General features: G+C 68.3%; 57 protein-coding genes and 1 pseudogene (1 of these 58 running past the window's edge). 29 read left to right on the top strand and 29 right to left on the bottom strand.

From position 1 onward, the window contains the following. On the top strand, window positions 1–628 hold the 3' end of the coding sequence (locus H289_RS0125040; RefSeq protein WP_029105715.1) for a copper resistance CopC/CopD family protein. 794 nt of this gene lie to the left of the window's left edge; only the last 628 of its 1422 coding nucleotides appear in the window; the start codon falls outside the window, past its left edge; its stop codon occupies window positions 626–628. 15 nt (window positions 629–643) lie between these two features. Here H289_RS0125040 and H289_RS0125035 read toward each other — a convergent pair whose 3' ends face one another. Together H289_RS0125035 and H289_RS0125030 are read right to left on the bottom strand one after the other, a co-directional pair. Then, window positions 644–1138, bottom strand: a complete 495-nt coding sequence (locus H289_RS0125035; RefSeq protein WP_020103593.1) for a polyadenylate-specific 3'-exoribonuclease AS — start codon at window positions 1136–1138, stop codon at window positions 644–646. After that, window positions 1139–1978 (bottom strand): hypothetical protein, encoded by an 840-nt coding sequence (locus H289_RS0125030; RefSeq protein WP_020103592.1) that lies wholly within the window; start codon window positions 1976–1978, stop codon window positions 1139–1141. It abuts the gene before it with no gap. Window positions 1979–2096: 118 nt separating this feature from the next. Between H289_RS0125030 and H289_RS0125025 the strand changes: the two genes are divergently transcribed. After that, entirely contained in the window at window positions 2097–3362 is a 1266-nt protein-coding gene (locus H289_RS0125025) for a glycosyltransferase 87 family protein (protein ID WP_020103591.1), read from the top strand. 165 nt (window positions 3363–3527) lie between these two features. On the opposite strand, the gene H289_RS0125020 is transcribed toward H289_RS0125025, so the two are convergent. From H289_RS0125020 to H289_RS0125000, 5 genes are all read right to left on the bottom strand, one after another. Beyond that, entirely contained in the window at window positions 3528–4229 is a 702-nt protein-coding gene (locus H289_RS0125020; RefSeq protein ID WP_020103590.1) for a lysophospholipid acyltransferase family protein, read from the bottom strand. An 87-nt stretch (window positions 4230–4316) separates the two neighbouring features. Then, the gene (locus H289_RS0125015; protein ID WP_020103589.1) at window positions 4317–4727 is read right to left on the bottom strand and encodes a hypothetical protein; all 411 of its coding nucleotides are present in this window, start codon (window positions 4725–4727) and stop codon (window positions 4317–4319) included. Continuing rightward, window positions 4724–5977: an ArsA family ATPase gene (locus tag H289_RS0125010; protein WP_029105712.1), complete on the bottom strand. Its 1254-nt coding sequence runs from the start codon at window positions 5975–5977 to the stop codon at window positions 4724–4726. The genes H289_RS0125015 and H289_RS0125010 overlap by 4 nt, the downstream gene beginning before the upstream one ends. Then, window positions 5970–6407 (bottom strand): SRPBCC family protein, encoded by a 438-nt coding sequence (locus H289_RS0125005; protein ID WP_020103587.1) that lies wholly within the window; start codon window positions 6405–6407, stop codon window positions 5970–5972. Before H289_RS0125005 ends, H289_RS0125010 begins: the two co-directional genes overlap by 8 nt. Before the next feature lie 105 nt (window positions 6408–6512). Beyond that, a complete protein-coding gene (locus H289_RS0125000) occupies window positions 6513–6902 on the bottom strand; it encodes a hypothetical protein (protein WP_029105711.1) in 390 nt (129 codons plus the stop codon). A gap of 119 nt (window positions 6903–7021) precedes the next feature. On the opposite strand from H289_RS0125000, the gene H289_RS0124995 reads away from it, so the two are divergent. Next, window positions 7022–8809, top strand: coding sequence for an AMP-dependent synthetase/ligase (locus tag H289_RS0124995; RefSeq protein ID WP_020103585.1), 1788 nt, complete (start codon window positions 7022–7024; stop codon window positions 8807–8809). A 78-nt stretch (window positions 8810–8887) separates the two neighbouring features. Here H289_RS0124995 and H289_RS0124990 read toward each other — a convergent pair whose 3' ends face one another. The 4 genes from H289_RS0124990 to H289_RS31325 all read right to left on the bottom strand — a co-directional run bounded on the left by H289_RS0124990 (window position 8888) and on the right by H289_RS31325 (window position 12402). Continuing rightward, window positions 8888–10024, bottom strand: coding sequence for a glycosyltransferase family 4 protein (locus tag H289_RS0124990; protein WP_029105710.1), 1137 nt, complete (start codon window positions 10022–10024; stop codon window positions 8888–8890). 18 nt (window positions 10025–10042) lie between these two features. Continuing rightward, a complete protein-coding gene (locus H289_RS33810; protein ID WP_020103583.1) occupies window positions 10043–10552 on the bottom strand; it encodes a hypothetical protein in 510 nt (169 codons plus the stop codon). 290 nt (window positions 10553–10842) lie between these two features. Next, the gene (ripC, locus tag H289_RS0124980) at window positions 10843–12009 is read right to left on the bottom strand and encodes a peptidoglycan hydrolase RipC (protein ID WP_029105708.1); all 1167 of its coding nucleotides are present in this window, start codon (window positions 12007–12009) and stop codon (window positions 10843–10845) included. A gap of 153 nt (window positions 12010–12162) precedes the next feature. Further along, a complete protein-coding gene (locus H289_RS31325; protein WP_231388123.1) occupies window positions 12163–12402 on the bottom strand; it encodes a hypothetical protein in 240 nt (79 codons plus the stop codon). An 83-nt stretch (window positions 12403–12485) separates the two neighbouring features. Between H289_RS31325 and H289_RS32645 the strand changes: the two are divergent. Continuing rightward, a pseudogene (locus H289_RS32645) lies at window positions 12486–14348 on the top strand (DEDD exonuclease domain-containing protein); the annotation flags it as partial. Here the strand turns inward: H289_RS32645 and trpD are convergent. Further along, window positions 14286–15389 (bottom strand): anthranilate phosphoribosyltransferase, encoded by a 1104-nt coding sequence (trpD, locus tag H289_RS0124965; protein WP_051128598.1) that lies wholly within the window; start codon window positions 15387–15389, stop codon window positions 14286–14288. The pseudogene H289_RS32645 and the gene trpD overlap by 63 nt on opposite strands. A gap of 57 nt (window positions 15390–15446) precedes the next feature. Between trpD and ctaE the strand changes: the two genes are divergently transcribed. The 6 genes from ctaE to H289_RS34055 all read left to right on the top strand — a co-directional run bounded on the left by ctaE (window position 15447) and on the right by H289_RS34055 (window position 20338). Beyond that, window positions 15447–16058, top strand: a complete 612-nt coding sequence (gene ctaE, locus H289_RS0124960) for an aa3-type cytochrome oxidase subunit III (RefSeq protein ID WP_029105707.1) — start codon at window positions 15447–15449, stop codon at window positions 16056–16058. 35 nt (window positions 16059–16093) lie between these two features. Continuing rightward, window positions 16094–16921, top strand: coding sequence for a cytochrome bc1 complex diheme cytochrome c subunit (qcrC, locus tag H289_RS0124955; RefSeq protein WP_196810088.1), 828 nt, complete (start codon window positions 16094–16096; stop codon window positions 16919–16921). Continuing rightward, entirely contained in the window at window positions 16918–18081 is a 1164-nt protein-coding gene (gene qcrA / locus H289_RS0124950) for a cytochrome bc1 complex Rieske iron-sulfur subunit (protein WP_020103576.1), read from the top strand. Before qcrC ends, qcrA begins: the two co-directional genes overlap by 4 nt. Next, window positions 18078–19715, top strand: a complete 1638-nt coding sequence (gene qcrB / locus H289_RS0124945; protein WP_020103575.1) for a cytochrome bc1 complex cytochrome b subunit — start codon at window positions 18078–18080, stop codon at window positions 19713–19715. Before qcrA ends, qcrB begins: the two co-directional genes overlap by 4 nt. A gap of 234 nt (window positions 19716–19949) precedes the next feature. Further along, window positions 19950–20279, top strand: a complete 330-nt coding sequence (locus H289_RS32050; RefSeq protein WP_231388122.1) for a TetR-like C-terminal domain-containing protein — start codon at window positions 19950–19952, stop codon at window positions 20277–20279. Further along, entirely contained in the window at window positions 20228–20338 is a 111-nt protein-coding gene (locus H289_RS34055; RefSeq protein WP_353583772.1) for a hypothetical protein, read from the top strand. The genes H289_RS32050 and H289_RS34055 overlap by 52 nt, the downstream gene beginning before the upstream one ends. Before the next feature lie 3 nt (window positions 20339–20341). On the opposite strand, the gene H289_RS0124935 is transcribed toward H289_RS34055, so the two are convergent. The 4 genes from H289_RS0124935 to ctaC all read right to left on the bottom strand — a co-directional run bounded on the left by H289_RS0124935 (window position 20342) and on the right by ctaC (window position 23496). Then, a complete protein-coding gene (locus tag H289_RS0124935; protein ID WP_020103573.1) occupies window positions 20342–21013 on the bottom strand; it encodes a DUF2561 family protein in 672 nt (223 codons plus the stop codon). After that, window positions 21014–21838, bottom strand: coding sequence for a hypothetical protein (locus H289_RS0124930; protein WP_020665456.1), 825 nt, complete (start codon window positions 21836–21838; stop codon window positions 21014–21016). A gap of 187 nt (window positions 21839–22025) precedes the next feature. After that, complete coding sequence (locus H289_RS0124925; RefSeq protein WP_020103569.1) at window positions 22026–22445, bottom strand: cytochrome c oxidase subunit 4; 420 nt, start codon at window positions 22443–22445, stop codon at window positions 22026–22028. A gap of 10 nt (window positions 22446–22455) precedes the next feature. Continuing rightward, window positions 22456–23496 carry an aa3-type cytochrome oxidase subunit II gene (ctaC, locus tag H289_RS0124920; RefSeq protein ID WP_020103568.1) on the bottom strand — a complete coding sequence of 347 codons (1041 nt, stop codon included), beginning with the start codon at window positions 23494–23496 and terminating at the stop codon, window positions 22456–22458. 138 nt (window positions 23497–23634) lie between these two features. On the opposite strand from ctaC, the gene asnB reads away from it, so the two are divergent. Further along, the gene (asnB, locus tag H289_RS0124915; RefSeq protein WP_020103567.1) at window positions 23635–25590 is read left to right on the top strand and encodes an asparagine synthase (glutamine-hydrolyzing); all 1956 of its coding nucleotides are present in this window, start codon (window positions 23635–23637) and stop codon (window positions 25588–25590) included. 77 nt (window positions 25591–25667) lie between these two features. On the opposite strand, the gene H289_RS0124910 is transcribed toward asnB, so the two are convergent. Continuing rightward, the gene (locus H289_RS0124910; protein WP_020103566.1) at window positions 25668–26639 is read right to left on the bottom strand and encodes a carbohydrate kinase family protein; all 972 of its coding nucleotides are present in this window, start codon (window positions 26637–26639) and stop codon (window positions 25668–25670) included. A gap of 194 nt (window positions 26640–26833) precedes the next feature. Here H289_RS0124910 and H289_RS0124905 point away from each other — a divergent pair, with 194 nt between their 5' ends. Continuing rightward, window positions 26834–27346 (top strand): Rv0361 family membrane protein, encoded by a 513-nt coding sequence (locus tag H289_RS0124905; RefSeq protein WP_020103565.1) that lies wholly within the window; start codon window positions 26834–26836, stop codon window positions 27344–27346. A gap of 30 nt (window positions 27347–27376) precedes the next feature. Here H289_RS0124905 and H289_RS0124900 read toward each other — a convergent pair whose 3' ends face one another. Both H289_RS0124900 and H289_RS0124895 read right to left on the bottom strand, forming a co-directional pair. Beyond that, on the bottom strand, window positions 27377–27745 hold the full coding sequence (locus H289_RS0124900) for a HesB/IscA family protein (RefSeq protein ID WP_020103564.1): 369 nt from the start codon (window positions 27743–27745) through the stop codon (window positions 27377–27379). 45 nt (window positions 27746–27790) lie between these two features. Next, window positions 27791–28855 carry a glycerate kinase family protein gene (locus H289_RS0124895; protein ID WP_020103563.1) on the bottom strand — a complete coding sequence of 355 codons (1065 nt, stop codon included), beginning with the start codon at window positions 28853–28855 and terminating at the stop codon, window positions 27791–27793. A gap of 71 nt (window positions 28856–28926) precedes the next feature. Here H289_RS0124895 and H289_RS0124890 point away from each other — a divergent pair, with 71 nt between their 5' ends. From H289_RS0124890 to H289_RS0124875, 4 genes are read left to right on the top strand one after another with little or no spacing between them, the layout of a single operon-like run. Further along, window positions 28927–29607 (top strand): DUF3043 domain-containing protein, encoded by a 681-nt coding sequence (locus H289_RS0124890; RefSeq protein WP_020103562.1) that lies wholly within the window; start codon window positions 28927–28929, stop codon window positions 29605–29607. Window positions 29608–29612: 5 nt separating this feature from the next. Continuing rightward, window positions 29613–30137 carry a bifunctional adenosylcobinamide kinase/adenosylcobinamide-phosphate guanylyltransferase gene (locus H289_RS0124885; RefSeq protein WP_020103561.1) on the top strand — a complete coding sequence of 175 codons (525 nt, stop codon included), beginning with the start codon at window positions 29613–29615 and terminating at the stop codon, window positions 30135–30137. Beyond that, a complete protein-coding gene (cobT, locus tag H289_RS0124880; protein WP_020103560.1) occupies window positions 30137–31207 on the top strand; it encodes a nicotinate-nucleotide--dimethylbenzimidazole phosphoribosyltransferase in 1071 nt (356 codons plus the stop codon). The genes H289_RS0124885 and cobT overlap by 1 nt, the downstream gene beginning before the upstream one ends. Next, window positions 31204–31926 carry an adenosylcobinamide-GDP ribazoletransferase gene (locus H289_RS0124875; RefSeq protein ID WP_020103559.1) on the top strand — a complete coding sequence of 241 codons (723 nt, stop codon included), beginning with the start codon at window positions 31204–31206 and terminating at the stop codon, window positions 31924–31926. Before cobT ends, H289_RS0124875 begins: the two co-directional genes overlap by 4 nt. Window positions 31927–31996: 70 nt before the next feature. Here H289_RS0124875 and H289_RS0124870 read toward each other — a convergent pair whose 3' ends face one another. Beyond that, a complete protein-coding gene (locus tag H289_RS0124870; RefSeq protein ID WP_020103558.1) occupies window positions 31997–33115 on the bottom strand; it encodes a branched-chain amino acid aminotransferase in 1119 nt (372 codons plus the stop codon). A 42-nt stretch (window positions 33116–33157) separates the two neighbouring features. Then, window positions 33158–34252 (bottom strand): glycine cleavage system aminomethyltransferase GcvT, encoded by a 1095-nt coding sequence (gcvT, locus tag H289_RS0124865; RefSeq protein ID WP_020103557.1) that lies wholly within the window; start codon window positions 34250–34252, stop codon window positions 33158–33160. A 116-nt stretch (window positions 34253–34368) separates the two neighbouring features. Here gcvT and H289_RS0124860 point away from each other — a divergent pair, with 116 nt between their 5' ends. The 3 genes from H289_RS0124860 to H289_RS0124850 all read left to right on the top strand — a co-directional run bounded on the left by H289_RS0124860 (window position 34369) and on the right by H289_RS0124850 (window position 37438). Next, on the top strand, window positions 34369–35478 hold the full coding sequence (locus tag H289_RS0124860) for an adenylate/guanylate cyclase domain-containing protein (RefSeq protein ID WP_020103556.1): 1110 nt from the start codon (window positions 34369–34371) through the stop codon (window positions 35476–35478). A gap of 14 nt (window positions 35479–35492) precedes the next feature. Continuing rightward, on the top strand, window positions 35493–36998 hold the full coding sequence (locus tag H289_RS0124855; RefSeq protein ID WP_029105704.1) for a leucyl aminopeptidase: 1506 nt from the start codon (window positions 35493–35495) through the stop codon (window positions 36996–36998). A 92-nt stretch (window positions 36999–37090) separates the two neighbouring features. After that, on the top strand, window positions 37091–37438 hold the full coding sequence (locus H289_RS0124850; RefSeq protein WP_155944258.1) for a hypothetical protein: 348 nt from the start codon (window positions 37091–37093) through the stop codon (window positions 37436–37438). Between the two features lie 16 nt (window positions 37439–37454). On the opposite strand, the gene H289_RS31315 is transcribed toward H289_RS0124850, so the two are convergent. After that, on the bottom strand, window positions 37455–38390 hold the full coding sequence (locus H289_RS31315) for an alpha/beta fold hydrolase (protein WP_081633548.1): 936 nt from the start codon (window positions 38388–38390) through the stop codon (window positions 37455–37457). A gap of 191 nt (window positions 38391–38581) precedes the next feature. On the opposite strand from H289_RS31315, the gene sucB reads away from it, so the two are divergent. The 5 genes from sucB to H289_RS0124820 are packed head-to-tail and all read left to right on the top strand — an operon-like array spanning window position 38582 to window position 43703. Next, a complete protein-coding gene (gene sucB, locus H289_RS0124840) occupies window positions 38582–40372 on the top strand; it encodes a 2-oxoglutarate dehydrogenase, E2 component, dihydrolipoamide succinyltransferase (RefSeq protein WP_020103552.1) in 1791 nt (596 codons plus the stop codon). Window positions 40373–40376: 4 nt separating this feature from the next. Continuing rightward, window positions 40377–41285, top strand: coding sequence for a TIGR01777 family oxidoreductase (locus H289_RS0124835; protein WP_020103551.1), 909 nt, complete (start codon window positions 40377–40379; stop codon window positions 41283–41285). A gap of 25 nt (window positions 41286–41310) precedes the next feature. Then, the gene (lipB, locus tag H289_RS0124830; protein ID WP_020103550.1) at window positions 41311–42003 is read left to right on the top strand and encodes a lipoyl(octanoyl) transferase LipB; all 693 of its coding nucleotides are present in this window, start codon (window positions 41311–41313) and stop codon (window positions 42001–42003) included. Next, complete coding sequence (lipA, locus tag H289_RS0124825) at window positions 42000–42932, top strand: lipoyl synthase (protein WP_020103549.1); 933 nt, start codon at window positions 42000–42002, stop codon at window positions 42930–42932. The genes lipB and lipA overlap by 4 nt, the downstream gene beginning before the upstream one ends. A gap of 15 nt (window positions 42933–42947) precedes the next feature. Further along, complete coding sequence (locus tag H289_RS0124820; RefSeq protein WP_020103548.1) at window positions 42948–43703, top strand: DUF4191 domain-containing protein; 756 nt, start codon at window positions 42948–42950, stop codon at window positions 43701–43703. Between the two features lie 52 nt (window positions 43704–43755). Here the strand turns inward: H289_RS0124820 and H289_RS0124815 are convergent, their stop codons facing one another. After that, complete coding sequence (locus H289_RS0124815) at window positions 43756–44247, bottom strand: RDD family protein (protein WP_029105703.1); 492 nt, start codon at window positions 44245–44247, stop codon at window positions 43756–43758. A 168-nt stretch (window positions 44248–44415) separates the two neighbouring features. Here H289_RS0124815 and glnA (H289_RS0124810) point away from each other — a divergent pair, with 168 nt between their 5' ends. After that, window positions 44416–45852, top strand: coding sequence for a type I glutamate--ammonia ligase (gene glnA / locus H289_RS0124810; RefSeq protein WP_020103546.1), 1437 nt, complete (start codon window positions 44416–44418; stop codon window positions 45850–45852). Between the two features lie 227 nt (window positions 45853–46079). Continuing rightward, window positions 46080–46406, top strand: a complete 327-nt coding sequence (locus tag H289_RS0124805; RefSeq protein ID WP_020103545.1) for a darcynin family protein — start codon at window positions 46080–46082, stop codon at window positions 46404–46406. Window positions 46407–46474: 68 nt separating this feature from the next. Here the strand turns inward: H289_RS0124805 and H289_RS0124800 are convergent, their stop codons facing one another. Then, window positions 46475–46918, bottom strand: coding sequence for an SRPBCC family protein (locus tag H289_RS0124800; RefSeq protein ID WP_020103544.1), 444 nt, complete (start codon window positions 46916–46918; stop codon window positions 46475–46477). Between the two features lie 138 nt (window positions 46919–47056). Here H289_RS0124800 and H289_RS0124795 point away from each other — a divergent pair, with 138 nt between their 5' ends. Then, window positions 47057–47473 (top strand): DoxX family protein, encoded by a 417-nt coding sequence (locus H289_RS0124795; RefSeq protein ID WP_020103543.1) that lies wholly within the window; start codon window positions 47057–47059, stop codon window positions 47471–47473. On the opposite strand, the gene H289_RS0124790 is transcribed toward H289_RS0124795, so the two are convergent. From H289_RS0124790 to glnA (H289_RS0124775), 4 genes are read right to left on the bottom strand one after another with little or no spacing between them, the layout of a single operon-like run. Then, window positions 47474–48328, bottom strand: coding sequence for a TIGR03619 family F420-dependent LLM class oxidoreductase (locus H289_RS0124790; protein WP_020103542.1), 855 nt, complete (start codon window positions 48326–48328; stop codon window positions 47474–47476). Further along, a complete protein-coding gene (locus tag H289_RS0124785) occupies window positions 48325–48963 on the bottom strand; it encodes a PaaI family thioesterase (protein WP_036421429.1) in 639 nt (212 codons plus the stop codon). The genes H289_RS0124790 and H289_RS0124785 overlap by 4 nt, the downstream gene beginning before the upstream one ends. A gap of 5 nt (window positions 48964–48968) precedes the next feature. Further along, window positions 48969–51929 carry a bifunctional [glutamine synthetase] adenylyltransferase/[glutamine synthetase]-adenylyl-L-tyrosine phosphorylase gene (locus H289_RS0124780; protein ID WP_036421446.1) on the bottom strand — a complete coding sequence of 987 codons (2961 nt, stop codon included), beginning with the start codon at window positions 51927–51929 and terminating at the stop codon, window positions 48969–48971. A 28-nt stretch (window positions 51930–51957) separates the two neighbouring features. After that, window positions 51958–53301, bottom strand: coding sequence for a type I glutamate--ammonia ligase (gene glnA / locus H289_RS0124775; protein ID WP_020103539.1), 1344 nt, complete (start codon window positions 53299–53301; stop codon window positions 51958–51960). Window positions 53302–53638: 337 nt separating this feature from the next. On the opposite strand from glnA (H289_RS0124775), the gene H289_RS0124770 reads away from it, so the two are divergent. Continuing rightward, window positions 53639–54838, top strand: coding sequence for a 3-ketosteroid-9-alpha-monooxygenase, oxygenase component (locus H289_RS0124770; protein WP_020103538.1), 1200 nt, complete (start codon window positions 53639–53641; stop codon window positions 54836–54838). Then, window positions 54835–56037, top strand: a complete 1203-nt coding sequence (gene hsaA / locus H289_RS0124765; protein WP_029105702.1) for a 3-hydroxy-9,10-secoandrosta-1,3,5(10)-triene-9,17-dione monooxygenase oxygenase subunit — start codon at window positions 54835–54837, stop codon at window positions 56035–56037. The genes H289_RS0124770 and hsaA overlap by 4 nt, the downstream gene beginning before the upstream one ends. 77 nt (window positions 56038–56114) lie before the next feature. Here the strand turns inward: hsaA and H289_RS0124760 are convergent. Further along, window positions 56115–56753 (bottom strand): cytochrome c oxidase subunit I (locus H289_RS0124760; RefSeq protein WP_020103536.1); only part of this gene is annotated, 639 nt, incomplete at its 5' end.

Here is a 56753-nt window from a genome sequence, read left to right as displayed (position 1 = left end):
GGTCCTGCCTGCCCGTCGCAGCGACGAGCTGCAACGGTGGTCCCGGGTGGCCTTCGGCTGTGTCGCGGCGGTCCTGCTCACCGGCGAGTACCAGGCCTGGCGGCAGGTGTCGCCGATCGAGTCACTGTGGTCGACCGGCTACGGAATGGCCTTGTGCGCCAAGGTTTTCCTGGTGACGCTCATGGCCGCCCTGGCCTACCTCGGGCGGCGCCGGCTCACCCCGGAGCGGCTGCGTCGGACCGTACCGTGGGAAACCGCGCTCGCGGTGCTGGTCTTGCTCATGACCACGGTGCTCACCGGCGAGCCGCCCGCCCGCACCACCTACGGCCCCGCGTTCACCGCCTCCGCGGCGCTCGATGAGGGCCGGCAGGCGCAGGTGCATCTCGACACCACGCGGCACGGCGCCATCCCGATCGATGTCGCGGTGCCCGGTGCCACCGGGCTGCGGGGCACCCTCTCGAGTGCCGAGATCGCTTCCCTGCCGGTGCGTTTCACGGCGGGTCCCGACGGTCGCTGGCACAGCACCTACGCCACCGCGCCGCGGCCGGGACTGTGGACGCTGCAGCTGACGGTCCAGTTCGGCCCGAACGACGCCACCGTCACCAGCGTGCCGTTCCGCGCCTGGTGAGCCGGCCCCGCTGAGTTACCGGGGCGCCGTCATCATCTCGGCGATCAGCCGGTAGCGGTGCAGGTTGTGGCGCGCGTCGACCAGCGCGTCGTGGGAATCGCGCGGCCGCGGTGGCATCCGCGGGCTGCCGCAGTCCTCCCAGAACTGCCGCAGTTCGCGGGTGAAGCGCGGCATCGCCGGCGGCAGGTCGGCCATCGGCCCCCACAGCTGGCACAGCACCACGTGGTCGTACGCCCCGACCCAGGCCCACAGCTCGATCGGCTCATCACCGTCGATGTTGAAGAAGTCCTCCAGCTCGGACCGGATCTGCCGCCGCGAGCGCCACACCTTCGATGACGGCGACGGCAGCTTCGGCAGCACGTTCTTGCGCACCCAGGAACCCGCCCGGTCCGGGTCGAACTCCGAGGAGACGGCGTAATACTCGCGCCCGTCCTCGGCGGCCACACCGATCGAGATCAGGTCGATGGTGCGACCGTCGTCGATGAACTCGGTGTCGTAAAAAAACTTCATTCAGGCAACCTCGGTCGGCGTTCGGTCCGGCGGCGCGGGTGCCGCGTGGATCTCGCGGTCGAGCTGTTGGTCCACGGCCGCGTCGTCGGGAAACTTTGGCATACCGGCGATCGCATCCTGTAACCACAGCTTCGCCCGCACCACCGGCCGGCGTAGCCACCGCTCGCGTTCCAGCGCTTTGTGCATCTTGCGCGGCCGGCTCGTATACCGCCACCGGGCCCACGGCGCGTGCGGTCGCGAGAGCCGGATTGCACCGATGACCAGCAGCGGTGTGATGAACATCCCAATCAGACCGGTCCACACCTTGCCCTTGAGCAGCACGATGACGGCCATCGCCAGCGTGATGAGGGCCAGCGCCACGACCATGACCCGGGCCGCCACGTCCTGATCGTCACGCCACACGGTGATGTCGAAGAACGACAGCGGGTTGAACCCCAGGATCAGCAGCCCGGCGACCGCGATCGCGACGAACACCGCGTCGACCGAGGTACGGCCATCCTCGGCCCAATACACGTCCGACAGATGCAGGATCAACGCGAACTCGTCCAGGACCAGGGCCGCGCCGATGCCGAAGAAGATTGCCGCCACGGTGAATTCGGTGACGCCGCCGTCGACCGCCAGCGTCACCATCGTCACGCCCGACACCATCACCAGCACCACGCCGATCACCGCGTGATGGATGTGCAGGCCGCCGTGACCGATGTTGCGCGGCTGCCACCACTTGCGCGGCGCCGGATTGTCGGCGTGGGCCCGGATGTAGCGCACCACGGTCCGGGTCACGAAAAACGTCAGGATGAACGCAATCAGGCACCACAACAACGGCAGCCGCCCACTGGACACGAACTCCGTAGGCAAGGGCGACCGCACGGTGAAAAAACTTACGCCCGGGTATGCGTGTCACTGCCCCGCAGGGCGCCGACGCGCCGGGCCCCCCGATAGGCTGTCCGGCGAGATGCGTATGGGAACTTGGTCGTGGCCCGCCTCCGGTCAACGGCTGGCCTGGCGGCTGTTGCAGTTGCTGGCCACGTTGACGTTGGTATGGGGCGCCTGGCGACTGCTGGGTCATACGCCGTACCGGATCGACATCGACGTGTACCGGATGGGCGGCCGCGCCTGGCTGAACAACACGCCGCTGTACAGCGAGAGCACGATCTTCCGTACCGAGGCCGGCATCGACCTGCCGTTCACGTACCCGCCGCTGGCCGCGATCATGTTCGCGCCATTCGCCTGGCTCCCCCTGCCTGCGGCGAGCGTGGCCATCACCGTGACGACGTTCGTGTTGTTGCTGGTGTCCATCGTGATCGTGCTGACCCGGCTGGACGTCTGGCCGCAGTCGCGCCTGCGCGGCTCGGCCCTGGCCCGCCGCTGCTGGCTGGCCGTCGCGATCGTCGGACCGGCCGTGCTGTTCCTCGAACCGGTGCGGTCCAACTTCAACTTCGGCCAGATCAACGTCGTCCTCATGACGCTGGTGATCGCCGACTGCGTCCCCCGCCGCACGCCGTGGCCGCGCGGGCTCCTGCTCGGCGTGGCGATCGCCCTCAAGCTGACCCCGGCCGTGTTCCTGCTGTACTTCCTGCTGCGCCGCGATTTCCGCGCGCTGCTCACCACGGTGGCGTCGTCGATCGTGGTCACGCTGATCGCCTTCGCGCTGGCGTGGGGCGACTCGTGGGAGTACTGGACCAAGACCGTGCGCAACACCGACCGCATCGGCACCGCGACGCTGAACACCAACCAGAACATCTCCGGCACGCTGGCGCGGTTCGGGCTGTCGGCGACGCCGCGGTTCGTGCTCTGGGTTCTGCTGTGCTTCGCGGTGCTGGCTCTGACGGTGTGGGCGGCCCATCGGGTGCTCCGCGCGGGCCAGCCGGTGCTGGCCCTGATGTGCGTGGCGATGTTCGGCCTGGTGGTGTCGCCGGTGTCGTGGTCGCACCACTGGGTGTGGGCCCTGCCGACCATGGTGACCATCACCGTCGTCGCCTACCGGGAACGCAGCGCCGCCCTGGCCGCGGTGAGCGCGCTCGGTGCGTTCCTGCTGGTCTTCACTCCGATCCGGCTGCTGCCCGAGCACCACGAGGTCGACGCGACGCTGTGGCGTCAGGTGATCGGCAGCTCGTACGTGTGGTGGGGGCTGGCCGTCATCGCTGCGGCGGGCACCGTCACCGGCCGCGGCACGCCGTCAGCCGACGCGGCCGAGCACGTCGCGCCGGTCTCGGCGACGAACTGACCGTGGCAGGGACCCGGCCGGCGCGGCCGTAACCCCACGGCGGTCCGAGAGCCGATTTTCCGCCACCGCGTTACGTTGGCGGAGCCGCGCGCCGGCTGTGGGAAATCACGAAAGCCGAGGACTGCCGCCTGGTGACGATGGCAATCCTCGGCTTCAGCGTTCTGTTCAGCCGGCTTTGATCGCGGGCGGCGGCGTCTTGCCCTCTTTGACGTCGGCCGCGTACAGGTCGACGTACTCCTGGCCGGACAGCCGCATCAGCTCGTACATGACCTCGTCGATTACGGCGCGCTCGATGAAGCGGTTACCGGCCAGCCCCTCGAAGCGGCGGAAGTCCATCGGCTTGCCGAACTTCACCTCGACGCGCGCGAAGTGCCACATCTTGCTTCCCGGCGGGTTCACGACGTCGGTATTGATCATGGCGACGGGAATGACGGGGATGCCGGTCTCCAGCGCGATGCGGGCCAGGCCGGTCTTGCCCTTGTAGAGCTTGCCGTCGGGCGAGCGCGTGCCCTCGGGGTACATGCCGAGCAGCTTGCCCTGGTCGAGGATCTTGGCGGCGGCGGCCAGCGCGTCGGCGGCGGAATCGGCGTTGGTGCGGTCGATCGGCACCTGGCCGGTCGACGAGTAGAAGAACTTGATCAGCTTGCCCTTGATGCCGGTACCGGTGAAGTACTCGGCCTTAGCCAGGAAGAAGATCCGGCGGCGCAGCACCAGCGGCAGATAGAAGCTGTCGACGACGGCCAGGTGGTTACTGGCCAGCAGAACAGGCCCCTCGTCGGGAACGTATTCCAGCCCCGTCACTTTCGGACGGCCCAGCAGGCGCAGCAACGGGCCCATCAAGATGTACTTGTAGAACCAGAAGAACATCGAACCTCCCGCTGAGGGCCCCCGGACGGTGCCCCCGACAACTTTACCCACCGACTGTCGGCCCGACCACAGCCCGCAGCGGACTGGTCATTCCTCCACAGATACCGGAATGGACTGGTATCGACCCGGCCCTGGTGGGCCGTCCGGATCGTCGGGCTGGCGGTGCTTGCCACCGGGACCGGACGGGTCCGTCGGCGGCTCGGGGTGCGGGCCGACGGGTCCCTGGTCGGCGAGCGCGGCACGCACCGCGTCGAGAAAAGTCGTGCTGTGTTCGGCGATGGCCGTCAGCATCGGATGCTGTTCGTCGTGGGCCAGGGCGACCAGTGCGCACACGGGGCACCACACCTGGTTGCAGTCGCTCGGGTTCTCGCCGTCGGCGAGCATGGCCACGGACAGCCGGACGACGGGATCGATCTTGTCGAGGAGCGCCTGGGCCAGCAGCCGCAGGTCCACTGGTAGGTCGCCCAGAGCGTCCGCCCCGAAATTGGTGTGCGTCACTTGGGCCACACCTCCGGGTCAGGGCGAAAACGGACGGTCAGTTCACAGCCGCGCAACGACGCGCCGATCACGATGCACCGGCGCAGGACTGATGCCAACGGGACCCGGCGCCTAGTGCCACCCGAGCCGATGATCAGGTCGTCGTCGACGCGGCCCAGCGTCAGAGACCCCGGGTCGATTTGCGGCAATTCTATCCGCAGCCGGTAGACGGCATCCAATCCTGAGCCCGATTCGCGGTCGACGATGGGGCGCGGGGGCGCGGGCGGCGGGGCGCCGTGCCGCAGCCGTGACGCATCCAGCAGCTCCCCCAGCGCCTTCGGCCCGATGGGCTCGCCGGCCAGGTGCGGCACCAGCACCAGACGTACGTCGCCGACGGCGGCATCCAGGTCGCTGAGCATGCTGCGCTGCTCGGCGATGCGCTCGGCGTACCAGTCGAAGGCCGGGTGCGCGGGCAGGTTCACGTACTCGTACGAATCATCTTGGACCAGAACCTGATTCACGATCAGCTCCGACACGTGCACGCCCATCAACGTGAGCGACGCCAGCGTCCGCACCGCCTCGGCCACCACCACCCGTTCCGGGGTGAGCACCAGGTGCGCGGTGACGTCCGGCTGGTCGAGCAACTCCCCCAGCGCCTCGGTGGCGGCGGCGAGGCGCTCGACGAGGGTGACCATGGCGGCCGTCTTCGCATCGGCCAGGCCGACCGACAGGCGCCGGTGCCGCGGCCAGGCCTTCTCCAGATACAGGGCGAACGCGGCGGGCAGCGTCAGCATCCGCATCGCATCGGCGGTCGAGGCGCAGTCGACGATCACGTGGTCCCAGTTGCCCGACGCCGCCAGCTCGGCGACCTCGTGCAGACCCAGCACCTCCTGGATCCCGGGCAGCGCCGAAAGTTCCTCGGGTGCAACGTCTCCCACATCGGAGTCCGGGAACCGGGCGACCAGCACCGCGGCCACCTCACGCCACCGCGCCTCCAGCAGCGCCAGGGTGTCGAGCGCCAGGGCATCGAGCACGACGCCGGCGCCGTCGTCGACGGGGACCTGCGTGGGCGTCCGCAGCCCGGTCGGCGGGACGTCCGCCCCGAGCACGTCACCGGTGGAGTGGGCCTGGTCGGTCGACACGATGAGGACCCGCTGCCCGGCACGGGCATCACGCACCGCGGTGGCCGTGGCCACCGTCGATTTGCCTACTCCACCCTTACCGACGAACAGACTGATCCTGGCACGCCCAGCAGGGTCCGCGTCACTCAGACTCGACTCGCTTCTTGAGGTCCTTGAGCGCCGTGTCGGTCAGCCGGCGCTCTGCCTTGCGTTTGAGCAATCCGATCATCGGAATCATCAGATCAACCGACAGTTCGTACGTCACCTCGGTGCCAGAACCCTTGGGCGACAAGCGGTATGTGCCTTCGAGCGCCTTCAGCAGGGTGCTGGACACCAGGGACCAGCTCACCGACTTGCGGTCGGCGGGCCACTGGTACGTGAACACCATGGTGTCCTTGAGCACCGTGGCGTCGAGGACCATCCGCGCGGTCTTCGGGTAACCGTCGGCGTAGACGTCCAGGACCTCGGTCTCCGGGTACTCGGCGACCCAGTCGGGATATGAGCCGATGTCGGCGATGACGTCCATCACGGTCGCCGGGTCGGCGTCGATGTAGATGGTCTGCGCAGTCTTGTCAGCCACGTGTCCACTTCCCGAGTTGACGATGCCGGCGCGGGCGTCAGACGCCCGTCTGCCGAGTTCTCAATGTACCGCCAGCGCCCGGCCCTGGCCGGGCGATACCGGGCCTCAGGCCAACCGGGACACGCCCACCGGGCGCGTCCGCTCGAGATCGGTCTTGATCTCGAAAGCCATGTTCTTGCCGGCCACCCGGCGACGGTGGTTGAGGTCCGCCAGGTTCAGCTCGGCCAGCGCGGCACCGGACACGCCCGTCGGCTCGGCGTGCAGGAAATAATGCAGCACGACGCCGTCCATGACGGTCTCCAGCCAGACCTCCATGGTCCCGGTCAGTGCACCGGTGACGGTCCACCGCTGCCCCGCCGGACCGCGGTCTTCGACGACCGTCAGCTTGAGGTCCGGCCACCAGCGCCGCCAGCTGCTCTGGTTCGCCACGGCGGCACCGACGGCGGCGGGGTCGGCACACACGAAGGTCTCGTCGGCGATCTGGATGCTGTTCATCAGGACCAGCTTCACATACGCCTCCACAGTGTGATGAAGCACCCGACTACGCTGAGCACGGCATTGCTGTCACGGCACTGCTGCCAGTACTGCTTTGCTCTGACCCGAAAGGCCACACCGTGCGTGAGTTCAGCGTTCCCGCATCGTTCACCATCGGCGAATACGACAACGTCGTCGCCCCGGTGTACTCCCTCGAGCGCGATGACCCCAAACACGTAGCCATCCAGCGCCTGGTCGGAGACACCTGGACCGACGTCACCAGCGCCGACGTTGCCGCCCAGGTCCGGGCCACCGCCCTCGGCCTGATCGCCAAGGGCGTCAAGCCCGGCGACCGCGTGGTGCTGCTGTCGGCGACCCGCTACGAGTGGCCGATCATCGACTTCGCGATCCTGTCGATCGGCGCGGTGACGGTGCCCATCTACGAGACCTCCGCCGCCGACCAGATCCGCCACGTGCTGGCCGACTCCGGCGCCGTCCTGGCGTTCGCCGAGGCCGACTCCCACGCCGCCAAGATCGAGTCCATCCGGTCCGAGGTGCCCGCGCTCGGTGAGGTGCTGGTCATCGACGGCGGCGCCCTCGATCAGCTGGCCGCGGCCGGCGCCGACGTCGACCGCGCCGAGCTGGACGCCCGCCTGGCCGGCATCAAGTCGAGCGACCCGGCCACCCTGATCTACACCTCCGGCACCACCGGCCGCCCCAAGGGCTGCCAGCTGACCCACGCCAACCTGCTGTCGGAGCTGCGCGGCGTCAAGGCCTGCTTCCCCGACCTGCTGGCCAAGGGCCAGAAGCTGCTGGTGTTCCTGCCGCTCGCGCACGTGCTGGCCCGCGCGGTCGCGGTAGCCGGCTTCAGCAACCAGGTGACCCTCGGCTTCACCAGCGACATCAAGAACCTGGTGCCGATCCTCGGGGTGTTCAAGCCGACGCTCGTGGTGTCGGTGCCGCGCGTGTTCGAGAAGGTCTACAACACCGCCGAGCAGAACGCCCGCAACGACGGCAAGGGCAAGATCTTCCAGATCGCCGCGGACACCGCAATCGAGTGGAGCAAGGCGCAGGACACCGGTGGTGCCGGCCTGCTGCTCAACCTGAAGCACACCGTGTTCGACAAGCTGGTCTACGGCAAGCTCAAGGCCGCCCTCGGCGGCAACTGCGTCGGCGCCATCTCCGGCGGTGCCCCGCTGGGCGCCCGCCTCGGCCACTTCTACCGCGGCGTCGGCGTCACCATCTACGAGGGCTACGGCCTGACCGAGTCCAGCGCCGCCATCACCGTCAACCGCATCGGCGAGTTGAAGGTCGGCACGGTGGGCAAGCTGGTGCCCGGCAACAGCATGCGCATCGCCGAGGACGGTGAACTGCTGCTCTCCGGCGGCGTGGTGTTCAGCGGCTACTGGAACAATCCCACTGCCACCGGCGAGGCCTTCACCGACGAGTGGTTCCACACCGGTGACCTCGGCGCCATCGACGACGACGGCTACCTGTCGATCGTCGGGCGCAAGAAGGAGATCATCGTGACCGCGGGCGGCAAGAACGTCGCCCCGGCCCCGCTGGAAGACGTCATTCGCGCGCACCCGCTGATCAGCCAGGCCATGTGCGTGGGTGATCAGGAGCCGTTCATCGCCGCGCTCATCACCATCGATCCCGAGGCGTTCGAGGGCTGGAAGCAGCGCAACGGCAAGGACGCCGGCGCATCGGTGGGTGACCTGGCCGCGGACCCGGCGCTGGTCGCCGAGATCCAGAAGGCCGTCGACGACGCCAACCAGACGGTGTCCAAGGCCGAGGCCATCCGGAAGTTCCGGATCCTGCCGGTCGACTTCACCGAGGACACCGGCGAGCTGACGCCGACGCTGAAGGTCAAGCGCAAGGTCGTCGCCGAGAAGTTCGCGGCCGAGATCGCGGCGCTCTACAGCTAGACGATTCCTCGCGAGCAGACGTAAAACTGTCGTTTTACCAAGCGAAAACGACAGTTTTGCGTCTGTTCGGCGGAGGAACTAGAGCAGCTCCGAAAGCCGCTCGCCCTTGAGCTTCCACTGCCAGTTGTCGACGACGAACTGACGGCCGGCGGCGCCCATCGCAGCAGCCAGGTCGGGATTGGCCAGGACGTCGATGATGGCGGCGGCGATGTCTTCGACGTCGCGACCGTCGACCACATGGCCGGTCTTGCCTTCCACGACGGTTTCCGGTGCGCCGCCAGAGTCACCGGCGACCACCGGCACGCCGCACGCCGAGGCCTCGAGGAAGACGATCCCCAGGCCTTCGACATCGAGCCCGTTGCCCCGGGTCCGGCATGGCATGGCGAAGACGTCGGCCATGGCATGGTGGGCCGGCAACTCATCGCCGGGCACCCCTCCGGTGAACACCACGTGGTCGGTGACGTCGTAGCGCCGTGCCAGCTTCTGCAGATCGTCGCGGTACGGCCCGTTGCCGACGATCACCAGCGCGGCACCGTCGATCCGTTGCCGGATGACGGGCAGCGCCCGGATCAGCATGTCCTGTCCCTTGCGTGGCACCAGTCGTGACAGGCAGACGATCACGGGCCGCTGCCCCAGCCCGTACCGGGCGCGCAACTCGGCCCGGGCCACCTCGTCGGGGACGAAGCGGTCGACGTCGACCCCGGGCGACAGGTATTCCAGCGCGGCGTCCGGCCCGAACGCCGCGGCGAACCGGTTACGGGTGTAGTGACTGACGAAGGTCACCACGTCGGTGTTGTTTCCGATGTGCCGCAACGCGTTTCGCGCGACGGGCAGCATCGACCAACCCACCTCGTGCCCGTGCGTGCTGGCGACCACGCGGGTCGCCCCGGCATCGCGGGCCAGCGGGGCCAGCAGCGCCAGCGGCGCGGCGGCGCCGAACCACACGGTGTCGATGTCGTGCTCGGCGATGAGGCGGCGCATCCGCAGCGCGACGGTCGGTTCGGGCACCATCAACGTCGTCGGGTGGCGGACCACCTCGTACCCGGCGGCCCCGGCGGCCTTGTCGTATTCCGGGGCGCCCTTCCACTTCGGGGCGTACACCGTCAGCTCGTGCGAACCGCGGACGAGCAGCTCACCGACCAGACTCTCCAGATACGACTGGATGCCGCCGCGGCGCGGCGGAAAATCGTTGGTCAACAGCAGCACCCGAGACATCGCGGTCAGGCTATCGCGTCAGCCGCCGGCCGCGAGCCACCGCTGCCACGCGGCGGTCAACGCGTCGCGATCCGTGCCGAGGGTGGCGGTCAGCGCGGTGTCGAGGTCGGGATGTCCGGCGCCGCACGCCGCCAGGTACAGCCGGCGCAGGACTGGATCGCCGAACTGCGCGCCCACGAACCGGGCGAACCACCAGGCGCGGTCATACGCCAGCGACAGCGCCGGCCCGGTGACCTGGAAGTCGGCGTTGGTGGGCAGCACCGCCATGGCGGCCGGCGCCGGCCGCGGGGTGCGCGGGCGGCTGACGTAGTCGGCGACGCCCTCGGTGAGGCACCACGGCGCGTCGGCCGCCGTCACGGGCCGGGAGGCGTAGTGGAAAAGCTCGTGGCGCAACACGATTCGCAGTGCGCCGGGACCCATCGCGGCGGCGCCGGGCGCGAATACGATGCGGTCGACGGTGGTGGCCGCGGCGAACTCTTCCTTCCCGCCGGCCAGCGCCCGGAACTCCTCGTCGGTGCCGGTGGTCACGATGGTGATCTGGCGGCGCCAGTCGTCGCCCCAGAATGCGGTGACCGCGGCGACCGCGCCGTCGAGTTCCGCGGTGATGCGTCCCGGCAGCGTCGAGCCGGGGTCGAGGACCAGGAGTTCAGCGGTCCGGCCGTCGGCCAGCCGGATGTCGGTCGGCGCCGTCGGTGCGGCGAGCGGCGGTGCCGTGGCCCGCGACGGGGCGGCCTCGTTGTCGGGACCGCGGTTCAGTACGACGGCCGCGGCGGCCGCTTCCGCGGCGAGAAGGCCGAGGACGGCCCGTCGGGAGAGGCTCAGTAGCGACGCACGTTGTAGATCGGCGCGTTGTCGACCGGCGCCACCCGCACGGGCACACCGAACGTCGATGCGTGGACCATCATGCCGTCGCCGATGTAGATGCCCACGTGCGAGGCGTCGGAGTAGTAGCTCACGACGTCGCCGGGCTGCATCTGGTCGCGCGACACCGCTTGGCCACCGGCGGCCTGCGCGTAGCTCGAGTGCGGCAGCGAGATGCCGGCCTGCTGGAACGCCCACATCACCAGGCCCGAGCAGTCGAACTGGCCGGGACCGGCGGCACCCCAGACATACGGGTCGCCGATGCGGGTCAGAGCGGCCTGCACCGCGATGGCGCCGGCAGCGGTGCCGCCACCGTTGTCCGACGGTGCGGGCAGCCCCTCGACAGGCGGGTTCGGGCCGGCCGCGTTGATGGACGGGTCCTGGCCGGGGGCCGGCGGAACCGCGTCGGGGTTCTGCGGGAGACCGTCGGGGGCGGGGGCGGGCGGCGCGGCAGCCGGGGCCGGCGGCAGGGCCGCCAGCGCCTGCCGCTGGCTCGGCGTCAGCGCGGTGTAACGGGACTTGACGATGGCGATCTGCACCTGCAGCTTGCTTTGCTTGGACTGCAGATCGGCACGAACGGCGGCGGCCTGCTCGGCCGCGGTCTTGGCTTCGGATGCCGACTTGGCCGAGTCGGCCTCGGCCTTCGTGGCGGAGTCGGAGGCGCTGTGGAAGTTGGCCATCTGCGCGGCCATCTCACCGGCCATCACACGCTGGACCGAGAGCTGGTCGATCAGGCCCTGCGGGGAATCGGCGGTAAGGATGGCGTCGATGCCGTCGGTACGGCCGCCCATGTACTGCGCTGCAGCAATCTTGTCGACCGAGTCCTGGTAGGTAGCCAGGTCGTTCTTGGCGACTTCCGCGGCGGCAGCGGCGGCCTCGTGCTTGGAGTCGGCGGCCTTCGCGGCAGCCAGCTTCTTGTCCAGATCGAGCTGCGCGGCGTGCATGGCCTCGGTGGTCTGTTCCGCCTGGCGCGAGAGCTCGTTCAGCTTTGCTACGGCGTCGTCGGCCGGATCGGCCATGACGTTGCCCGCAAACGCACTACCAAGTATGGTGAGCCCCGCGATCGCACCGGCTACTGGTCGTTTAAGACTGCATATGGTGCGGTGTGTGCGGTGGAGACTCAAGATTTCGCGTCCTTCAACTGCGGGTTCGAGCCGCTTCGAACTCAGTGAGGTCTCGAATAGGTTACGAAACGGCATCGGCGTTGTCCAACGGGAATGGCCAATCTATCAGCCCGTCCCCCGATCCCGTTAACCAGCATCACAATGTGAGGGTCGTCACGCTACGCCCGCAGCGCTTGACTCGCCACCGATGTCGTCTTTCGGCCTGCCGATGGGAACCAACCGCAACCGCGGCGCCATGCCGGCATCGGCGAGCACCTCCAGCGCGCGGCGCTCGTCGTCCATCAATGTCTCGGGCACGCCCAGCAAAACACTGACCACGCAGTCACCGCAGCCGGGACCGCGTACCGCGCAGTCGTCGCAGTCGATCTTGACCGGCCCGTTGTCGAACTTCATCTCTGACTCCTTCATCGGTTGAGGCGCACGCTAGCGACGTCCACCGACAAAAAAGTGCGGGTGATCAGCAACCGGATAACGGAATGACATCGATGGGATTTCTTGTCGGTGCCGGCCCCTACTGTCACGTCATGGGCTCCGGCAGCGCCACCGACCAGTTGGCTTTCGACCTCGACGAGGCGTTGCTGCGCGACACCACATTCGTGGTCGTCGACCTGGAGACCACCGGCGGCCGGGCCCGGGCGGACGACACCGGAGGCGGCTGGGACGCCATCACGGAGATCGGCGCGGTCAAGGTGCGCGGCGGCGAGATCATCGGCGAACTGGCCACCCTGATCGACCCGGGCCGCGCCATCCCGCCGCAGATCGTGCAGCTGACCGGGATCACCACGGCCATGGTCTGCGACGCCCCGCGCATCGAATCCGTGCTGCCCGCATTCCTGGAGTTCTGCCGCGGCGCCGTCCTGGTCGCCCACAACGCGGGCTTCGACATCGGCTTCCTCCGGGCCGCGGCCGAGCGGGCACAGCTGCCCTGGCCCAACCCACCGGTGCTGTGCACCGTCAAGCTGGCCCGCCGGGTACTGACGCGCGACGAGGCGCCGAGCGTGCGGCTCTCGGAGCTGGCCCGGCTGTTCCGCGCCACCACCACACCCACACACCGCGCCCTCGACGACGCCCGCGCGACCGTCGACGTGCTGCACGGGCTGCTCGAGCGCATCGGCAACCAGGGCGTGCACACGCTGGCCGAGCTGCGCGGGTATCTCCCGGACGTCACCAGGGCGCAGCGCCGCAACCGCAAGCTCGCCGAAGCACTGCCCAGCTCCCCCGGCGTCTACCTGTTCCGCGGTCCGTCCGAAGAGGTGCTGTACGTGGGCACCGCGGTCGATCTGCGCCGCCGGGTCCGGCAGTACTTCACCGGCGCCGACCCCCGGGCCCGCATGAAAGAGATGGCATCCCTTGCCATCCGCGTCGACCACGTCGAGTGCGCCCACGAGCTCGAGGCCGGGGTGCGCGAACTGCGGCTCCTCGCCGCGCACGCGCCGCCCTACAACCGGCGCTCGAAGGCCCCGCACAAGTGGTGGTGGGTGGTGCTCACCGACGAGGCCTTCCCCCGGTTCAGCGTGGTGCGCGCACCACGACACGACCGGGCGGTCGGCCCGTTCCGGGCGCATGCCGACGCCGTCGACGCGGCGCTGCTGCTGGCCCGCTTCACGGGCGTGCGGACCTGTACGACGCGGCTGGCGCGGGCCGCCCACCACGGGCCGCAGTGCCCGGAGCGGGAACTGTCGCCATGTCCGGCGCCGCGCGGCATCACCGCAGGCGCCTACGCCGAATTCGCCGACCGGGCCGCGGAAAACATTGCCGGCGTTGATGATTCCGCACTCTGCACGGCACTGAAACACATCGACGACCTGGCTGCCGAGGGTCGTTTCGAGACCGCGGCGCGGCTCCGCGACCATGCCGCGACCGTCATCGACGGACTGTGGCGTGGTCAGCGTCTGCGCGCCCTGACCGCACTGCCGGAGCTGGTGGCGGCCCGGCCCGACGGCGCCGGCGGCTGGCACCTCGTCGTGGTCCGGTACGGCCAGTTGGCAGCCGCCGGCAATGCGCCGCGGCGCGTCCCCCCGATGCCCGTCGTCGACGCGATATCCGCTGCGGCACAGGTGATCCTGACGTCGGAACGGCCACTGGGCGGTGCGCCCGTCGAGGAGGTCGCGCTGATCGTGCGCTGGCTGGCCGCGCCCGGTGTGCGCATCGTGCGCACCGATTCCGGCACGGCGTCGGAGGCCGGCTACTGCCTGCCGATCACCGCGGCCGGACGGTGGGCCGAGTGGGCCGCCACCGCCCGGTCGGCCCGGGCGGCAGCGCAGCAGGCGGAGCGGTCAGACCTTCTGGGTGAACCGAGCCCACCGCGCGAGCAGCTGCTCGGCCGCGCCCGAATCGATCGCCTCGGTGGCGCGGGCCAGACCCCGCTCCCACGCCGGCACCCACTGGGCGTCGCTGGATAGGCCGGCATGAGCCACCATGGCCCCCGCGGCGTTGAGCACCACGGCATCCCGGACCGGACCCTTCTGGCCCGCGAACACCGCCCGCACCGACTCCGCATTGGCCTTGGCGTCACCGCCCCGCAACTCGCTCAGGTCGGCGCGCGCGAAACCGAACGCCTTCGGGTCCAGCGTCAGCCGCTCGACGGTGCCGGCCTGCACGCGCCAGATGGTGCTCGTCGTCGTGGTGGTCAGTTCGTCGAGCCCGTCGTCGCCGTGCACAACCAGGACGCTGGAACCGCGCGCGGCGAACACCCCGGCCATCACCTCGGCCAGCTCCGCCCAGGCGCAGCCGATGAGGCCGGCGCGCGGCATCGCCGGATTCGTAAGGGGCCCCAGGAGATTGAAGACCGTCGGTACCCCGATCTCCCGGCGTACGGAGGACGCGTGCCGGTAGGACTGATGGAACTGCGGAGCGAAGGCGAACCCGATGCCCACCTCGGCGACCGAGCGGGCCACGTCACCCGGAGACAGGTCGATGCGGACGCCCAGGGCCTCCAGGGTGTCGGCGCCGCCGGACAACGACGACGCCGCCCGGTTGCCGTGTTTGATCACCGGCACCCCGCACGCGGCGACGACGATCGACGCCATCGTGGAGAGGTTGACGGTGTTGGAGCCGTCCCCACCGGTCCCCACGATGTCGACAACGTCATTGCCGATCGCGGCGAGCGCGTCGGCGGGCACTTTTCGGGCGTGTCGCAACATCACATCGGCGAGTTCGGACACCTCCGCAGAGGTGGGTCGCTTCATCTTCATCGCAATGGCGAATGCAGCGATCTGCGCCGGGGTGGCAGTACCCGTCATGACCTGGTCCATTGCCCACCCCGCCTGACCCGCGGCAAGGTTCTGGCCGGTGGTCAACCGGCCCAGGATCTGGGGCCACAGGGGCCCGTCGGTGGTCGGTTCCTGATGAGGATCGGTGGTAGGCACGGACCCGATTATGGCCAATGTCGGCACCCGGGTGGAGTTCAACAACTACAAAGCGTCATACTTACCGCTGTGACGAGCGCTGTAGGTACCTCCGGAACCGCGATCACGTCGCGGGTGCATTCGCTGAACCGGCCGAATATGGTCAGTGTCGGCACCATTGTGTGGCTTTCCAGTGAGTTGATGTTCTTTGCTGGACTGTTCGCAATGTATTTCACCGCGCGCGCCCAGGCAGGCGGCGTATGGCCGCCTCCCCCCACGCACCTGAACCTGGCCGAGGCCGTTCCGGTGACGTTGGTGCTGATCGCGTCGTCGTTCACCTGCCAGATGGGTGTGTTCGCCGCCGAGCGCGGTGACGTCTTCGGCCTGCGCCGGTGGTACGTCATCACGCTGCTGATGGGCACGTTCTTCGTCGGTGGCCAGGCGTTCGAGTACTTCATGCTCGTCAGCGAAGGCACCACGATCCCGAGCAGCGCCTACGGTTCGGTGTTCTACCTGGCGACCGGCTTCCACGGCCTGCACGTCATCGGCGGTCTGGTGGCGTTCATCTACCTGCTGGCCCGCACGAAGATGAGCAAGTTCACCCCGGCTCAGGCCACCGCTGCCATCGTTGTGTCCTACTACTGGCACTTCGTCGACATCGTGTGGATCGCCCTGTTCGCCACCATCTACTTCGTTCGATGATCGGCTCGCCGATGCGCTTCCTGACCAACTCGTCGATGAGAAGGGGTTCGATGACCAGCAAGTCCCGCCGTCGGTTACACCGGCGCCTTTCAGCAGCCATGTTGCTGCTGCTCGGACTTCTAGTCGCTGGTGGCCTGGCGGCCACCCTGACGCCGCGGCCCCAGGTCGCGAAGGCCGACGAGTCGCAGTTGGCTCTGCTGCGCACCGGCAAGCAGCTGTTCGAGACGTCGTGCGTCTCCTGCCACGGCGCCAACCTGCAGGGTGTGACCGACCGCGGCCCGAGCCTCATCGGCGTCGGCGACGCGGCCGTCTACTTCCAGGTGTCCACCGGCCGCATGCCCGCCATGCGCGGTGAGGCCCAGGCACCCCGCAAGGACCCGGCGTTCGACGAGCACCAGATCGACGCCCTCGGTGCCTACATCCAGGCCAACGGCGGCGGCCCCCAGGTTCCGCGTGACGCCAACGGCCAGATCAACCAGCACTCGTTCCTCGGTGAGAACGTCGCCCGCGGTGGCGACCTCTTCCGCCTGAACTGCGCGTCCTGCCACAACTTCACCGGCAAGGGCGGCGCACTGTCGTCGGGCAAGTACGCGCCCGACCTCGGCAAGGCTGCCGAAGTGCCGGCGCAGGTGTACACCGCCATGCTCACCGGCCCGCAGAACATGCCCAAGTTCTCGGATCGTCAGCTGACCCCGGAAGAGAAGCGCGACATCGTCGCCTACGTCCACGAGTCGGCGAATGCCCGCAGCCAGGGCGGCTACGGCCTCGGCGGCTTCGGCCCCGCGCCCGAGGGCATGGCGATGTGGATTATCGGGATGGTCGCCGTGATCGGCGCGGCTATGTGGATCGGAGCTCGCGCATGAGCGAGAACGTGAACATTCCCAGTGACGATGAGCTGCGCGAGATGTCGCGCGAGGAGCTCGTCGAACTGGGCGGAAAGATCGACGGCGTCACGACCGTCTTCAAGGAACCCCGCTGGCCCGTCGAGGGCACCAAGGCCGAGAAGCGCGCCGAGCGTCAGGTCGCGGCCTGGCTGCTGCTCGGTGGCCTGTCCGGCCTGGCCCTGCTGCTGGTGTTCCTGTTCTGGCCGTGGGAGTACAAGCCGTTCGAGTCCGAGGGCGAGTTCATCTACTCGCTGGCGACCCCGCTGTACGGCCTGACCTTCGGTCTGTCGATCCTGGCGATCGGCATCGGCGCGGTGCTCTTCCAGAAGAAGTTCATCCCCGAGGAAATCTCGATCCAGGACCGCCACGACGGCGCCTCCCCCGAGGTGCACCGCGCCACCGTCGCGGCCAACCTGACCGACGCACTGGAGGGCTCAACCCTCAAGCGCCGCAAGCTGATCGGCCTGTCGCTCGGCGTCGGCCTGGGTGCGTTCGGCCTGGGGACCGCGGTCGCCTTCATCGGCGGTCTGATCAAGAACCCGTGGAAGCCGGTCGTGCCGACCGCCGAGGGCAAGAAGGCCGTCCTGTGGACGTCCGGCTGGACCCCGCGTTTCCACGGCGAGACCATCTACCTGGCTCGGGCCACCGGCCTGCCCGGTGAGTCCCCCTTCGTGAAGATGCGTCCCGAGGACATCGACGCGGGCGGCATGGAGACCGTGTTCCCGTGGCGCGAGTCCGATGGCGACGGCACCACCCTCGAGTCGCACGAGAAGCTGTCGAAGATCGCACTCGGTGTGCGTAACCCGGTGATGCTCATCCGCATCAAGCCCGAGGACCTGTCCCGCGTGGTCAAGCGCAAGGGCCAGGAGAGCTTCAACTTCGGTGACTTCTTCGCCTACACCAAGGTGTGCTCGCACCTGGGCTGCCCCTCGTCGCTGTACGAGCAGCAGACCTACCGCATCCTGTGCCCCTGCCATCAGTCGCAGTTCGACGCGCTGCACTTCGCGCGGCCGATCTTCGGTCCGGCGGCCCGCGCCCTGGCGCAGCTGCCGATCACGATTGACAAAGAGGGCTACCTGGTCGCCAACGGCGACTTCATCGAACCCGTCGGACCGGCATTCTGGGAGCGCAAATCATGAGTCCCAAGCTCGCTGACATCGCTGCCGCACAAGGCGACGCGATCGACTCGCGGTACCACCCGTCGGCCGCCGTACGCCGGCAGCTGAACAAGGTCTTCCCGACGCACTGGTCCTTCATGCTCGGTGAGATCGCGCTGTACAGCTTCCTCGTGCTGCTGCTCACCGGTGTGTACCTGACGCTGTTCTTCGATCCGTCGATGACCGAGGTCATCTACAACGGCGTCTACCAGCCGCTGCGCGGCGTGCAGATGTCGCGTGCCTACGAATCGGCCCTGGAGATCTCGTTCGAGGTCCGCGGCGGTCTGTTCGTGCGCCAGATTCACCACTGGGCCGCGCTGATGTTCGCCGCGTCGATCATGGTCCACCTGGCGCGCATCTTCTTCACCGGCGCGTTCCGCCGCCCGCGTGAGGCCAACTGGATGATCGGCTCGGTGCTGCTGATCCTGGCCATGTTCGAGGGTTACTTCGGCTACTCGCTGCCCGACGACCTGCTCTCCGGTATCGGTCTGCGCGCCGCCCTGTCCTCCATCACCCTGGGTATCCCGGTCATCGGCACCTGGATGCACTGGGCCCTGTTCGGTGGCGACTTCCCGGGCAACATCATCATCCCGCGCATGTACGCCCTGCACATCCTGCTGATCCCGGGCATCATCCTGGCCCTGATCGGCGCCCACCTGGCGCTGGTGTGGTTCCAGAAGCACACCCAGTTCCCCGGCCCCGGCCGCACCGAGAAGAACGTCGTCGGCGTGCGCGTCATGCCGGTGTTCGCGATCAAGGGTGGCGCGTTCTTCGCGCTGGTGACCGGCATCCTGGGCATCATGGGTGGTCTGCTGCAGATCAACCCGATCTGGGAACTGGGCCCCTACAAGCCCTCGCAGGTGTCCGCCGGTAGCCAGCCCGACTTCTACATGATGTGGACCGAAGGCCTGGCCCGTATCTGGCCGGCCTGGGAGTTCTACCCCTTCGGCCACACCATCCCCGCCGTCATGGGTGTCGCCGTGATCATGGGTCTGGTGTTCGGTCTGCTGATCGCCTGGCCGTTCCTGGAGAAGAAGTTCACCGGCGACGACGCCCACCACAACCTGCTGCAGCGTCCGCGTGACGTGCCGGTCCGCACCGCCATCGGTGCCATGGCCATCGCGTTCTACATGGTGCTCACCCTGGCCGCGATGAACGACATCATCGCGCTCAAGTTCGACATCTCCCTGAACGCCACCACCTGGATCGGCCGCATCGGCATGGTCGTTCTGCCCGCGGTGGTCTACTACCTGACCTACCGCTGGTGTGTGGGTCTGCAGCGCAGCGACCGCGCCGTCCTCGAGCACGGCATCGAGACCGGCATCATCAAGCGGCTGCCGCACGGCGCGTACGTCGAGCTGCACCAGCCGCTGGGCCCGGTCGACGACCACGGCCACCCCATCCCGCTGGAATACCAGGGTGCCGCACTGCCCAAGCGCATGAACAAGCTCGGCTCCGCCGGCTCCCCCGGCACCGGCAGCTTCCTGTTCGCCGACTCCGCCGTCGAACAGGAAGCCCTGGCCGACGCCGAACACGCCGCCGAGCACAAGGCACTCACCGCCCTCAAGGAATACCAGGACGAGATTTCGCCCAACGGCTCCAACGGGCATCACTAGTTCGATCTACGGTTTCGGCCCGGTCTGGTTTCCACCAGACCGGGCCGAAGTCGTTTTCGGGTCCCACTCCCCTACCCCACCCGTTTTTCTTGCGTTGCGTCTGCGCTGAGGGTGAGAAAAGTCGAGTGCCGTGCGTCCTCAGCACAGGCTCGACGGGGCGGGAACGCCGAGCTAACCGTTTGCGGCGAACGCCGCCTCGATCCAGTTGCCGAACTCGCACGCCAGGTGCCACCGGTGCTGAGCGATCATGTACGGCGCGGTGAGCCAAGGGAATTCGACGCACAGCCGCGCGTGCGGACCATGCAGACCAGGTTCTGGGAGGAACGCTTCCGGCGCAGTGGCGCGGTCGTCGACCGCGCGATCACCCGCGGCGAACTTCCGCCGGGCACCGATCCGCGCGCAGTGCTGGAGATGGCCGCCGGCCCGGTGTATTTCCGCTCCCTGTTCACCGTGGACGCGGTGACACCCGCGGCGAACTTCCGCCGGGCACCGATCCGCGCGCAGTGCTGGAGATGGCCGCCGGCCCGGTGTATTTCCGCTCCCTGTTCACCGTGGACGCGGTGACACCCGCGTATCTCAGTGAGACAGCGCGACGCACCATCCGCGCCTTCGCGCAGCGCTGAGCGTCAGGCTGCGCGGGCGTCCTCTGCCGACGCCTCCAGCACGGCGTGCAGACCGCGCAGGCAGTACCAGGGAATGGCGACCATGGCGACGGTGATGACGACTGCGAGGCCGTACAGGATCCAGGCCAACTCGTCGTGGCGGTCGGCCAGCATGTACGCGCCGAGGAAGACGAACAACGTCGCGCCGCCCATGGCCGCGGCGATCCCGAGCGTGCAGCGCAGCCACAGCTGATCCACCGCCGCCACCGGAAACCCGAGCATGCTGGTCGCCGGCGACGCCGAATAGCGGCGCACGACCGGATCGTCGAAGGAGCGCAACGCACTCTGCGGGAGTTCACCGGCGGGACGACGGTCGTCGCCCTCGGACGGACCGCCCCCGAGCAGCGGCAACGGTGCCGCCCCACCGCGACGGGCACGCAACAACAGCGGGATGGCGCCCACGATCACCGCCGCGGACACCGCGATGACGGAGTACAGCAGCCACGGCGTGTGCGACGACGCCGCACCCGACGGGTGCCGGGTACCAAGGTCCACCATCGCGACGACAGCGGCCACCCCGGCGCCCAGGGCCGCCAACCACAGGGCCACAGAGCCACCGAGCAGAAGACGGTCCAACTGGTCGGGGCTGCCGCCGGTCACTCGCGACCGGGTTGAAGTCTCAGCGTTGTACGGCATTTAACAGCTCGTCTGCCAATCATCGTTTGTCTGCGAGGCCAGCGTCTGGCCGTCGCTGGTCACAATCGAACAGTTCAGGTGACTCAGCCGCAGGAGGCTGGAGGCCTGCACCGAGCCCACGTCGGACATCGAGATCGGTGTCAGAGTGATCATCCACGGGATGTAGACGTTCTGCTGGGTGCGCTGGCGTCCCGCGGCATCGGTGTACGTCACCGAAATCCGGTCCAGCGGCGCCTTCGTGCCCCAAATCCGGTACGTGACATACCGCGGCCCGGTCGGCGGCGCCGACGTCGTCGCCGGCGGCGCGGCCGCGGCGGTGCTGGGCGGCGGAGGCGGCGGCTCTTCCGACGGCGGTGGCGGCGGCGGCTGGGTCACGGTCACCGTCGACGGAGGCGGCGGTGGTGGCGGCGGGGGCGGCTCGGTTGTCGTGGGCGGAGGCGGCGGTGTGGTCGTGGTGGTGAACTCGTCCTGGAACGGCGGCGCCGACGTGGTGCTCGTCGACGGCGTCGCCACATTCTCCGAGTCGGTGTTGCGGGTCACCAGGATGGCGACGGACGCCACCAGCGAGATGGCGGCGATGATCGCGACGACGCCGACGACCCACGGCCACCGCGGCGGCGGGGTGTCGTCAGCTTCGGATTTGGCCTCGTAGCTGTCGTAGTCGTACAGCGCGGGCTCCGGTGGCACGTACGGCGCGATGGTGAAGTGCTCGGATTCGGGCGCAGAGTAGGCCTGCGAATAGATCTCGGTTTCGCCGGTGCCTTCACCGGCGCCCGATGGCTCCCGGGCCGCATCATCCGAGCCCGGGGAATGTGACCCGCTCACGTACGCCTATCCCTCTCGACCACTGTGTCGCTGCAGCTGGGGAACACCGCCTACGGCGACATTCCAGCCTTCGGCAGACATTACCCAACATGGGCCCGGCATGGCCGTACCGGACGGTGCCAGAGGACCATCTGACATACGGTTGTGACCTGACCGCAGAGCGATCAGGTCACAGGGGCCGTATGTGTCAGTGCTTCTCGGGGCCGGTGTAGTACTCGAAAACCAGGCCGGCAACGGTGGCCAGCACGAAGCAGACGCCGGCGACGATCAGCCAGGGCAGCCACAGGCCGATACCGACCGCGGTGGTCGAGGCCGACAGCGCGATCAGCAGCGGCCACCAGCTGTGCGGGCTGAAGAAGCCCAGCTCGCCGGCGCCGTCGGAGACCTCGGCGTCTTCGTAGTCCTCGGGCCGGGTGTCGAGGCGACGGGCCACGAACCGGAAGAACGTGCCGATGATCAGCGACAGGCCGGTGGTCAGCACCAACGCGGTGGTGCCGGCCCACTCGATGCCACCGTTCGCGTACAGCGCGGTCAGCGCGCCGTAGCCGACGGTCGCCAAGGCGAAGAAGGCAGTCAGAATCTCGAAAAGTCGGGCTTCGATATGCATGGCGTATCCCCTACTTGCTCGCCTGAGCCGGCGAACCGACCTGCTCGCCGCGGCGAGAGTCGAACGGATGGGTCGTCTGGGCCACCGGCGGCAGGCCGATCGACACCAGGGCGTCGGCGTTGGTCGCCTTCGGGTGATCGATGCGGTACTGCAGGTAGGCCTTGAACTGCTCCGGCTCCACGACGCGCACCTCGAAGTTCATCATCGAGTGGTACGTGCCGCACATCTCGGTGCAGCGGCCGACGAACGGACCGGTCTTCTCGATCTCGGTGACCTGGAAGATGTTGTCCGAGTGGTTGGCCTCGGGGTTCGGGATGACGTCCCGCTTGAACAGGAACTCCGGCACCCAGAAGCCGTGGATGACGTCGGCCGAGGCGATCTGGAACTCGATGCGCTTGCCCTTCGGCAGAACCAGGATCGGAATCTCGGTGCTGGTGCCGATGGTCTCGACCTTGTCGAAGTTCAGGTAGCTGCGGTCCTCGGGGTTCTCGCCGCGGATCGGGCCGACCTTCTCCTCGCCGTGCTCGTCCTTGCCCTCGGGCTTGGACTTCATGGCTTCCTTACGGGCCGCGTCGGCGCCGTCGTAAGAGAAGGTGTTGTCCTTGAAGGCAACCTTCTGGTAGCCGAACTTCCAGTTCCACTGGAACGCGGTGACGTCGATGGTGACCTCAGCAGGCTTGCTGTGGTCCATCATCTTCTCCTGCACCACGACGGTGAAGTAGAAGAGCACCGAGATGATGAGGAACGGCACGACGGTCAGCACCAGCTCCAGCGGCATGTTGTAGCCGAACTGGCGCGGCAGCTCCGTGTCCGTCTTCTTCTTGCGGTGGAACGCCATGGCCCAGAAGATCAGCGCCCACACAATGGCGCCGACGACGAACGAGGCGATGACCGACCAGACCCAGAGGTCACGGTTGGCGTGGGCTTCGGGGGTAATACCCTCCGGCCAGCCCAGGCCGAATACGGTCTGCCAGCTGCATCCGCTGAGCAGCAGCGTCGACGCGCCGAGAATGGCGGACAACGCCACCAAACGGAGCCCGCGAGCGGTCACGTTGAGGCCCTCCTAGAGGTCGGTCAAGCCGGTCGAATACTACGCAGCGTAGACCACGCCCGCAGCGCCGAGCGAAGCGACCGGCCAATCGGCAGCGTCGGTTCTGAGTTCACCTGCCTGAACAGGCATACTGGCGCCGTGTGCGGACTGCTGGCCTATCTGGCCGACCCTGTTGCCGACCATTCCACTGACCTCGTGAACGCGGTCTCGGATGCCACGCATCCGATGCGTCACCGGGGTCCGGACGAGTCGGGCGCCTGGGCCGACGACAGCGATCCGACCGACGGTCATCACACCGTCGTCCTCGGCTTCAACCGGCTGTCGATCATCGACATCGCGCACAGCCACCAGCCGCTCCGCTGGGGTCCGCCCGAGGCCCCGAACCGCTACGCGCTGGTGTTCAACGGCGAGATTTACAACTACCTCGAGCTGCGTGAGGAACTGCGCGCCGAGTTCGGTGCCGAGTTCGCCACCGAGGGCGACAGCGAGGCGATCGTCGCTGCCTACCACTACTGGGGCACCGCGGCGCTGAACCGCCTGCGCGGGATGTTCGCCTTCGCGCTGTGGGACACCGAGACCCGCGAACTGTTCTGCGCGCGCGACCCCTTCGGCATCAAGCCGCTGTATCTGGCGACGGGCCCCGGCGGCACCATCGTGGGCAGCGAGAAGAAGTGCATCCTCGACCTGGCGGCCCGCGCCGGCGTCGACCTGAGCATCGACGAGCGCGCCGTCCAGCACTACACGGTGCTGCAGTACGTGCCCGAGCCCGAGACGCTGCAGCGCGGGATCCGCCGGCTGGAGTCGGGCAGCTACGCCCGTATCCGCCCGGGCCAGCAGCCCGAGGTGACGCGCTACTTCAAGCCGAAGTTCGCCGCTGTGCCATTTGTCACAGGGCAGGAGCAGGCGCGGTACGACGAAATCACCGCCGTGCTGGAGGATTCGGTCGCCAAGCACATGCGGGCCGACGTCACCGTCGGCGCGTTCCTGTCCGGCGGCATCGACTCCACCGCGATCGCCGCGCTGGCGATGCGGCACAACCCCAAGCTGATCACCTTCACGACAGGCTTTGAGCGCGAAGGCTTTTCGGAGGTCGACGTGGCCGTCGCCTCCGCCGAGGCCATCGGGGCGCGGCACGTGACCAAGGTCGTCAGCCAGGCCGAGTTCGTCGCGGCGCTGCCCGAGATCGTCTGGTACCTGGACGAGCCGGTGGCCGACCCAGCGCTGGTGCCGCTGTTCTTCATCGCCCGCGAGGCTCGCAAGCACGTCAAGGTGGTGCTCTCCGGCGAGGGCGCCGACGAGCTCTTCGGCGGCTACACCATCTACCGGGAACCGTTGTCCCTCAAGGCTTTCGACCGCGTCCCGCGGGGCCTGCGGCGCGGGCTCGGCAAGGCGTCCAAGTCGCTGCCGGACGGTATGCGCGGCAAGAGCCTGCTGCACCGCGGGTCGTTGACGCTCGAGGAGCGCTACTACGGCAACGCCCGCAGTTTCTCCGACGAGCAGTTGCAGGCGACCCTGGCGCAGTTCAACCCGGAGTGGACCCACACCGATGTGACGGCGCCGATCTACGCCGAGTCCGCGGGCTGGGACCCGGTGGCGCGCATGCAGCATCTGGACCTGTTCACCTGGCTGCGCGGCGACATCCTGGTCAAGGCCGACAAGATGACAATGGCCAATTCACTGGAACTGCGGGTGCCGTTCCTCGATCCCGAGGTGTTCGCGGTCGCGTCCAAGCTGCCATACGACCAGAAGATCACCCGCACCACAACCAAGTACGCGCTGCGCCGGGCCCTCGAGCCCATCGTGCCCGCGCATGTGCTGCACCGCGCGAAGCTGGGTTTCCCGGTGCCGATCCGGCACTGGCTGCGTTCGGGCGAGCTGCTGGAGTGGGCCTACGCGACCGTCGACGCGTCACAGGCCGGGCATCTCATCAACCTGGACGCCGTCCGGCAGATGCTCGAGGAGCACCGCAACGGCGTCAGCGATCACAGCCGCCGGCTGTGGACGGTGCTGATCTTCATGCTGTGGCACGCCATCTTCATCGAGGGCAGCGTCACGCCGCAGATCAGTGAGCCCGTCTACCCCGTCGAACTCTGACCGCTACGCCGAAAGTGCGGGAAACGACCGCGAATTCGCACTGAATTCGGTCATTTCCCGCACTTTCGGCGTAGTGCTTATGCGAGCGCTGCGGCGATCTCGTCGGCCGCTTCGCCGCCGAACGCGGCCGACAGCCGCGGCAGCGCGGTGGCCTTGTCCCAGGTCCACTCCTGCGGACCCGGCGCCTCGAGCACCAGGGTGGCGACGAGTGAGGCCAGCTGAGCGGCCCGCTCCAGGCTCAGGCCGGCGCCACGGCCGGTGAGGAAGCCGGCGCGGAACGCGTCACCGATACCGGTCGGGTCGACCTTCTCGTTCTCGGGCACGACGTCGACGTGGACGAACGAACCGTCGCCGACGATGTCGACGCCCTTCTCCCCCAGTGTGGTGACGCGCAGCTCGATCTGGCTCATCACCTCGGCCTCGGACCAGCCGGACTTCTGCAGCAGCAGGTCCCACTCGTAGTCGTTGGTGAACAGGTAGGCGGCGCCGTCGATGAGGCGGCGGATCTCCTCACCCGACAGGCGGGCCAGCTGCTGGCTGGGGTCCGCGGCGAACGGCAGACCCAGCTTCCGGCATTCCTCGGTGTGCAGGAACATGGCCTCGGGGTCGTTGGCGCCGATGATCACGAGCTCGGGCTCACCCTGGGCGGCGACGAGATCGGCCAGCTTGATGTTGCGCGCCTCGGACATGGCGCCGGGGTAGAACGACGCCAGCTGCGCCATGTCCTCGTCGGTGGTGCAAACGAATCGGGCGGTGTAGGCAGAGTCGGACACCAGCACCTGCGAGCAGTCGACGCCGTGCGACGTGAGCCAGCCGCGGTACTCGTCGAAGTCCTTGCCCACCGCGCCGACCAGCGTCGGGCTGCCACCCAGGATGCCGATGGCGTAGGCGATGTTGCCGGCGACGCCGCCGCGGTGCACCACCAGGTCGTCGACCAGGAAGCTCAGCGACACCTTCTGCAGGTGTTCGGCCAGCAACTGCTCGGCGAATCGGCCCGGGAAGCGCATCAAATGGTCGGTCGCGATCGATCCGGTCACGGCAATGGTCATTCGGCGAGCTTACCCAGCGCAGCCGTAGTAGTCGGACCGGTCCACCCGCGCGGGTGCGCTAGCCTGTGGACAACATGGACGGCGCATATCCGTACCCGGAATCGATTCCCCCGCAGCCGGGTCCGGGGAACCCCACCTACGGTGCCCCCTATGGTGGCCCGCCCGCCTCTTACCCGACGACACTTCCACCGGCCGTGGAGTATCCGTCAGGCGGCGGTAACAACACCAAGCGAATCCTGCTGGTCGTCGGCGCCGTGGTTGCGGTCGTCGCCGTCATCGGCGGCATCATCTTCGCGGTTCGCAGCACCAGCGATCGCGGCCTGACCGACGCCTCCGCCAAGTCCGCCATCCAGGGCTACCTAAATGCGTTGCTGCAACAGGACAAGCAGACCGTGGCACGGCATGCCCTGTGCGGCCTGTATGACGGCATCAAGGATCACGCCACGGATTTCACCGTGGCGAATCTGGCCAGTGATGCGTTCCGCAAGCAGTTCGGTCAGGCGGATGTGACGTCGATCGACAAGATCGTGATGCTGTCACCGAATCAGGCGCAGGTGCTGTTCACCATGAAGGTGGCGCCGTCAGGCCGGCTGCCGCGCGGTTCGGGACCGAAGAACAACGAATTGCAGGCTGTCGCCCAGCTGCTGGTGCAGCCGCGCGAGACCCTGGTCTGCTCGTACCTGCCGCGTCCGGCGGACTCCCTGTAGGAGACCGCCGGACCAGCACGGTCGGCTATCTCAGTTGAACGAATCGCCGCAGGCGCAGGAGCCGGTGGCGTTCGGGTTGTCGATGGTGAAGCCCTGCTTCTCGATGGTGTCGACGAAGTCGATGGTGGCGCCCTGCACGTACGGGGCACTCATGCGGTCGACGGTCAGGTTGACGCCGCCCACGTTGGTGGTGAGGTCACCATCAAGGGTGCGGTCATCGAAGAAGAGGTTGTAACGCAGGCCGGCGCAGCCGCCCGGTTGCACGGCGATACGCAGCGCGAGGTCGTCACGGCCTTCCTGGTCCAGCAGAGCCTTGGCCTTGGCGGCCGCCGCGTCCGACAAGATCACGCCGTGGGTCTCGGTCGAGGTACCGGTGCTGGTCGCGTCCTCAACAGTCATTGCATCTCCCTGGTGCATCGATTACCTGGCACTATCCAGGCACCATCAACGGTACCTTGTCGGGCCGTTATTCCCGAGTTCAGCGGCTACGCCCGTAGCTAATCCGGTCAGCTGGTTGGCCGCGTCGCTCATGGCCAGCTCCACCGAACCGGCGTGATCGGTGATCGAATACGCGGCCTCGATGCCGGCGTCGGCCAGCGCGGACGGGTCCAGCGTCACCTGCCCGGCCAGCACCAGGACAGGCGTGCCGCCGGCCTGGCCCACCAGTGCGCTGATCACCTTGCCGTGCAGCGATTGGTCGTCGAACCGGCCCTCACCGGTGATGACCAGGTCCGCGGCAGCCAGGTCGGCGGCCAGCCCGGTGTGCGTGGCGATGACCGTCGCGCCCGATTCGCGCCGTCCGCCCAGCGCCAGCAGCGCCGCGCCCAGGCCGCCGGCGGCGCCGGCTCCCGGTTCGACGGCGACGTCGCGGCCGGCCACCGATTCGAGTTCGCGGGCCCACGCCGTGAGCCGCTGCTCCAGCAGTTCCACCGTGGCGGGGTCGGCCCCCTTCTGCGGACCGAACACCGCGGCCGCACCCATCGGCCCCAGCAGCGGATGTTCGACGTCGGAGGCGACGATGACCTCGACGCCGGCCAACCTCTGACATGCCGGCGTCAGCCCGCCCAGCGCCGCGACGAGACCCAGACCGCCGTCGGTGCACGAGCTGCCGCCGAGGCCCACGACCACTTTCTGCGCGCCCGCCGTCAGCGCCGCGTCGACGAGTTGCCCTACCCCGAAGCTGGTGGCGTCCAGCGCGGTCCGCACCGTCGGCGGCCCGCCGAGCAGCGCCAATCCGCAGGCCTGCGCACACTCGATATATGCGGTGTCCTGGTGCAGCACCCAGTGCGCGGTGACGTCGCGATCGAGCGGGCCGCGCACCGTCGCCGTCCGCAGACCGCCCAACCGTTCGGCCAGGACGTCGACGAAGCCCGGGCCGCCATCGGACTGCGGGGCGAGCACCAGCGTGTCGGCCGGCCGCGCGACGGTCCAGCCCGCGGCGATGGCCGCCGCGGCCTCGACCGCGGTGAGGCTGTCGCCGTAACAGTCGGGGGCGACGAGGACTCTCATCGGAGCAGGTTAAGCCGCCCACAGCTCGGGTGCATGACGGCCGAGCCCGGCGACCGAAGTAACCTGACACCGTGAATCTGCTGGGCCGCAAGAAGGACAACGCCGACTCCGGAGACGAGAGCGGCGGAGCTGACGACGTCAACGTGACTGTCGACTCGGACGACGACGCCGGGGCCCGGACCACCGCGCCCAAGGGCCGCCCGACCCCCAAGCAGAGCGCGAACCGTAAGCGCGGCCCCGTTGCACCGGCGCCGATGACGACGGCCGAGGCGCGCAAGCGGCGCAAGGAGCTCCGCAACTCGAAGACGAAGGAAGAGCGCAAGGCCGACCGCGTCGCCCGCCGCGCCGACATGGATGCGCGCCGCGCCAAGATGATGGCGGGCGACGAGGCCTACCTGTTGCCCCGCGACAAGGGCCCGGTCAAGCGCTACGTCCGCGACCTCGTCGATTCCCGGCGCAACGTGCTGGGGCTGTTCATGCCGTCGGCACTGGTGCTGGTGTTCTTCATGATGGCGCTACCGCCGGTGCAGACGCAGGGCCTGTTGTCGGTCGCGATGCTGGGTCTGATGGTGATCATGGCCATCGACGGTGTCCTGCTGAGCCGGCGCATCAACAAGCGGGTCGACGCGAAGTTCCCGGGCAACACCGAAAGTGGTTGGAAGCTGGGCTTCTACGCGTCCAGCCGGGCCTCGCAGCTGCGCCGCATGCGCGTGCCGAAGCCGCAGGTCAGCCGCGGAGACAAGGTCGACTGAGCCCGGTGCGCACCCTGGTTCTCGGCGGCATCCGGTCGGGAAAGTCGCAGTGGGCCGAGGATTGGATCGCCAGTACGGCGGGTCCGAGCGGATCGGTGCGCTATGTCGCGACCGGGTCCGTCGACGGCGACGCCGACTTCGCCGCCCGGGTTTCAGCCCATCGGAACCGCCGGCCGGCGCACTGGTCAACCGTCGAATCCGCTGACGTGGCAACGACTTTGCGTGAGTCGGCTGCCGCCACCATGGTCGACGACATCGGCGGCTGGCTGGTCGCCGCGATGGACCGGCGCGGCGCCTGGACCGGCGGATCGATCCAGGCCGATATCGACGAATTGACCTCGGCAGTCAGCGCATTCACCGCGCCACTGGCCCTGGTCAGCCCGGAGGTCGGCCTGACCGTCGTCCCCGCCACGGAGTCGGGCCGCCGTTTCGCCGACGAACTGGGCTCGCTCAACCAGCGCCTGGCCGCGGTCTGCGACCGGGTGGTGCTTGTAGTGGCCGGCCAGCCTCTCACCGTCAAGGAGTCCTGATGAGCGATCCCCGCGCCCAGTTTCCCGATCTCACCAAACCGGACGCCGACGTGCGGGCGGCCGCTCTCGCGCGCCAGAACACCCTGACGAAACCGCCCGGCTCGCTGGGGCGCCTGGAGGAACTGTCGGTCTGGGTGTCGGCGTGCCAAGGCGTCTGTCCGCCAAAGCAATTCGAGCGCGCCCGCATCGTGGTGTTCGCCGGCGACCACGGGGTGACGGCCGCCGGCGTCTCAGCGTTCCCGTCCGAGGTCACCGCGCAGATGGTGGCCAACTTCGACGCCGGCGGCGCCGCCATCAACGTGCTGGCCGAGGTGGCCGGCGCGACCGTGCGCGTCGCCGACATCGCCGTCGACGGCGAGGCCCACTCCCCCGCGATCGGCGCCCACAAGGTGCGGCGCGGCAGCGGCAACATCGCCGTCGAGGACGCGCTGTCGACGGAGGAGGCCGTCGCGGCGATCGCGGCGGGTCGCACCATTGCCGACCAGGAGGTCGACGCGGGCGCCGACCTGCTCATCGCCGGCGACATGGGCATCGGAAACACCACTCCGGCAACGACTCTGGTCGCCGCCCTCACCGCAACCGAACCCGTCGCCGTGGTCGGCCGTGGCACCGGCGTCGACGACGAGGGCTGGGCCCGAAAGACCGCGGCCATCCGCGACGCGCTGTTCCGCGCCCGTCAGGTCAAGGCCGATCCCGTTGCGCTGCTTGCCGTTTGCGGCGGCGCGGACCTGGCGGCCATGGCCGGCTTCCTGGCCCAGGCCGCGGTCCGGCGCACCCCCGTCCTGCTCGACGGCGTGGTGGTGACGGCCGCGGCGCTCGTCGCCGACCGGCTGGCCCCCGGCGCGAAGGCGTGGTGGCAGGCCGGCCACCTGTCGACCGAACCCGCTCACGCGGTGGCGCTGCAGCGCCTGCAGTTGACCCCGATCCTGGACCTGGGCATGCGCCTCGGCGAAGGCAGCGGTGCCGCGGTGGCACTGCCGGTGCTGCGGGCCGCGGTCGCGACGCTGGCGTCCATGGCCACGTTCGGCGAGGCGAACGTCAGCGACAAGCCGGCCGACAAGACATTGTGATCTCTTCCCTGGCTTCGGCTTTCGCATTCAGCACCGTCCTGCCGGTGCGCAGTAGCCGGCCGTTCGGCCGGGGCACACTGACCGCGCTGCCGGCGGTGGGCATCGTTCTCGGCGGTATCGCCGCGGCCGTCGTGTGGGGCGCGGGGCATGTGTACGTGACCGGCCCGCTCGCCGGGCTGCTCGCGGTGGCGGTGCTGCTCCTGCTGACCCGCGGACTGCACATTGACGGACTGTCCGACACCGTCGACGGCCTCGGCTGTTACGGCCCGCCCGAGCGAGCCCTGGCCGTCATGCGCGGCGGCACCGCGGGCCCGTTCGGGGTGGCCGCGATCGTGGTGGCGATCGGCGCGCAGAGCATGACGTTCGCTGCGCTGAGCCCGGTGGCGGTCGTCGTCGCCGTCACCGCCGGCCGGGTCGCCGCGCTGGCGGCCTGCCGCACGTCGGTACCGGCCGCGCCGGGCAGCACGTTGGGCGCGCTGGTCGCCGGTAGTCAGCCGGTGTGGGTGGTCGCGGCGTGGACGGTGGCGCTGGCCGCCGCGTCCGCGTGGGCGACGCCGCGACTGTGGCAGGGCCCCGTGGTCGTGCTCGTCGCGCTGGGAGTCACCGCGCTACTGGTGGCGCATTGCGTCCGCCGGTTCGGTGGGATCACCGGCGACGTACTGGGTGCGGCCGTCGAGGTCACGACGACACTGACCGCCCTGGGACTGGCCGTCCACTAGCCGCCGAATGTGAAGAAGATCGCGAGATTTCAGACTGGAATCTCGCGATCTTCTTCACGTTGGCGCTGGGTCAGCCCAGGCGGGTCATCCAGTTGTGGGTGTCGGCGAAGGTGCCGCGCTGAATACCGGTCAGGGTGTCGCGCAGTGCCATGGTGACCTCACCGGGCTGGCCGTCGCCGATGGTGAACTCGCCGGCCGATTCGCCGTGCCCGTACTTCACGTGCGCGACGGGCGTGATGACGGCCGCGGTCCCACAGGCGAACACCTCGGTGATCTCGCCCGCGGCGGCCTTCTTCTGCCACTCGTCGATGTCGATCTTACGTTCCTCGACGGCGAAGCCGGCGTCAACCGCCAACTGCAGCAACGAATCCCGTGTGATGCCGGGCAGCAGCGAGCCCGACAGCTCGGGGGTGACCAGGCGTGCCGAGCCACCGCTGCCGAACACGAAGAACAGGTTCATGCCACCCATTTCTTCGACGTACCGGCGCTCGATGGCGTCCAGCCAGACCACCTGGTCGCAGCCCATCTCGGCAGCCTGCGCCTGCGCCAGCAGCGAGGCGGCGTAGTTGCCGCCGAACTTGGCCGCACCGGTGCCGCCGGGGCTGGCCCGCACGTACTCGGTCGACAGGTACACCGACACCGGCTTGATGCCGCCCTTGAAGTACGCGCCGGCGGGCGAACCGATCACCAGGTAGCGGTACTCGTTGGCCGGGCGCACGCCCAGGCCGGGCTCGGTCGCGATGATGAACGGCCGCAGGTACAGCGACGCCTCACCACCGGCAGCCGGCACCCACTCGTTGTCGACGGCGATCAGCTGGCGCAGTGACTCGACGAAGACGTCGCCGGGCAGCTCCGGGATGGCCAGGCGCCGGCACGACGACTGCAGCCGGGCGGCGTTGGCCTCCGGGCGGAACGACACTATCGAACCGTCGTTCCAGCGGTAGGCCTTCAGACCCTCGAAGACCTCCTGCGCGTAGTGCAGGACGATCGCCGACGGGTCCAGCTCGATGGGCCCGTATTCGGTGACCCGCGCGTCGTGCCAGCCACGGTCGACGGTGTAGTCGATGGCCACCATGTGGTCGGTGTGGAACCGCCCGAATCCGGGGTCGGCCAGTACCTGAGCCCTTACCTCGTCGCTCGCCGGGTTGCTCGCGCGCGAAACGGTGAATTCGAGGGGGCCATCGGTCATATGCCGATTGTATCGCCCGTGGCTAGCGCGTTTTCGCCGCGGCTAACGCGTCTTCGCCGCCACGAACGGCGGCGCCACGACCTCGCATTCGAGCGCCCGGCCGCGGACGTCGACGGTCACCCGCGCGCCGTCGGCGATGTCGGCAGCGGTGTCGAGCAGCGCCAGCGCGATGCCGACCTTGAGGCTCGGTGAAAAGGTGCCCGACGTGGTGATGCCCACCGGCTTGTCGCCGTCCAAGACGGTGAGGTCGGCCCGCAGCACGCCACGGCCGACCGCCTTGAGGCCGCGCAGCGTCCGCTTCGGACCGGCTTCCTTCTCCGCGAGCAGGGCGTCGCGGCCCCAGAACGCATCCTTCTTCCAGCCGATGGCCCAGCCGCAGCGGGCCTGCAGCGGCGAAATGTCCAGCGACAGTTCATGTCCGTGCAGCGGGTAGCCCATCTCGGTGCGCAGGGTGTCGCGCGAGCCCAGCCCGGCGAGTTCACCGCCGGCATCTTTGACCGCGGCGACGAGCGCGTCGAACACCACGCCCGCGCGGTCCCACTCGGGCAGCAATTCGTAGCCGTGCTCGCCGGTGTAGCCGGTGCGGCACACGCGGACCGGGACGCCGTTGTACTCGGCGTCGGCGTAGCCCACGTAGTCCATGTCGGTCGGCAACCCGAGCGCGGTGAGCACCTCGGTGGACTTCGGCCCCTGCACGGCCAGCACGGCGTAGGAGCGGTGCTCGTCGGTGATGGTCAGTTCGGGCGGGGCGACGCGCTGCAGCTCGGCGACCACCGCGGCCGTGTTGGCCGCGTTGGGCACCAGGAAGATCTCGTCATCGGAGACGTAGTAGGCGATCAGATCGTCGATCACACCGCCGGACTCGTTGCAGCACAACGTGTATTGCGCCTTGCCCGGGCCGATGCGGCGAAGGTCGTTGGTGAAGGCGGAGTTGACGAACTCGGCTGCGCCTGGGCCACGCACCAGTGCCTTGCCGAGGTGGCTGACGTCGAAGAGCCCGACGGTCTCGCGGGTGGCGTTGTGTTCGGCCACGGTGCCTGCGTACGACACCGGCATCAACCAGCCCCCGAATTCGGCGAAACTCGCCCCGAGTTCGCGGTGACGGTCTTCCAGCGGGCCCTGCAACAGTTCGCTCACGGCCAGTCAGCCTAGTGCTTACGCCTCGGATCGCAGTCGGTATGTGGCTGTGATCCGAGGCGTTGTCGAAGGTCAGATCGCCCCGCCATCCCGCTGATAGCTGTCAGACTCGTCTCGTGGTCGATTTCGACGCGTTGGAAGCCGCGGGCATCGCCGATGCGCGCCGGCGCGCGCCGCTCATCGAGTATCTGGACAGCCTGGGACTCTCCGCTGAGCAGATGATCGAGGCCGAGAAGCAAGGCCGGCTGTTCGGGCTGGCGGGCGACGTCGTGCAGTGGTCGGGGCAGCCCAGACACAGCTTGGCCGATGCCGCGAGCGTGCTCGGGGTACCGGTGGCCGACGTTCAACAGACGTGGGCGGTGCTGGGCCTGAAAGCCTCCGACCCGACCGCGCCGACGCTCTCCGACGCCGACATCGAGGCACTGCGCACCTGGGCGGACTTGCGGACCACGATCGGCGACGACGCCGCGTGGGGATTCCTGCGGGTCGTCGGTACCAGCGTGGCACGGATGGCCGAGGCGCTGGCGTCGATGAGCCGCACCGGTCTGCCCGACCTCGACCTGGCCCAGACCCACGACGAACTCGTCACCGCGCGCGCCTATCGGGCGGCGGCCCAGTTCATCCCGCGCATCGGCGGCATGATCGAGGCCGTCCACCGCCACCATGTCGCCTCCGCCAGAGAGTATTTCGACGCGATCGACCACCGTGAAGCGTCAACGGTGGTGTGCGGCATCGGGTTTGCCGATCTGTCCAACTTCACGCAGCTCACGCAGCGCCTGGCACCGGACGATCTGACCAGCCTGCTGAACGAGTTCAACGCCATCACCAACGATGTGGTGCACGCCGACGGTGGCCGGGTGATCAAGTTCATCGGCGATGCGGTCATGTGGGTCAGCGCGACACCCGAATCGCTGGCGCGGGTCGCGGTCGACCTGGTACACCATCCCCGGCCGAAGATGGCCCACATCAGCGTGCGGGCCGGCCTGAGCTTCGGGCCGGTGGTGGCCACCGGCGGCGACTACTTCGGCAACGCGGTGAATCTGGCGGCCCGCCTGGTCGCCGCGGCCGAGCCCGGGCAGATTCTGGTGGCCGCGCCCTGGTACGACATGCCGGGCAAATGGCCCGTCGCGCCACGGGAGCCGTTGGTGCTCAAGGGCTTCAACGACCCCGTGACCGCGTTCGAGGTGTGTGCAGAGGCTGAGCAGGCGGCCCGACTGGCACAGTGACTAGGGTGGGCCTGGTGAGCAGCGCACCCGGTTACCAGTCCCCCGCCGTCACCGTCGCATCCGCCCTGCCGTCCGACCTGGACGCCGCGGTGCTGATCGTGCCGGTCATCACCGGCGACAACGACGAGGCCACGGTCCTGGCCAACCCGTTCCTGGACGCCGAAGCCACCGGTGAGATCGAGGTGGCACTGAAGGCCCTGGGCGCGAAGGGCTCGACCGAGCAGGTGACGCGAGTGCTCGTCCCGTCGCTGCCGGTGGCCAGCGTGCTGACGGTCGGCCTCGGCAAGGACCGCGACGAGTGGCCGGCCGACGTCATCCGCCGCGCCGCGGGCGTGGCGGCGCGCTCCCTCAACGGCACCGAGACGGTCGTGACCACACTGTCCGAGCTGGATGTGGCGGCCGCCGTCGAGGGCCTGATCCTCGGCGCCTACCGCTTCTCCGAATTCCGCAGCGCCAAGACCGCCCCGAAGGAAGCCGGTCTGACGGCGCTGACGGTGCTGTCCACCGCTGACGACGCCGAGACCGCCGCGGCCCGGGGCGTCGACGTCGCGACCGCCGTGGCGACCGCCCGCGACTTCGTCAACACTCCGCCGAGCCACCTGTACCCGGGCGAATTCGCCAAGCGCGCAAAGGCTTTGGGCAAGTCGGCGGGCCTCGAGGTGGAGGTGCTGGGCAAGAAGGAACTGGAGGACGCCGGATTCGGCGGCATCGTGGGCGTCGGCAAGGGCTCGTCCCGCGGGCCACGCCTGGTGCGGCTGACCTACCGTTCCGGCAAGAAGGACGCCAAGAAGGTGGCGCTGGTGGGCAAGGGCATCACCTTCGACACCGGCGGCATCTCGATCAAGCCGGCCGCCAACATGCACCACATGACCTCCGACATGGGCGGTGCCGCGGCCGTCATCGCGACCGTCGTGCTGGCGGCGCGCCAGAAGCTGGCGGTCGACGTCACCGCCACCGTGCCCATGGCCGAGAACATGCCGTCGTCGACGGCGCAGCGGCCCGGCGACGTCCTGACCCAATACGGCGGCACCACCATCGAGGTGCTCAACACCGACGCCGAGGGCCGGCTGATCCTGGCCGACGCCATCGTCCGCGCCTGCGAGGACAACCCCGACTATCTGATCGAGACGTCGACGCTGACCGGCGCGCAGCTCGTGGCGCTCGGCACGCGTACCCCGGGCGTCATGGGTAGCGACGAGTTCCGCGACCGGGTGGCCAAGCTGTCGCAGGGAGTCGGCGAGAACGCCTGGGCGATGCCGCTGCCCGAGGAGCTCAAGGACGACCTGAAGTCGACGGTCGCCGACCTGGCGAACGTCAGCGGCGCGCGCAACGCCGGCATGCTGGTGGCCGGGGTGTACCTGCGCGAGTTCGTCGCCGACGGCGTGCAGTGGGCGCACCTCGACGTCGCCGGCCCGGCCTACAACACCGGCGGCCCCTGGGGCTACACCGGCAAGGGTGGCACCGGCGTCCCGACCCGGACCATGTTCGCGGTCCTGGAGGACATCGCCGCCAACGGCTAGGTCCGCCAAGACGACGACAATGCGGTAGCTGGATCAGCTCCAGTTACCGCATTTCCGGCGCGCACGCCCGCTCAACGGCACAAAATTCCTGCATGAATAAGTTGATTCAGGCGACTGCGGTCACAGCCACCGTTATCGGCATGGAATTAGCCGGAGTAAGCGGCGCCGCGCAGGCGCTAGCCGATCCCGAAGACGAGGACATCATCGCCGACCAGTTGTGTCCCTTCCGGAACGTCATCGATCGGCTGGGCGGCGACGATCAGTGCGACCCCGGGTTCGACAACGGCGACAACAACGGTGGCGGGCTGTTCTACAACAACGGCATGCCGTGCGACAGCGTCGCGTTCCAGAACCCGGCCTGCAATCCCACGGTCAACGTGAACGTGAACCACGAGGGCGAGGTCACGCACAACGTCAACGTCAACGGCGACCACCCCTGACGCCGGCCGAACGGACCTAGCCGGCTTTGCTGCCGACCTGAGCCAGTTGCAGCTCCGGCGTGGGCGCGGCGCCGGTCACGTGCTCAGCGAGTTCACGGGCGGTGGTGGCGAGCAGCTCCGGATGCGACATCGGCGACCAGTGTCCCGACTCGATGTCCCGGCGCCACAGCTGCGAGACCCATTGGGGCGTCTCGTCGTACAGGTACGGGCGCACGAACTGGTCGCCGCGGTTGACGATCACCTGCACGGGCACCTTGACGTAGTGGTCGCGCCGGCCCTTGAACAGCGTGCGCCAGTAGTTGGCCGGGTACACCTTGAGGCTGTTCGCGGCGTCGGTCGCAAAGGTGTCCGAATGCCGAATCTGGTTGTCGGACATGCCATCGAGACGCTTGAGCAACTGCGGGATGATGGTCGGCACGCTGGCGCGCACCAGGACTCGCGCCACGAGCGGGATCGAGAAGAAACCCTGGTACGTCAACCGCAGGAACTGCGACACCGATTGCAGAAACCGCACCGGCCGATACGGGCGCTTGAGACCGTCCATGATGAAGCGCCGGGTGTGGTCGGCGCTCGGCCCCGAGGTCGAGGTGAACGACGCGACGCGGTCCACCGACTCCGGTCGCGACAGGTACTCCCAGATGCCGACCGACCCCCAGTCGTGGGCCAGGACGTGGACCTTCTCGCCGGGCGCCAAGGCGGCGATGACGGCCGCGAAGTCGTCGGCGTAATGCGCCATGGTGTACGACGAAACCTTCTTGGGCACACCGGAATTGCGCGATCCGCGGTTGTCGTAGCGGATCACCCGGTACGTGTCGGCGAGGTGCGGCACCGTGGCGTCCCACATGTCGTGCGAGTCCGGCCAGCCGTGTACCAGCACCATCACCGGACCGTCGGGGTTGCCCTCTTCGTAGGTCGCGATCCGCGTCCCGTCGGCACTGTCCACAAACTGCATCGCCACACCTGCCTGACCTCAAAGTATCCCGTACCGCCGGTACTGGTTTGAATGCGACAGTAGCCTGCTCAGCGAGGGTGTCAACACAGCGGGACAAAGTCCCGACCCGCCCCTCCTCGACTGCGCGAGCATGACAGGATGGGCTCTGTAGACATTCGAAGTGACGAGCGACTTTTCGAGGAGTCAACGTAATGGCCATCTCCGTCCAGATGCCCGCACTCGGTGAGAGCGTTACCGAGGGGACCGTCACTCGATGGCTCAAGCAGGAGGGCGACACCGTCGCGGTCGACGAGCCCCTGCTCGAGGTGTCCACCGACAAGGTCGACACCGAAATCCCGTCGCCGGCAGCCGGTGTCCTGACCAAGATCGTCGCGCAGGAAGACGACGTGGTCGAGATCGGCGGCGAGCTCGCCGTCATCGGTGAGGCCGGAGAGGCCCCCGCACCGTCGGCCCCCGAGCCCGCCGCGGCGCCCGCGCCGGAGCCCACCCCGGCCCCCGAGCCCGCTGCAGCGGCTCCGGCTCCGGCCCCCGAAACTCCCGCTCCCGCGCCCGCTTCGGCTCCCGCCCCGGCAGCCTCCGACGCGACCGACGCCACCTCGATCGTGATGCCGACGCTCGGCGAGTCAGTCACCGAGGGCACCGTCACCCGCTGGCTCAAGAAGGTCGGCGACTCCGTCGAGGTCGACGAGCCGCTGGTCGAGGTCTCGACCGACAAGGTCGACACCGAAATCCCGTCGCCGGTCGCCGGCGTGTTGCTGTCCATCACCGCCGACGAGGACGACGTCGTGTCCATCGGTGGCGAGCTCGCCAAGATCGGTGCCGCCGGTTCGGCTCCGGCCGCCGCTCCAGCCCCGGCCGCTCCGGCGCCGGCTCCGGCACCCGAGCCCGCCGCCGCACCGACGCCGCCTCCGGCTCCCCCGGCCCCGGCCGCACCCACCCCGCCGCCGGCCCCCGCGCCCACTCCCGCCCCGGCTGCCCCGGCCCCCGCTGCCGCAGCTCCGGCCGCGCTGTCCGCCGCGTCCGACGACGCCAGCCCGTACGTCACCCCGCTGGTGCGAAAGTTGGCTGCCGAGAACAACGTTGACCTAGCTTCGGTGCAGGGCACCGGTGTCGGCGGTCGCATCCGCAAGCAGGACGTGCTCGCCGCGGCCGAGGCCGCCAAGGCGCCGGCCGCACCTGCCGCCGCCGCACCCGCTGCCGCCCCGGCAGCTCCGGCCGCCAAGGCCCCGGCCGCCGCGCCGGCTCCGGCCCTGGCGCACCTGCGTGGCACCACGCAGAAGGCCACCCGGATCCGTCAGATCACGGCCAAGAAGACGCGTGAGTCGCTGCAGACCACGGCGCAGCTGACGCAGACCCACGAGGTCGACATGACGCGCATCGTCTCGCTGCGGGCGCGTGCCAAGAACTCGTTCGCCGAGCGCGAGGGTGTGAACCTGACCTACCTGCCGTTCATCGCCCGCGCGGTGATCGACGCGTTGAAGATCCACCCGAACGTCAACGCCAGCTACAACGAGGAAACCAAGGAGATCACCTACTACGACGCCGAGCACCTCGGCTTCGCGGTGGACACCGAGCAGGGCCTGCTGTCGCCGGTCGTGCACAACGCCGGTGACCTGTCCCTCGGTGGCCTCGCCCGCGCGATCGTCGACATCGCCGACCGCGCCCGCTCGGGCAACCTGCGGCCCGACGAGCTGGCCGGCGGCACCTTCACCATCACCAACATCGGCAGCCAGGGCGCCCTGTTCGACACCCCGATCCTGGTTCCGCCGCAGGCGGCCATGCTCGGCACCGGTGCCATCGTCAAGCGGCCGCGGGTCGTCGTGGACGAGGGCGGCAACGAGTCGATCGGTGTCCGGTCGGTCTGCTACCTGCCGCTGACCTACGACCACCGCCTGATCGACGGCGCCGACGCCGGACGGTTCGTGACCACCATCAAACGTCGTCTCGAAGAGGGTGCGTTCGAGGCCGACCTGGGGCTGTAATCCCATGGCGCACGCGGTCATAGCCATCGCGGGCTCGTCGGGACTCATCGGTTCCGCACTGGTGTCGGCGCTGCGCGCGACCGACCATCGGGTGGTGCGCATCGTGCGCCGCCAGCCGGCCAACGCCGACGAGGTCTACTGGAACCCCGACGCCGGCGACTTCGACTGGCGCGCACTGCGCGACGTCGATGCCGTGGTCAACCTGTGTGGGGTGAGCATCGGGTCCCGCCGTTGGTCGGGAGCGTTCAAGCAGAGCCTGCGTGACAGCCGGATCGTCCCCACCGAGGTGCTCACCGACGCCGTCGTCGACGCCGGGGTGCCAGTGCTCATCAACGCCAGTGCCGTTGGCTTCTATGGCAATACGCGGGACCGGATCGCCGACGAGCAGTCCCCCGCCGGCACGGGCTTCCTGGCCCGGCTCTGTCTGGACTGGGAGGCAGCCACGCGGCCGGCCGCCGATGCCGGTGTCCGGGTCGTGCTCGCGCGCACCGGTCTGGTGCTGGCACCGGCGGGCGGCATGCTGGCCCGGCTCCGTCCGGTCTTCGGGCTCGGCCTGGGTGCCCGGCTGGGCAGTGGGCGCCAGTACATGCCGTGGATCACGCTCGAGGACGAGGTGCGGGCCCTGCTGTTCGCGCTGAATCACGACGACCTGTCCGGCCCGCTGAATCTGACGGGCCCGGCGCCGGTGACCAACGGCGAGTTCACCGAGGCACTGGGACGCGCCCTGCACCGCCCCACCCCGCTGCTGATGCCCGGTTTCGCGCTGCGCGCCGCGCTCGGCGAGTTCGCCGAGGAGGGACTGCTCGGCGGCCAGCGGGCCATTCCGGCCGCGCTGGAGGACGCCGGCTTCGAGTTCCATCAGCGCACCATCGGCGAGGCGCTGTCGTACGTCACCGCCCCCAACGCAGCGTGACTCCGGCAGGCGTAGCGTCAATTCGGTGACGATCCGATCTGCCGGCGGCCCGATCGACGTGCGCCGCCTGGGCACCATCGACTACAACGACGCCTGGGACCTCCAGCGCGAGCTCGCCGCCGCCCGTTCCGACGAGCGCGGCAACGACACGCTGCTGCTACTCGAGCACCCGCCCGTCTACACGGCCGGACGCCGCACCGAACCGCACGAGCGGCCGGTCGACGGCACTCCCGTCATCGACACCGACCGCGGCGGCAAGATCACGTGGCACGGTCCCGGGCAGCTGGTGGGCTATCCGATCATCGGCCTGGCACAGCCGCTCGACGTGGTGAAATTCGTTCGGCTGCTTGAGGATGCGCTGATGTCAGTGTGCGCCGAGCTCGGTCTGGAGACCATCCGGGTGGACGGCCGGTCCGGCGTGTGGTTGCCGGCCGACGGCCTGCGGCCCGAACGCAAGATCGCCGCCATCGGCATCCGCGTCGCCCGCGGCACGACGCTGCACGGCTTCTCCCTGAACTGCAACTGCGACCTGCGCGCGTTCGGCGGCATCGTCCCGTGCGGCATCGCCGACGCGGGCGTCACGTCGCTGACGAAGGAGCTGGGCCGCGAGATCACGCCCGAGGACGTCATCGACCGGGTGGCATCGGCGGTGTGCGCGGCACTCGGCGCTACGTCCGACAAGGCGCTCGGCGCCGCGGCACTAACATCGACACCATGAGCGTCGATCCCGGTAACCGCAAGCTGCTCCGCCTGGAGGTCCGCAACGCGGAGACGCCGATCGAGCGCAAGCCGCCGTGGATCAAGACCAAGCTCAAGATGGGCCCCGAGTACAAGGACCTCAAGAGCCTGGTCAAGCGCGAGGGCCTGCACACGGTGTGCGAAGAGGCCGGCTGCCCCAACATCTACGAATGCTGGGAGGACCGCGAGGCCACCTTCCTGATCGGCGGTGAGCAGTGCACGCGCCGCTGCGACTTCTGCCAGATCGACACCGGCAAGCCCGCCGACCTGGACCGCGACGAGCCACGCCGGGTCGCCGAGAGCGTGCACACCATGGGCCTGCGGTACTCGACGATCACCGGCGTGGCCCGCGACGACCTGCCCGACGGCGGCGCCTGGCTGTACGCCGAGACGGTCCGCCAGATCCACGCACTCAACCCGAACACCGGTGTCGAGCTGCTGGCGCCCGACTTCAACGGCGTGCCCGCACTGCTCGAGGAGGTCTTCGACTCGCGCCCAGAGGTGTTCGCGCACAACGTCGAAACCGTGCCGCGCATCTTCAAGCGCATCCGCCCGGCGTTCCGCTACGAGCGGAGCCTGGGCGTCATCACCGCCGCCCGCGACTACGGCCTGGTGACCAAGAGCAACCTGATCCTCGGCATGGGTGAGACGCCCGAGGAAATCCGGGTGGCCCTGCAGGACCTGTACGACGCGGGCTGCGACATCGTCACCATCACGCAGTACCTGCGTCCGTCGCCGCGGCACCACCCCGTCGAGCGGTGGGTGCGGCCGGAGGAATTCGTCGAGCACCAGCAGTTCGCGGAGGGTCTCGGGTTCGCCGGCGTCCTGGCCGGACCGCTGGTCCGGTCGTCCTACCGGGCCGGGAAGCTGTACGCCCAGGCTGCCCGGTTACGGCCACCGGTTTCCTGAATCTATCCTGGTGGCATGGCGAAGACCACCAATCCTGCCGCTGTGAAGGCTGCGAAGGCCGAGGCGAAGGCGGCCCGCAAGGCCGCCTCGAAGCAGCGCCGCGCCCAGCTCTGGCAGGCGTTCCAGATTCAGCGCAAAGAGGACAAGCGGCTGCTGCCGTACATGATCGGCGCGTTCGTCCTGATCGTGGCGCTCGCCGTCGCGATGGCCGCGTACTCCGGTGGCATATTCAGCTGGATCACGCTGCCCATCCTGGGTGTGCTGCTCGGCGCGCTGATCGCGTTCATCATCTTCGGCCGGCGGGCGCAGAAGTCGGTCTACAGCAAGGCTGATGGCCAGACCGGCGCGGCGGCCTGGGCGCTGGACAACATGCGCGGCCAGTGGCGGGTCACGCAGGGCGTCGCCGCCACCGGCAGCTTCGATGCCGTGCACCGGGTGGTCGGCCGGCCGGGTGTGATCTTCGTCGGCGAGGGTTCGCCGCAGCGCCTGAAACCGCTTCTGGCGCAGGAGAAGAAGCGCACCGCGCGGCTGGTGGGCGAGGTGCCGATCTACACCATCGTGGTCGGTAACGAAGACGATCAGGTACCGCTGGCCAAGCTGGAACGGCACCTGACCAAGCTGCCCGCCAACATCACCACCAAGCAGATGGACGCGCTCGAGTCGCGTCTCGCCGCCCTGGGTTCCAAGCTGGGCCCCGGCGGTCTGCCCAAGGGTCCGCTGCCCGCCGGCGCCAAGATGAAGGGCATGCAGCGCACCGCACGTCGTAAGTAGGGATTTGTGCACGATTTTCCGCGGTCAGCGCGGAAAATCGTGCACAAATCCCTCACCGGCGCAGGACGGCGGTGTTGGTCAGCCGGTCCTGCAGCCCGCGGCCGTCGGCGTCGGTGAGCAGCGCGGGCACGGCCAGCAGCACCAGCAGCATGCGCACGAAGGCGCGGCCGATTCCGACGTACTGGCTCCGGCCGACGGACACGACGCGCAGTCCCAGTGCGAACTGGCCCGGCGTGAAGGTGAAGAGCCGCACCGAGACCGTGCCGACGACGATCCAGGCGATCACCGCGGGCGTGCCGTGCCAGACGTATTGGTATTCGTATTCGCTGAGCCCGCCGAACACCACGCTCAGGGTGCCGAGGCCGTAGCAGATCAGCCAGTCCACCAACAACGCGGCGAATCGACGGCCGAATCGGGCGAGGGAACCGGGGCCGGATTCCGGCAGACCGAGGGCTTTACCCGGGTACGAAGACTCATCAACGGGGCGCTGCGATTCGGGCCCGGACAGCCACGAACCGAGCCGAAATTCATCAGCACCTGCCATGGTGTCAGGATAGGCGTGCGCGCTCGTGCAACCGAACCGCGCGGTGTGTGGTCGGAGGTTCCATGAACCACCGATCGCGTAACGTCCGCGAAACATACGGTTGATTGGCGTGCAACATCGTGTCCCTAGGTTCAACCGCGGGTAACACCAGTAAAGGAGATCACTTACGTGGCAGAAAAGACGTCTGACGACATTTTCAAGCTGATCAAGGACGAGAACGTCGAGTACGTCGACATCCGTTTCTGCGATCTGCCTGGTGTTGTCCAGCACTTCTCGATCCCGGCTTCGGCGTTCGACGAGAGCGTTTTCGAAGACGGCCTCGCGTTCGACGGTTCGTCCGTGCGCGGCTTCCAGTCGATCCACGAGTCCGACATGATGCTGCTGCCGGATGCCAACACCGCGCGCATCGACCCGTTCCGCGCCGCCAAGACGCTGAACCTGAACTTCTTCGTGCACGACCCGTTCACTCGCGAGGCGTACTCCCGCGACCCGCGTAACGTCGCGCGTAAGGCCGAGAACTACCTGAAGAGCACCGGCATCGCCGACACCGCGTACTTCGGTGCCGAGGCCGAGTTCTACATCTTCGACTCCGTGGCCTTCGACTCGAAGATCAACGGCACGTTCTACGAAGTCGACTCCGAGTCGGGCTGGTGGAACAGCGGCGAGCCCTTCGAGGCCGACGGCTCCCCCAACCGCGGTTACAAGGTCCGCCCCAAGGGCGGTTACTTCCCCGTCGCGCCGTACGACCATTACGTCGACCTGCGCGACGAGATGTCGACCAACCTGATCAACGCCGGGTTCACCCTCGAGCGCGGCCACCACGAAGTCGGCACCGCCGGCCAGGCCGAGATCAACTACAAGTTCGACACGCTGCTCGCCGCGGCCGATGACGTGCTGCTGTTCAAGTACATCATCAAGAACACCGCGTGGGCGAACGGCAAGACCGTCACCTTCATGCCGAAGCCGCTGTTCGGCGACAACGGCTCGGGCATGCACGCCCACCAGTCGCTGTGGAAGGACGGCAAGCCGCTGTTCCACGACGAGTCCGGCTACGCGGGCCTGTCCGACATGGCGCGCCACTACATCGGCGGCATCCTGCACCACGCCCCGTCGCTGCTGGCGTTCACCAACCCGACGGTGAACTCCTACAAGCGCCTGGTGCCGGGCTACGAGGCCCCGATCAACCTGGTGTACAGCCAGCGCAACCGCTCGGCGTGTGTGCGTATCCCGATCACCGGCAACAACCCGAAGGCCAAGCGCCTCGAGTTCCGTTGCCCGGACAGCTCGGGCAACCCGTACCTGGCCTTCTCGGCGATGCTCATGGCCGGTATCGACGGCATCAAGAAGAAGATCGAGCCGCTGGCCCCGGTCGACAAGGACCTCTACGAGCTGCCGCCGGACGAGGCCGCCAACATCCCGCAGGCCCCGACCTCGCTGGCCAGCGTCATCGACAAGCTCGAGGAAGACCACGACTACCTCACCGAGGGTGGCGTGTTCACCGAGGACCTGATCGAGACCTGGATCTCGTACAAGCGCGAGAACGAGATCCTGCCGGTGCAGATTCGCCCTCACCCGTACGAGTTCTCGCTCTACTACGACTGCTGAGTCGCGAGCACAAGAACTGCCCCTCTCCTCCGGGAGAGGGGCAGTTTTGCGTCTACTGACTGTGCGGCCCGGCCGCGCCCTTGCCCGACACCAACAAGTACGGTAGCCTAACCATCGCGAGCAGCACTGCTCGCGGTGCTGACAACCTCACAGGTCAACGGAGAGATTCGTTGGCCTTTTTCGTTTCTCTCCAGCCCTATTCACAAGCGAGAGAACGAGGTTCACCCATGTTCACGGTTTTCATGTTGGTCAAGACGAATCCCGAGTGGCTCGGTTTCCCGGTGGCCAAACGGTTCGACGAACTCACGCTGCACCTGCAGCCGATCCTCGACCGCCACCCGGCGGTCAACTTCAAGTGGATCGACACCGAGTTCTACACCGCCCGGGTCACCGACGTCTGGATGTGGGAGGCTGCCGACCAACACCAGTACGAACTCGCGGTCGAAGAGCTCCGCGAATCACCCCTGTGGGACCGGTATTTCGCCGTCGTCGAGATCCTGCCCGGCGTCGCGAACGCCTACGCGGACAACTACGGCAGGACCGCGGTCGGATAACCAAGGGCCCCAACAAAACTGTCCCTCTTCCGAAGAAGAGGGACAGTTTTGCGTCTGCTCACCAGTTTTCAGGCAGGCAACCGCTGCAGCAGCCGAACCATGGAATCGAGGAACGCGTTGTACCCCTGCTCCAGCGCGGCGCGACCCTCGGCGGGCCAGCCCGGCGTCGGCTGCACCAGGGTCAGTTCGGTGCCGCCGTCGGTCGGCCGCAGTGTCGCCGTGACCGGCAGCCGGTCCGGGTTCTCGGGTTCGTCGGTGAGGTCGAACACCACCCGGTTCGGCGCGTCGAGTTCGAGAAAGCTGCCCGCCCAGTGCTTGAGCGTGCCATCGGGCAGGTGCATGACGGCCCGCCACTGGCCACCAATCCGTACGTCCATCGCGAGCGTGTCCAGCGGCACGTCAACCTGGTCGGTGCCGAACCAGGTCGCGAAGTACTCGGGTGTGACGAACAGCGAATACACCTGCTCCTGGGGTGCAGCGAAGGTCCGGACGAGGGTCACCGCATCGGTCATACGTCTTCTCCTGGGTCGTGTCGGGTTTCGATACTGCCGCACGGGTCGGACACCAAACCGATGACGGTCCGATAACGCCACCGCCGCAAAGGCTGACGCACGTCGGCGCCAGGGCGCGACGCCCCCTAGGATCAACCCATGGCTCAGACTGACATCGAATCCCGGCTCGACGCTGTCGCTCCCATCGTCCTGTCCGTTTTCCGGATAGTCATCGGCTTCCTGTTCACCATCCATGGCGCCACCACGCTGTTCAAATGGCCCGTCGACACCAATCCCGGCGTGGCCGCACCGGATTTCGGCAGTTTCCCGGGCTGGTACGCCGGCGCCATCGAGCTGATCGTCGGCATCCTGATCTTCACCGGCCTGGCCACCCGCATCGCCGCCTTCATCGGTTCCGGCGAAATGGCTTTCGCCTATTTCATGGCGCACCAGCCGAAGGGCCTGCTGCCCATCGAGAACGGCGGCGAGCCGGCGGTGCTCTACTGCTTCGCGCTGTTCCTGCTGGTGTTCACCGGCGGCGGCGCGATCGCCCTGGACTCGCTGCGTAAACGCTAGTTACAGCCCCAGGTCCACACGAAACCGCTTGAGTCCATCGATCTTCTCGGCCAGCGTGGCCGTGGGACCGCTGTAGAACATCCACGGCATCGTGACGTTGCCCGTGATGCCGGCCTGCGCGGCGCGCTCGAAATGCTCCGGCAGATAGGCATCGGCCAGCGGCGTCAGGATCTCGAAACCCTCCAGCGGTAAACCATTTTCGACGCGCAGTTCGCGCACCCGGGTCGCGGCGGCGACGGCCTGGTCGGTGGTGATCAGATCGCCGATCCAGCCGTCGTTGCGCGCGGCCCGGCGCAGGGCGATCTCACTGAGCCCGCCGACGTAGATGGGCACCGGCGGCGGCGTCGGCTCCATCTCGAGCCGCGGCACCTGGTAGAACTCCCCGTCGAACGATGTCCAGCCTGGTTGCCACAGCTGCCGGATCAGCTCCAGCATCTCGTCGGTGCGCGTGCCGCGACGCTCGAAAGGCTGACCCATCAAAGCGAATTCGTCGGCACACCAGCCCACGCCGACGCCGAACTCCACCCGGCCACCGGACAGACAGGCCGCGGTCCCGACCGACTTCGCGACCGAGAACGGGTCACGCATCCCCGGGATGTACACCGTCGTCACGAATTTCACCCGGCTGGTCACCTGCGAAAGAGCGCCGACCAGCACCCACGGATCCGGCCAGTGCGTGAACGGCTGCCACCGCCGCTGTCCGTCGGGGGTGTACGGGTAGGGCGTGCTCAGCGTCTCCAGGTTCACCACATGGTCCGGGATGGCGATGCCGTCGTAGCCGAGTTCGTCTGCAGCCCGGGCGATCTCGGTCAGCTCGCTGACGTCGAGGAACGCCAGGCTGACGTAGAACTTCACCCGCGCGCCCAGGAGGGCCTGATGAAGATGCCGTCGGCCTCGACGGTGACGCCGTCGGCATCCGACAGCGTGCCGCGGGCGAACGTCTTGACGCCGTCGACGCGGTCGATCCAGGCCTCGGCCCGCACCGGTCCCTGCTTGGTGCCCCGCAGGTACCGCAGTGTGATGGTGCCGGTGAAATGCGGCTTGGTCAGTCCGTCGCTGGCGGATTCGCCGAGAATGTGGTCGAGCACCAGCGCGCAGATGCCGCCGTGCACCAGGCCGGGCGGCCCTTCGTAGGGCAGGCCCAGTTCGAACTCTGCCCAGCACCGGCCGCCGGCCCCCTCCCCGCCCTCATGGTGGATCTCCATCGGCGGGGCGATCGCATTGCGCACGCCCACAGCAGGATTCGTGTAGGCAAGCGGACGTCCGGTGTCCGCGTTCCGCAGCGTCGAGGTGCTGTTGTGCTGCACCCTCACGAGCCGCTCGGTGACCCCTTCGATCGCCGCCTGCGCCTCGGCGATGGTGGCCTCGTCGACACCGGTCCGGATGCCGGCATCGATCAGCCGGCGCACCGCATCGGTGAACGGCCGGTACACCGCAAGCTGACGCTCATATTCGGCATCGCTGATCACGTCGAACGGAAAATCACTCACGCTGCCTACTCCCCAAACACCTTGCGCACCACGGTTTTGGCACGACGAGTCACGCGCAGATAGTTGTCCAGGAAGGCGCCGCCGTCGCCGCTCGGCCAGCCGGCCGCCACCGCGACCGCGTTGAGCTGACGGCCCGGCCCGGGCAGTTGGTCGGTCGGCTTGCCACGCACCAGCACCAGGGCGTTGCGCGCGCGGGTCGCCGTCAGCCAGGCCTGCCGCAGGATGTCCGCCTCGTCGCCCTCGATCAGCTGGGCCGCCTCGATGGCATCCAGTGCTTCCAGCGTCGAGGTGTTGTGCAGCGTGGGAACCTGGTGCGCGTAACGCAATTGGAGCAACTGCACCGTCCACTCCACGTCGGCCAGGCCACCGCGGCCCAACTTCGTGTGCGTGTTGGGGTCGGCGCCACGCGGCAACCGTTCGGCGTCGACGCGGGCCTTGATCCGCCGGATCTCGCGCACCGCGTCCACCGAGAAGCCACTGGACGGGTACCGGGTCTTGTCCACCATCAGCAGGAACCGCTCGCCCAGCTCCAGGTCACCCGCCACCCGGTGCGCCCGCAGCAGGGCCTGAATCTCCCACGGCTGCGCCCACTGTGCGTAGTACGACTCGTAGGACGCCAACGTCCGCACCAGTGAGCCGTTCCGGCCTTCCGGCCGCAGCCCGGCGTCGACCTCCAGCGGCGGGTCGCTGCTGGGCTGTCCCAACAACGTCCGCACCTGTTCGGCGACCCCGATCGCCCAGCGCACGGCAGCGGACTCGTCCGCCCCGGCGGGGCCCTCGACGGACTCGCACACGAACATCACGTCGGCGTCCGACCCGTAGCCCAGTTCGCCGCCGCCCAACCGGCCCATGCCGATGACAGCGATGCGCGCCGGCGGGCCATCGGGTCCCGAGCGCGCCCGGATCACCGCGTCGAGTGCGGCCTGCAGCACCGCGACCCACACCGATGTCAGCGCCTTGCAGACGTCGACCACCGACAGCAGGCCCAGCAGGTCGGCCGACGCCACGCGCGCCAGTTCCCGACGACGCAGGGTGCGCGCCGCGGCGATGGCCCGGACCGGGTCGGCGTGCCGCCCGGCCGAGGCGACCAGCGCGCGGAACACCGCATCCGGTTCCACCTCAAGGAGTTTCGGCCCCTGCGGACCGTCGGCATACTGCTGCAGGACTTCCGGCGCCCGCATCAGCAGCTCCGGCACATAGGCCGATGTGCCCAGCACCCGCATCAGGCGCTTGGCGACGGCGCCCTCGTCACGCAGGGTGGACAGGAACCAGCGCTGGTCCCCCAGCTCCTCACTGATCCGCCGGTACGCCAGCAGACCGGCGTCCGGATCCGGGGTGTCCGACAGCCAGTCCAGCAGCGTCGGGAGCAGCACCTGCTGCACCGTGCCGCGGCGGCCGCTGGCACTGGTCAGCGCGGCCAGGTGCGTCAGGGCGCTCTGCGGGCCTTCGTAACCCAGTGCGGCCAACTGCCTTTCGGCCGCGGCGGTGGTCAGGCTCGGACCGAACTGGTTTCCTACTTCCAGCAGTGGCTGATAGAAGAGCTTGGCGTGCAGGCGGGACACCCGTGTGTTCTGCCGCCGCAGGTCCTCGCGCAGGACCCCGAGTGCGTCGTGCTGTCCGTCGGGCCGGATGTGCGCCGCGCGCGCCAGCCAGCGCCACGCTTCGTCGTCGCCGTCCTCGGGCAGCAGGTGGGTCCGCTTGAGTCGCTGCAGCTGCAGCCGGTGCTCCAACAGCCGCAGAAATTCATAGGACGCAGTGAGATTCGCGGTGTCGTCGCGGCCGATGTAACCGCCGGAGCCGAGCGCCGCCAGGGCGTCGACCGTCGAGGCGACGTGCAGCGACTCGTCGTTGCGGCCGTGCACGAGTTGCAACAGCTGCACCGCGAACTCGACGTCCCGGAGGCCGCCCTTGCCCAGTTTCAGTTCCCGGGTACGTACCCCGGCGGGCACGAGCTCCTCGACGCGGCGGCGCATGGCCTGTACGTCGGGCACGAAATCCTCACGGTCACAGGCGGTCCAGACCATCGGCATCAGCGCGTCGATGTACTGCTCGCCCAGCTCGGCATCGCCGACGGCCGCCCGGGCCTTCAGAAGCGCCTGGAATTCCCAGGTTTTGGCCCAGCGCTGGTAGTAGGCGACGTGCGACTCCAGGGTGCGGACCAGCTGGCCGGCCTTGCCCTCGGGCCGCAGCGCCGCGTCGACCTCGAAGAAGGTCTCACCGGCGAACCGCATCATCTCGCCGGCCACCCGGGTGGTCACCGAGTCCGCCGCCTCCGCCACGAAGATGACGTCGACGTCGCTGACGTAATTCAGTTCGCGCGCACCGCATTTGCCCATCGCGATGACCGCGAGCCGGGGACCGGGTTCGTCGCCGCACACCGTCCGGGTGGCGACGACCAGTGCCGCCCCGAGCGCCGCGTCGGCCAGGTCGGACAGGTGCTCCCCCACCGTGACGTACGGCAGCACCGGCTCGTTCTCGACCGTCGGCGCGACGTCCAGCGCCGCCAGCACCAGGATGCGGTCCCGGTAGTAGGTCTGCAGTGTCGCGGAAGCCGTTGGGGTACCGGCGACTTCGGCCGCCAGCCGTTCGAAGTCCTCAAGCAGCTCGGCGCGCGATGGCAGCGTGATGTCGCCGCGCAGCAGTCGCCACGAAAGGGGATGCGCGACGAGGTGATCGCCCAGGGCCAGCGACGAACCCAGCACGGCGAACAGCCGGCCCCGCAGCGCCGTGTCGGTCACCAGCAGCGCGCTGAGTTCGGCCCAGTCGCCCTCGAGGGCGTCCGCGATCCGCACCATGGCGCGCAGGGCGCTGTCAGCGTCCGGGGCGCGCGACAGCGACCACAACAACGGGACGTGCGCGTCGGTGTTCCAGCCGAGCCGGTCGAGATCGGCCCGCGCCGTGGGCGCCACCAACCCGAGGCGCCCGACGCTGGGCTGTGTGGGGCGCTGCGTCGCGGGGTTGGGCACCACCCGACGTTAGCGCACCGTCACGGCGTTACAGCGACAGGTATTCCTTGAGTTCGAACGGTGTCACGTGGCTGCGGTAGGTCTCCCACTCGCTGCGCTTGTTCCGCAGGAAGTAGTCGAAGACGTGCTCTCCCAACGCCTCGGCGACGAGTTCGGACTTCTCCATCTCGGCGAGCGCCACACCGAGGCTGCTCGGCAGCTCCTTGTAACCCATCGCGCGCCGTTCCTCGGGCGTCAGGTTCCAGACGTTGTCCTCTGCCTGCGGCCCCAGCTCGTAGCCCTTCTCGATGCCGCGCAGGCCGGCAGCCAGCAGCACCGCGAACGCCAGGTACGGGTTGCATGCCGAGTCGGGGCTGCGCACCTCGATACGGCGCGACGACGCCTTGCGCGGCGTGTACATCGGGACCCGGACCAGAGCGGAGCGGTTGGCCGCACCCCACGACGCGGCCGTCGGGGCCTCGCCGCCGTGCACCAGACGCTTGTAGGAGTTCACCCACTGGTTGGTGACGGCGCTGATCTCACTGGCGTGCGTCAGGATGCCGGCGATGAAGGACTTCGCGACGTCCGACAGCTGCAGCGGGTCATCGGCGCTGTGGAAGGCGTTGGTGTCGCCCTCGAACAGGCTCATGTGCGTGTGCATCGCCGAGCCCGGGTACTGGCTGAACGGCTTGGGCATGAAGGTGGCCCGCACGCCTTCGTTGATCGCGACTTCCTTGACCAGGTACCGGAAGGTCATGACGTTGTCGGCCATCGACAGGGCGTCGGCGTACCGCAGGTCGATCTCCTGCTGGCCGGGTGCGCCCTCGTGGTGGCTGAACTCGACCGAGATGCCCATGGACTCGAGCGCCTCGATGGCGTGCCGGCGGAAGTTCGGGGCCGAGTCGTGCACGGCCTGGTCGAAGTAGCCGTTGTTGTCGGCCGGCACCGGCACCGAGCCGTCGTTGGGACCGGGCTCCAGCAGGAAGAACTCGATCTCGGGGTGCACGTAGCACGAGAAGCCGAGATCGCTGGCCTTGGCGAGCTGCCGGCGCAGCACGTGCCGCGAGTCGGCCCACGACGGCGAGCCGTCGGGCATGGTGATGTCGCAGAACATGCGGGCCGAGTAGTGCTTGCCGGTGCTCTTGGTGGTCCACGGCAGCACCTGGAACGTGGACGGATCGGGGCGGGCCACCATGTCGGCCTCGGAGACGCGGGCGAAGCCCTCGATGGCGGAACCGTCGAAGCCGATGCCCTCTTCGAAGGCGCCTTCCAGCTCGGCCGGCGCGATCGCCACGGACTTGAGGTATCCGAGCACGTCGGTGAACCACAGCCGGACAAAGCGAATGTCGCGTTCTTCCAGCGTGCGCAGCACGAATTCCTTCTGGCGATCCATGTCCGCAGCGTAGGCAGCAGCTGTTAAATCCGTGTTACCAAGCGGACTCTCTTCGGCATGTTTCGCCGGTGATCTGCCTCGCGGAATCCCAGATGCGCACGGCCGGCCGGAGGTCTCCGCCACGTGTCGCCCAGTGGCCGTCGGCATTCCGCTACTCGGCCGGTTCGGCGGCAGGCCGATCTACGGGACCCCGTTCCGCTGAAACGTGCCATATGTGCGGCCAGGTGCCCGCAAGAAAGTAGAGCCATTAGTCCCTATATCAAGCTTCTGCCTGGCCATACGGTGACCAATCGACGGTTTAAGGAACGCGTTCTAGTAAGACGCCACTCGCCTGGAGGTGACGGAATTGACCAATTCGACGAGCGCCGATGTCCGTGAGATCGATATCGGCACGCCGCCCACACGGTTCGCCAGAGGCTGGCACTGCCTGGGATTGCTGTCGGAGTTCACGGACGGCAAGCCGCATTCGATCAGCGCGTTCGGAACGAAGCTGGTGGTCTTTGCCGACAGTGCGGGGGTTCCGCACGTCCTCGACGCCTATTGCCGCCATCTCGGTGGCGACCTGTCGCAAGGTCAGATCAAAGAGGACGCCGTCGCATGTCCGTTCCACGACTGGCGATGGGACGGCAACGGCCGCTGCGCGCAGGTGCCCTATGCGAAACGCGCTCCCCGGCTGGGACGGACCCGGGTGTGGACATCACGTGTCCGGGCAGGCCTCCTCTTCGTGTGGCATGACCCCGAGGGCTCGGCACCGTCACCGCACCTCGACATCCCCGAACTACCGGAGTTCGGTGACGAGGGCTGGACGCAATGGTCTTGGCGCACGGAGCTGATCGGTTCAAACTGCCGAGAGATCGTCGACAACATCGTCGACATGGCGCACTTCTACTACATCCATTTCGGGTACCCGACCTACTTCAAGAACGTGTTCGAAGGGCACATCGCGTCCCAGTATCTCCGGACGATCGGCAGGCCCGACGTGAACTTGGGTGGATCGCACTACGCGGGCGAACAGATCCTCGACTCCGAGGCGTCCTACTTCGGACCTTCGTTCATGATCAACCGGCTGCACAACAGCTACGGCGGCTACCGGGTCGAGGCCATCCTGGTCAACTGTCACTATCCGGTCACATCGGATTCCTTTGTGCTGCAATGGGGAATCATGGTGCGCCGCCCCGAGGGGCTGCCCGATGGAGCGACCACGATGCTGCTGCGTGCGTTCACCGACGGCGTCAGCAAGGGCTTCCTGCAGGACGTCGAGATCTGGAAGAACAAGACGCGCATCGACAATCCGCTCCTCGTCGAGGAAGACGGGCCGGTCTACCAACTCCGACGGTGGTACGAGCAGTTTTACGTCGATGCCGCCGATGTCACCCCAGACATGACCGATCGCTTCGAGTACGAGGTGGATACCACTGCCGCCAACGAGTTTTGGCGCGCTGAAGTCGCGGAGAACCTACGACTGCGAGAAACCCCGACCCCGGTCACGACGGACCGCGGTCCCAACCAACCCAGCCTCGGAAGGACAGTTCAATGACTGCAATTGAGCAAGGTATTGCCCAGACGGTGCGCGACAGCCAGTCAGTGCTGGCTGGCGTCGACGAACTGTTGCCATTGCTCCGCGACCGCGCCCAGCTCACCGAGGACATCCGCGCGATCCCTGACGAAACACTTTCGGCGCTCGAAGACGTCGGGTTCTTCAAGCTGTTGCAGCCCGCCCAGTGGGGTGGCTTGCAGTGCGACCCCACCGTCTACTTCGAGGCGGTGCGCAGACTGGCCAGCGCGTGCGGTTCCACGGGCTGGGTGGCCGGTGTACTCGGCGTGCACAACTGGCATCTGGCGCTGTTCGATCAGCTGGCCCAGGAAGACGTCTGGGGTGACGACTCGACCGTCCGCATCTCCTCGTCCTACGCCCCGATGGGCTCCGCCACGATTGTCGACGACGGCTATGTGGTCAATGGCTCGTGGCAATGGTCGTCCGGCTCCGCACACGCGACGTGGGCGTTCCTCGGTGGCCCGGTCATCAAGGACGGCCACCCGGTCGACTTCGGCAGCTTCCTGATCCCGCGCACCGAATACACCATCGACGACGTCTGGAACGTCGTCGGCCTGCGGGGCACCGGCAGCAACACCATCGTCGTCAAGGACGTCTTCGTGCCCCGGCACCGCTTCCTGTCCTACAAGTCGATGAACGACGGCACCGCCGGCGGCTACCAGACCAACACCGCCCCGGTCTACAAGATGCCGTGGGGCACCGTGCACCCCACCACCATCTCCGCCCCCATCGTCGGCATGGCCTACGGCGCCTACGCCGCGCACGTCGAACACCAGGGCAAGCGCGTCCGCGCCGCGTTCGCCGGCGAGAAGTCCAAGGACGACCCGTTCGCCAAGGTCCGCATCGCCGAGGCCGCCAGCGACATCGACGCCGCCTGGCGTCAGCTCATCGGCAACGTCGCCGACGAGTACGCCCTGCTGGTCGCCGGCAAGGAGATCCCGTTCGAGCTGCGGGCCCGCGCCCGCCGTGACCAGGTGCGCGCCACCGGCCGCGCCATCGCCTCCGTCGACCGGCTCTTCGAAGCCGCCGGCGCCACCGCCCTGGCCAACGGCACCCCGCTGCAGCGTTTCTGGCGCGACGCCCACGCCGGCCGCGTGCACGCCGCCAACGAGCCCGAGCGCGCCTACCTGATCTTCGGTAACAACGAGTTCGGTCTGCCCCCGGCCGACACCATGGTCTGAGGGTCGCAGCACGGAGGTGAAAGCCGAAGCCGCCCCGGCGAGTGCCGGGGCGGCTTTCGTTTGTCGGTGTCGCCCGTCTAGTCAGCGGGATGGCTTCGACCGATGTGCGCTTCGGCGCGCATCCGCTCGACCATGTGCGGGTAGTGCAGCTCGAACGCCGGGCGCTCCGAACGGATGCGGGGCAGCTCGGTGAAGTTGTGCCGCGGCGGCGGGCAGCTGGTGGCCCACTCCAGGGAGTTGCCGTAGCCCCACGGGTCGTCGACCACGACGGGCTCGCCGTAGCGCCAGCTCTTGAACACGTTCCACACGAAGGGCAGGGTGGACAGTCCGAGGATGAAGGCCCCGATGGTGGATATGACGTTCAGCGTGGTGAAGCCGTCGGAGGGCAGGTAGTCGGCGTACCGGCGCGGCATGCCCTCGTCACCGACCCAGTGCTGGACCAGGAAGGTGGTGTGGAAACCGATGAAGGTCAGCCAGAAGTGCAGCTTGCCCAGACGCTCGTCGAGCAGACGGCCCGTCATCTTCGGGAACCAGAAGTAGATGCCCGCGTAGGTGGCGAACACGATGGTGCCGAACAGCACGTAGTGGAAGTGCGCGATGACGAAGTAGCTGTCCGTCACGTGGAAGTCCAGCGGCGGGCTGGCCAGCAGCACGCCCGACAGACCACCGAGCAGGAAGGTGATCAGGAAGCCGACCGAGAACAGCATCGGCGTCTC

Source organism: Mycobacterium sp. 360MFTsu5.1 (assembly GCF_000383495.1).
In the GTDB taxonomy this organism is placed as follows: domain Bacteria; phylum Actinomycetota; class Actinomycetes; order Mycobacteriales; family Mycobacteriaceae; genus Mycobacterium; species Mycobacterium mucogenicum_B.
Note: the sequence above shows the minus strand (reverse complement) of the source record. Positions and strands in the feature narration are given on the sequence as shown.

Coding starts and splice junctions, on each gene's coding strand:
- H289_RS0124805 (WP_020103545.1), top strand. CDS start 46,080: ATGTTCACGGTTTTCATGTTGGTCAAGACGAATCCCGAGTGGCTCGGT.
- H289_RS0125025 (WP_020103591.1), top strand. CDS start 2,097: ATGGGAACTTGGTCGTGGCCCGCCTCCGGTCAACGGCTGGCCTGGCGG.
- qcrA (WP_020103576.1), top strand. CDS start 16,918: ATGAGCGAGAACGTGAACATTCCCAGTGACGATGAGCTGCGCGAGATG.
- cobT (WP_020103560.1), top strand. CDS start 30,137: ATGAGCGATCCCCGCGCCCAGTTTCCCGATCTCACCAAACCGGACGCC.
- H289_RS31315 (WP_081633548.1), bottom strand. CDS start 38,390: ATGCAGTTTGTGGACAGTGCCGACGGGACGCGGATCGCGACCTACGAA.
- H289_RS0124935 (WP_020103573.1), bottom strand. CDS start 21,013: ATGCCGTACAACGCTGAGACTTCAACCCGGTCGCGAGTGACCGGCGGC.
- H289_RS0125000 (WP_029105711.1), bottom strand. CDS start 6,902: ATGAACAGCATCCAGATCGCCGACGAGACCTTCGTGTGTGCCGACCCC.
- H289_RS0124800 (WP_020103544.1), bottom strand. CDS start 46,918: ATGACCGATGCGGTGACCCTCGTCCGGACCTTCGCTGCACCCCAGGAG.
- H289_RS0124925 (WP_020103569.1), bottom strand. CDS start 22,445: ATGCATATCGAAGCCCGACTTTTCGAGATTCTGACTGCCTTCTTCGCC.
- qcrC (WP_196810088.1), top strand. CDS start 16,094: ATGAGAAGGGGTTCGATGACCAGCAAGTCCCGCCGTCGGTTACACCGG.
- H289_RS0124895 (WP_020103563.1), bottom strand. CDS start 28,855: ATGAGAGTCCTCGTCGCCCCCGACTGTTACGGCGACAGCCTCACCGCG.
- H289_RS0124835 (WP_020103551.1), top strand. CDS start 40,377: ATGGCGCACGCGGTCATAGCCATCGCGGGCTCGTCGGGACTCATCGGT.
- hsaA (WP_029105702.1), top strand. CDS start 54,835: ATGACTGCAATTGAGCAAGGTATTGCCCAGACGGTGCGCGACAGCCAG.
- H289_RS31325 (WP_231388123.1), bottom strand. CDS start 12,402: ATGAAGTTCGACAACGGGCCGGTCAAGATCGACTGCGACGACTGCGCG.
- H289_RS0124900 (WP_020103564.1), bottom strand. CDS start 27,745: ATGACTGTTGAGGACGCGACCAGCACCGGTACCTCGACCGAGACCCAC.
- glnA (WP_020103539.1), bottom strand. CDS start 53,301: ATGGATCGCCAGAAGGAATTCGTGCTGCGCACGCTGGAAGAACGCGAC.
- H289_RS0124820 (WP_020103548.1), top strand. CDS start 42,948: ATGGCGAAGACCACCAATCCTGCCGCTGTGAAGGCTGCGAAGGCCGAG.
- H289_RS0124910 (WP_020103566.1), bottom strand. CDS start 26,639: ATGACCATTGCCGTGACCGGATCGATCGCGACCGACCATTTGATGCGC.
- H289_RS0124815 (WP_029105703.1), bottom strand. CDS start 44,247: ATGGCAGGTGCTGATGAATTTCGGCTCGGTTCGTGGCTGTCCGGGCCC.
- H289_RS0124870 (WP_020103558.1), bottom strand. CDS start 33,115: ATGACCGATGGCCCCCTCGAATTCACCGTTTCGCGCGCGAGCAACCCG.
- H289_RS0124850 (WP_155944258.1), top strand. CDS start 37,091: ATGAATAAGTTGATTCAGGCGACTGCGGTCACAGCCACCGTTATCGGC.
- sucB (WP_020103552.1), top strand. CDS start 38,582: ATGGCCATCTCCGTCCAGATGCCCGCACTCGGTGAGAGCGTTACCGAG.
- H289_RS0124990 (WP_029105710.1), bottom strand. CDS start 10,024: ATGTCTCGGGTGCTGCTGTTGACCAACGATTTTCCGCCGCGCCGCGGC.
- lipA (WP_020103549.1), top strand. CDS start 42,000: ATGAGCGTCGATCCCGGTAACCGCAAGCTGCTCCGCCTGGAGGTCCGC.
- H289_RS0125035 (WP_020103593.1), bottom strand. CDS start 1,138: ATGAAGTTTTTTTACGACACCGAGTTCATCGACGACGGTCGCACCATC.
- H289_RS0124795 (WP_020103543.1), top strand. CDS start 47,057: ATGGCTCAGACTGACATCGAATCCCGGCTCGACGCTGTCGCTCCCATC.
- H289_RS34055 (WP_353583772.1), top strand. CDS start 20,228: ATGGCCGCCGGCCCGGTGTATTTCCGCTCCCTGTTCACCGTGGACGCG.
- qcrB (WP_020103575.1), top strand. CDS start 18,078: ATGAGTCCCAAGCTCGCTGACATCGCTGCCGCACAAGGCGACGCGATC.
- H289_RS0125020 (WP_020103590.1), bottom strand. CDS start 4,229: ATGTTCTTCTGGTTCTACAAGTACATCTTGATGGGCCCGTTGCTGCGC.